This is a genomic window from Streptomyces sp. NPDC006332 (genome assembly GCF_040612855.1).
In the GTDB taxonomy this organism is placed as follows: Bacteria; Actinomycetota; Actinomycetes; order Streptomycetales; family Streptomycetaceae; genus Streptomyces.
On the sequence record NZ_JBEXRA010000008.1, the window covers coordinates 1 to 56601 of the forward strand.

Here is a 56601-nt window from a genome sequence, read left to right on the forward strand (position 1 = left end):
ATGAGAGGGATGCCCTCGCACCGAGGGCATGGGACCGCGGTGCCGGGTGCGGACGACGGCGGTGCTCATACCTGCACCTGCCGACCCGGCAACCCCCGATCGGTTTCATCAATGTATCAGATACTCATTCAGCAGCAACAAGCAAGCATCAACTATTCGGCTAGTCGTAGCGTTCACGTATCCTCTACAAGAAACCGGAACCGATGACGAGACAGGAGACCGACATGGCCCGAGCACTGCGTGCCGATGCTGAGCGCAGTGTGCGCGCGATTCTGGAGGCGGCCGAACGGGTCCTCGCCCAGGACGCGAATGCCCCGATGGAGCAGATCGCGGAGGCCGCGGGACTGACCAGGATCACCGTCCACCGCCGGTTCGCGAACCGGCAGGCACTCCTGGAGGCGCTCACCGTCTCCGCCAAGGAGCAGCTCATCGACGCCATCGAGGATGCCCGTCCCGACGCCGCTCCCGCGCTTGTCGCGTTGTACCGAGTCACCGCGAACGTGCTGCGGGTCAAGAGCAACTGGCGCTTCACTCTCAGCCACACCAATGCCCACAGCGAAGCCGCAGCCGCCCTATGGGCCGAGATCGACGGTCACACCCGCGAACTCCTGTCCCGGGCCCAACGTGAGGGGCTGCTCGCCCCGGACGCGGATCTGGACTGGACGCGGCAGGTGTACTACGCCCTCCTCGGCGAAGCCCTCGACAGGCCCGGCGCCGACGCGGACCCGGCCGCCCAGGATTCAGACATGCTGGCCACCCTCGTCATCGACACACTCCTGCACGGCGCAGGACCACGCGGCTGAGCGTCCCCCCTCGGCCAGACGCGAGATGCTCCAGGTGTGCCCGATGTACAGCCCGACGGCCTGGAAAATTGCCATAGAAGCTCTGCCTCAATACCCGGGGCGGAGCCTCTGCGCGTTGGAATGCGAATCCGCTGCGGGCGGATTCGAAGGCCGTCCTGGAGCTGGCGCGATCGTCCTTCATGCCTGCGGCGCGATCCTGTCGGGCCTCGTTGAGGCCGAGTTGAGGCCGCAAGGACAGGAACGGACTGACAAGGGCTGACTATCCCCAACATGGATAACCGCATCTGACCTGCGAGAACGCCATGGATGAACGTTGATCGGCAAGGACCGACAAGATCCTCAAAGGACTCATAATCCGTCGGCCGTGGGTTCGAGTCCCACCCGCCCCACTTGTGCAGGGTTCTGACCTGCGGAAACGTTCATTTTGTCCTGTCGGATCGTCAACTTCGCCTGAACGGACTGAATCCGCTGCTCGTGGGTTTGGAGTCGGGCGGTGCTCCGGGAGTTCCAACCGCATCTGACCTGCGGTGGAGTAGGTGATCCTGGTTGTTGCCAGCCTGTGGGATGACGGCCCCGGGGGCTTGCTATCAAGATCCAGGGGCCGGGCAGGGGACGGGACGACGCAGGCGTAGCCGTGCCGAGGGTGTCCCCGGGCCGGTTCTTTGTCTCATTTGCTTGCCCTGCGCGCCGCTCGATGCCAGCCAGAGGGCTGGCCGCCTGTGTGCCGTTGTCGCGCGTTGAGGCGAATGTGAGCAGGTGACCGAGAGAGTGCGTTCTGGCGATGGGCGAGGGAAGGGGGCCTGCCTGTGGAGGCATCGAAACGGCATCGGGAGTGCGCGGGTTCCCCGAGGTGTCAGGTCTTCGCCCGTGGCTCCCGTATCCGATACGCGTTCGGGCTGACGCCATGTTCCCGCTTGAACGCGGCGCTCAGGGCGAAGGCGTTGGAGAAGCCGACGCGGTGCGCCACCAGGGCGAGCGTCGCGTCGGGCTCGCGCAGGAGCTCGGCGGCCAGAGCGAGGCGCCGTTCCCGTAGGTAAGTCATCGGCGGACGGCCGACCAGGGCGGTGAAGCGGCGGGCCAGGTTCGCCCGGGACGCTCCGGCCTCGGCCGCCAGGGCGGGCAGTGTCCAGGGGCGGGCGGGGTCGGCCTGCAGCAGGCGCAGGGCGGGACCGACCACGGGGTCGCTTTGGGCCTGGTACCAGCCGGGGATCTGGGTGCCGGGGCGGGTCAGCCAGGCCCGCAGGGCGGTGATGAGCATCAGGTCCAGCGTCCGGTCCAGGAGGATCTGCTGCCCCGGCTCCTCGCGGGTGATCTCCTCGAAGACTGCCGAGCTCACCGGGCAGGTACCCAGTTCAGCTTCGACGACGGCCAGCGGCGGCAGCGCCGCGAGCAGCCGGCTCGGTACGCCGTGATCGGCGGAGTAGAGGCCGCTCAGGAGGAGCGTGCCGCCAGGCTCTGTCGTGCCTGAGGGGGGCGTGCCCGGAGTTCGCGCGGCGACCGACTCCTCGCCCCGCACGGTCGTGCAGCGACCTCCTGAGCGGATCACCACGTCCGGTTCGGTGGCCGGGTCGTCCGCTATCACATACGGGGCGCCACCGCAGAGCACGGCGACATCTCCGGGGCCGAGCCGCGCCGGATCCGCGTCCTGCGGAATGACCCAGACAGAGCCGCGCAGGAGTACTGCCAACGCCAGCGGCGAGCCGTCTTCGAAGCGAGCGGCCCAGGAGCCGGGGAGGGCCGACCGGTTGAAGACCGCGCCACTGGTCCTTACACCGTTCAGCAAGTCCGTCAGCGGATCCGTGCTGGTCAGCGTCATGGGATCCTCCATGCCGGTCAGCGTAGACGAACGGGTATGGACCTGAGTTCGCACGGCATGGTCGGGGCGGGCAGTGGCTGGTTCAGTTGAATTCATGAACGACGAGACGATCCTGGTGACAGGGGCTACGGGCAAGACCGGCCGCCGAGTTGTGCGGCTGTTGGAGGAGCGGGGCACGACGGTCCGCGCGGCGTCCCGTTCCGGTACGCCGTCCTTCGACTGGACCGATCGGAACACCTGGGAGCCGGCACTGCACGGGGTGGGGGCCATGTACCTCGTCGTCCCCGACCTCGGCAGCCCGCAGGCCACGGAGACTGTCGCCGCGTTCGCCCGGCAGGCCGCGGCGGCAGGGGCCCGGCGAGCGGTGCTGTTGTCCATGCCCGAGGGCGGGGGCCCGGACTACGAGCAAGTCCTTGCCGCGGAGCGGACGCTGGAACACGTGGGCCTGGAGCGGACCGTGTTGCGGCCGCGGTGGTTCTTCCAGAACTTCAGCGAGGACTTCCTGCGTGACCCCGTACTGAGCGGTGATGTGCGGCTGCCGGCCGGGGACGGCAAAGAAGCGTTCGTCGACGCCGAGGACATCGCCGAGGTAGCGGTCGCCGCTCTCACCGAGAACGGGCACGCCGGGCGGGACTACGAACTCAGTGGACCGCGGCTGATGACCTTCGGGGACGCGGTCGCGGAGATCGCCCGGGCCACGCACCGCGACATCCGCTATGTGGCCCTGAGCCCGGAGGCGTACGGGGCCGAGCAGCGTGCGCAGGGCGTGCCCGAGGAATGGGTGCGTCTGTCGGTCGGCCTGTACGAACACGTCCGATCCGGCGGCCTCGACTCGCTCGACGACGGCGTTCAGCGTGCGCTCGGCCGGCCTCCCCGGGACTTCTCCGAGTACGTCGACACTGCGGCCCGGGAGGGCGTCTGGAACACCTGACCTCCCCCTGCTGCACTCTGCACGATCGGCCCTCTCGCCCGGACGGCCTCCGCGCTCCACGACGAACCGGCGACCCGCCCCGCCGGGATGGCGCCCTGCGCTTGGTTTCTCCATTGCTAACACCCCGCTGGCACTATCTGTCGATGTCGGGAACGAAGAATTCCCGGCCGTCTCACTCGACCGTTGTTTCAAGGTCGGCAGGGTGCCGAATGCCCGACGGCCGCCGCTTCCCTGGGACGGATACGCGAAGCCATGGCGAATGCGTTCCGGGATATCCCGAATTCTTCACCGGAACAAAGCACGAATACATCAGGGCGTCAGGAGAGTCATGGAGACGACGGAGGCCGTGGTCGTCGGCGGTGGCCCGACCGGACGCTCGCTGCCTGGCTCGCGCTCGCGGGCGTCGATGTGGTGGCGCCATAGGCTGTCCGAGCGCCGCGTTCAGGTCAGGGCGCTCAGCCCGCAGCCTGTACCGCCGAGGTGCTCGACCTGCGCGGTCCACTCGACGCTGAGCAGCAGGGTGTCATCGCCATCGGCGCTGATCGGCACTTCGCCAGGCTGGTGCCGTTCGGTGACGACGGCCGACCGTGCGTCCCCGCCCGAACCCGGCGTTCGTCGCCGCAGCCCGCCCGTGGGCAGATCGCGTCGACGCGGTCCGGGTGCCGGAGCCCCCGCTCACCGGTGAGGGCGTCGGCGCGTTCCTGCCGCCCGGACGGCCGTGTCCGCCGGAACGCTCCGGCCAAGTGTGACCTGAAGGCGCCCTGCCCTCGTGGCCCGGCGCTCCCGCCTGACACGGAGTTGCCCGTCCGGCCGCCGGTCGGGAGTTCCCGGAATATTTTGCGTTTGACAATCCGGCCAGGTTTGTGCACGGAGTATGTCTTTCCTCAGCTGTTTTGCTCACATGTCGGCCTGCTCGTCAAGCCTGAAAACAATCACATCGCAACCGGTCCTCGCGGTTCGATATCAGTTGCAGCCCGGTGTTAGTGTCCCGTCCCGGTGCCAGGCCGTACACCAACCCCGCCGGAATTGGATTTGACAATCCAGGTTTGTTCCTTGTTCGGGTGAATCCATTTTCGGCGTCCCTCCGTCGTCCCTTGGAGCTCCCTTTGTCTGCCGACAGCACCACCACCCCCGCGCAGCCGGGTACCGACACGTCCGGGGCCTCCCCCGGTGGTCGGCGCCTCGGCCTGGCGCTCTTCGTGATCGCCGCGGCCCAGCTGATGGTCGTTCTCGACAACACCATCACCAACATCGCGCTGCCCAGCATCCAGACCGACCTGGACGTGTCCGACGCGAACCTGGCCTGGATCGTCAACGCCTACGCGCTCGCCTTCGGCGGCCTGCTGCTGCTCGGCGGGAAGGCAGGCGACCTCTTCGGCCGACGCCGTATGTTCCAGGTCGGCATCATCGTCTTCACCCTCGCCTCCCTGCTGGGAGGCCTGGCCCCGAACGAAGGTCTGCTCATCGGCGCGCGCGTCCTGCAGGGCGTGGGCGCCGCGATCGCCGCGCCCAGCGCGCTGGCCCTGATCACCACTACCTTCCCGTCGGGCAAGCCGCGCAACACGGCGATGGGCGTGTACGCCGCGATGGCAGGTGTCGGCGCCACCGTCGGCCTGCTGCTCGGCGGCATCCTCACCGACGGACTCGACTGGCGCTGGGTCTTCTTCGTCAACATCCCGATCGGCCTCGCCGTCCTCGCCGGCACCAAAACCCTGGTCGAAGCCGAACGTCACCCCGGCCGCCTGGACATCCCCGGCGCGATCACCGGCACCGGCGGTCTGATCGCCCTGGTATACGGCATCACCCGCGGCGGCGAACACGGCTGGACCAACAGTCTCACCCTGGTCTCCTTCGCCACGGCGGCGGTGCTGCTCGCCGCTTTCCTGCTCCTCCAGGCGCGCGTGGCGGACCCGATGATGCCGCTGCGCCTGTTCAAGGACCGCACGCGGGCCGGCAGTTACGCCACGATGCTGTTCATCGGCGCGGGCATGTTCGCCACCTTCTACTTCCTGACTCTCTACATGCAGCTGATCCTCGGCTACAGCGCGGTCAAGACCGGCTTCGCCTATCTGCCTTTCAGCGTCGGCATGGCGGCCGCCGCGGGCATCAGCTCCAAGCTGGTCACCCACGTCGCACCGCGGTTGATCGCAGGCCCCGGCCTGACGGGCGCGGCAGGGGGCATGTTCTGGTTCGCCACCCTGGAGCCCGACTCCTCGTACGCCGCATACCTGATGCCCGCGATGTTCGTCACCGCCCTCGGCCTGGGGATGGCCTTCGTCCCGATGACGGTGACCTCGGTGAGCGGCGTGGACCACCTGGACACGGGCGTCGCCTCGGCGCTGTTGAACACCGCCCAGCAGATCGGCGGCGCGCTCGGACTCGCGGTCCTGTCGACGATCTCGACCTCGGCGGCCGACGACAAGCTCCCGGAGGCGGCCTCCAGCCTCTACCGGGGCCTGGCCACCAAGGACTTCGGCCTGGTGTCGAAGGCGGGCGAGGCGCTCACTCACGGCTACACCATGGCCTTCGTCGCTTCGGGAGCCATGTTCCTGGCGGGCCTGGTGGTCGCGGGCCTGGCCGTCAACGCGGGCAAGCAGCAGCACGCCGAAGGCGCCGCGCCCGTCCACATGGGCTGACCTCACGAAGAGCGGCGCCCTCGTCCATGTGGGCCGACACCAGCAAGGGCGCGGCCCGGCGGACACGGGCCGACTCCCGACCCGGCCACGACGACGACGTACGGCGGCGGCGTCGGACCACGACGCCTCCGCCGTACCGGAGCGGACACACCATGACCACCCCACAGCGTTCTCAGCCCGCACGCCGGCCTGAACCCCAGCAGCCCGCCGGGCCCGTCCCGGCCCTGGCCCGGGCCTTCGGCCTGCTGGGCAGAGGCTGGACCGGCCTGATCCTGGCGGCCCTGGCCAAGGGCCCGATCGGCTTCACCCAGGTGCGCGAGCGGGTCCCCGGCATCAGCGACAGCATGCTCGTCGACCGCCTCCAGGAACTGACCACGGTCGATCTCGTCGCCCGGACCGTCGGGCCCAGACGGGACTGCGCACTGCGTCCGACGATCCCCACCGCAGGCTGCACCTGGACGACGCACGGGCGCTGACCCGCCGCGTGTACGAGTCGGGACTGCTCCTGTGCGGCACCGCGGACCAGGTCCAGGACCAGATGAAGGAGATCTACGCGGTCTACGGCGGCCGGCCGACTGGACTGGTTCGTCTGGGAGTTCTGGGCACAGGCGCTGCCCGGTGAGCTTGCACCGGACATCCAACGCGAGCAACTGAAGACCTACGCCGAGCAGATCATGCCGGCGTTTCGCGACATCGTCTCCTTCACCTTCACCGACAAGGAATGACCGATGCCCAGACTGCCCGCGCTTCTCGCCCGGATGATCGAGACTCGTGGTAGGCCGTGCGCGGTGATCGACATAGAGGATCTGTCGCCGTCGTTCCGGCGGGTGCACCTCATGGGCGAGGATTTGCAGCGGCACGAATGGGCGCCGTGCCAAGTGACCACGTTCCTGGTCTCGCCGACAGAGTTCCGGCGTTACACGCCGGACGCGTTCGACGCGATGGCGGGGCGGATGTCCATTCTGTTCTACCGGCACAGCGTCGCAGTAGCGGGCCCGCCTTCGCCGGGCGATGCGTGGCTGGACGATCTCGGGGTCGGCGACCTGGTCAGCGCCATGGGGCTGGAGGCGACTCGGAGCTTCAGGGCACGTGCCGAGCCAGGAACCGTGTTCGTGTGCGGCGACGGCACCACGGTGGGACTGTGGCACTCGATGATCCGCTGGCTGGGCGACCGGGCCCGGGTGTGCGGCGTGGTCGAAGTGCCCCTCCAGGACGTATCGCTGGTGCGGTACCTCCTGCCCGGCGTGGACGGTGTCGCGCAGACCGAGCAGCCGGGGGAGACGGTGTTGTCCTGGCTGGGCGACGCTCCGCCCGGGGAGATCACCCGCGCCTACCTGTCCGGGCATGGGCAGACCATCCAGCGAGCCCGCGACCTGGTCCGCGACCGGTATGGCCTGCACCGGTCCGTCATCCACACGCAGCCGTACTGGGCGACCGGAAAGGTCGGCTTGTGACCAGCGACCTCGTCACGTCCCTGGTTAGACTGCACCGCTGATGAGGGCCTTGACGCGGCCAAGTCCTGGCAAGCCCCCTCCAGCGGTGAGGTGGCCATGGACGACCCCGACAGACGGTGCCGGACGCCGTAGGTCTCATCCAGCACAAGGTCTCGGTTCCGGACGCGCCCGAACGCCTGGTCCCGCGGCCGAGGATCGAGCGAGCCCTCGGCATGCTCATCGAGCGACGGCAAGTGGTGCTCGTACTGGCGACGGCGGGGGCGGGCAAGACCATCGCCATCAGTCAGGCGACGGCGCACCTGCCCCACCCCGTGGCGTGGTTGTCGGTCGACGCGACCGACACGCGGCCGGGACGCCTGCTCGCCTACCTCGAGGACACGCTGGCACGGCACGTGCCGGCCGCCCACCAGGTGGCGACCCGCGCACTGCGCGCGGGCATCCCGCATACCGAGTCCGCCGGGCTGCTCGCCGAGTCCCTGAAAGGGCACCGACTGGTGCTCGTCCTCGACAACCTGGAACGCCTCGGAGTGTCGGGAGACGGATGGGAGGCGCTCGGGGCGTTCCTGCACTACCTGCCGCGAACGGCGCGCGCGGTACTGCTCAGCCGACGTGACATCCCGGCGGCGATTCACCGGGAACTCGACCCGACCTCGGTGGCCTCGCTCCGGGAGGAAGACCTCGCCTTCACCGTCGAGGAGGCGGCCGGCGCGCTGAGGCTCAACGACAACACCACGATCGACGCGGCCGAGGCGGTGTCCGCGACGGGCGGCTGGGTCACCGGTGTGCTGTTCGAAGCCTGGCGCTCCGAGGAGCACACCGCGATCGTCGGAGGCGAGGCCGACCCGCTGCACGGCTACATCGCCTCCCGGATCCTCGCGGAACTGCCCCGCGCCGACCGGGACTTCCTCGTGACGACCTCGGTCCTCGACGCGATCACCGCCGAACGTGCCAGGGCACTCGGGCTGGACAGCCCCGCGCGGCGGATGCAGTCGCTGAGGTCGGTCAGGTGTTGGATCGTCAACTTTGCCTGAACGGACTGAATCCGCTGCTCGTGGGTTTGGCGTCCGGTGGTACTCGGGGGATTTTCCACCCCTCTGACCTGCGGCGGAGTAGGTGTTCGAGGTTGTCGCTCGCGGTTCGGGTGGCTGCCTTGCGGGCCGATGCCAAGATCCAGGGGCCGTACAGGGGCCGGGGCGGCGCAGAGGTGTCCAGGTCGACGGTGTTTCGGGGTCGATTCGTTGTCCCATTTGATGGTTGCGTGGCTGGGGCAGCCATCCACAGGGCGGACAGTTGAGTACCGGGCCGGCGGCGGAGGCAGTGCTGATACCGGCGGATGAGGAAGCGTCCCGGTGATGGCAGGCGGGCAGGGAAACGGCCCGAAGGGGAAACGGCCCTGATGGGTCACTCGACCCTCTCGGCCGGCCTCGCGCCACAGTCGCTCCCCTGGAGAACTTCTGGCTGTCAGGAACCGCTGCCACCGCAGCAGGTGCCGTGGTTTTGCCAGTTCAGGTGAAGCCCGGTTGGAGTCGGCCCGGCAGGTCGCATTCCGGGTGCGGCAGGAATGTACGGCGATCTGTCAGAGCGGTTCCTCCCACTCGCCGGTTGGGCCCCGCCCGGGCGGCCGGGCCGGCATGCGGGCTGGTCACCGGTGCTGCGCCGTGCCCAGCTCGTCGGTGTACCGGGCGAGGGCGTGCTCGGCCGTGGGGACGGGGCCGAACAGCTGCTCCTGGCGGCGGGGGTCGGCGACGTAGCGGCCGCTGTCGAACCAGCCGAACATCGCGGCCATGTCCTTGACCAGGGGCATGAAGCGGCCGACGGTGGCTCCTGCGGCGCGGGCGACGGCGGAGGGGACGGCCCGTACCTTGATCTTCTTTCCGGCTCGGTCGCCCATCAGGTCGGCCATCTCGCGCATGCTGACCGGACGGTCCCAGCCGATGTCGATGCGCTCACCGTTGTCTGCTTCGGCGTCGACGGCGGCTGCCAGGTACGCCGCGAGATCGGAGGTGTGGACGAAGGTCAGCGGGACGGTGGTCTTGCCGATCCACGTCAGGCGGCCCTTGTCGATCGGGTTGCCCGCCATGGTCGCGATCTGGTCGAGGAAGGCTCCCGGGCGCAGTGCGACGAACGGGACGCCGAGCTGTTCGAGCTTGTCCTCGGCGATCTTCTTGTGCCAGAAGTGCGGGACGTGGGACGTCTGGTCGCTGGTGAGGATGCTGGTCAGGACGAACCGCCGGATGCCGGTGCGGTGGGCGGCCTCGGCGAGGTTGGCGTTGCCGACGGTGTCGATTTCGTGCGCGTTCTTGCCGCCGCGGGTGTAGCCGGCGGCGGTGGTGATGACGGCATCGGCGCCGCTCATGGCGGCGACGAGCGAGTCGAGGTCGAGCATGTCGCCGCGGGCGATCTCGACACCCCGGCTTTCGAGCCTGCTCGCGTCGGTAGTCGGCCGGACCAGAGCGCGGACGTTCTTGCCGCGCGTGAGTAGTTCGTCGACGACCTTGCCGCCGAGGGAGCCGGTCGCGCCCACGACGAGGACGGGGAGGGTGGTGGACATGGGGGTCTCGCTTTCCATCAGGTCAGTAGTGGGGGGGGATTAGGTGAGCGAGGCAGTGGTGTACTCGATGTGCAGCCGGCTGGCCGGCGACAGGGAAGGGCTCGCCGTCCCTGTGGGGGTGTTGCCCTGTCCCGGATGAGTGCCGTCCTGCCTGCACCGGGACAGCTCGTCCTTGCCCGGATGTTGAGGCCCCGCTCAGACCCGTTCTCCCTGACATACGGGGGTGAGCGGGGGTAGGGCCACATCCGCGGGCTCGGCTCACCGGGCTTTTCCGGCAGTTGGGGCGGTTGGCTCTGTTCAGCACGGGTCTGAATGAGCCGAGTGCGCTGCAGCACTGTCCGCTTTGCAGGGACGCCGGAAACGAAGCGCACTCCAGGCCGGAACCGGGGTACAGGCCGAGGGGAGTTACTCGGATTCTTCCTGCGGAAGAGCGCTGCTGTTGATCGCGTCGGCGATGACGTAGGCGGTGCGGACGAAGGACTCCGCCTGCTGCGCCGACAGGTTCAGCGCGGAGGTCTCCTCCAGGGCCTGCCACATCGCCGCGATGGGCTCGCGCATGGCTCGGCCCTTGTCGGTGAGGTGGACGACCATGACGCGCCGGTCGTGTGCGGCCGGCTCGCGGACGAGCAGTCCGGCGTCCTGCATGCGGCGCAGGGACTTGGAGACGGTGGAGTGGTCCAGGCCGACGCTCTCCAGCAGCTCGGACTGGGTCTGGCCGTCCCGGTCGAGGAGCTGCATCAATAGCAGTTCCTGTCCGGGATGCAGGTCCATCGCACGGAGCATGGCGGCGGCGCGGGCGCGGTGGGCGCGGGCGAGCTGGAAGATCGCGTAGCTCATCGGCCCCTCGCTGGCCGTGGAGGGCGTGCGGTGTGTGGAGGCGGACATCGATTCCTCAGACGGTGTGGGTGGGGTAGTCGGTGTAGCCGGCCACTCCGCCGCCGTAGAAGGTCGCCGGGTCGGGGGTGTTCAGCGGCGCGTCAGAGCGTAGCCGCTCGACCAGGTCCGGGTTGGCGAGCGCGAGGGCGCCGACGGAGACGAGGTCGGCCGTGCCGTGGTCGATGTCCTTCGCGCGGGTGGGCAGGTCGGTGCCGGCCCGGTTGAGGATCAGCGTGGTCGGCCACAGCGACCGCAGGGTGCCCAGCAGCTCGTCGTCGCCCGAGTGCATCACGTGGAGGTAGGCGAGGCCGAGCGGGCTGAGCGCACGTAGGAGCGCCGGATACAGCTCGGCGGTGTCGGACTCGGCGATGTCGTTGTAGGGGTTGCCGGGGGAGATGCGCAGGCCGGTGCGGTCCGCGCCGATCTCCTCGGCCACGGCGGTGGCGACCTCGACGGCGAAGCGGACGCGGCCCGCGATGGAGCCGCCGTACTGGTCGGTGCGTTGGTTGGTGTTGTCGGCGAGGAACTGGTGCACGAGGTAGCCGTTGGCGCCGTGGATCTCGACGCCGTCGGCGCCTGCCGCGACGGCGGCCGCTGCGGCGCGGCGGAAGTCGTCGACGGTCGCCACGACCTCCTGCGTCGACAGCGCACGGGGTGCCGGCATCTCCTGGGGCCCGGCCGCGGTGAACATCACGCCCTGCGGCTGGACCGCCGAAGGGGCGACCGGCTGACGCCCGTGAGGAGTGTTGTCGGGGTGGGAGATGCGTCCGGTGTGCATCAGCTGGATGACGATCCGGCCGTCGGCCGCGTGCACGGCGGCGGTGACCTTGCGCCACCCGGCGATCTGGTCGTCATTGTGGATGCCGGGCGTGAGGAGGTAGCCCTGGCCGTCGGCGTTGGGCTGGGTGCCCTCGGTGATGATGAGCGCGTGCGAGGCCCGCTGGGCGTAGTACTCGGCGTTCAGCTCGGTGGGAACGCCTTCGGGTGTGGAGCGGTCACGGGTCATGGGGGCCATGACCAGGCGGTGCGGGAGGTTGATGTCTCCGACGGTGGTCGGTGTCCACAGGGCGTTCAGCATGAGTGGTCCTTCGGTGCGGTGCTGAGCAGAACAGGGCGGAACAAGAGGGAAAGGCGGGCGTGATCAGTCGAGGGTGAGGACGAGCTTGCCCCGGCCATGCCCGGCGTCGCTGACCTGCTGCGCCGTGGCGGCCTGGGTGAGCGGGTAGGCGGTGACGGTGGTGACGAGCTTGCCGGTCGCGGCGTCCTGCGCCAGGGCGGCCAGGCGGGCGGCCGAGCGTTGCCGGCCGCCGCTGGAGAAGGTGACGCCGAGCTGGTGCGCGCGGAAGTCGGCGATGGTGACGATGCGCTCGGTGCCGCCGCGCAGGGCGATGGAGTCCTCCAGGGCGCCCTTCCCGGCCAGGTCGAACACCGCGTCCACGCCGTCGGGGGCGAGCGCCCGGACCCGCTCGACCAGACCCTCGCCGTAGAGGGTCGCGGTGGCGCCGAGCGAGGTGAGGTAGTCCTGGTTGGAGGGTCCGGCGGTGGCTATGACACGCGCTCCTCGGGCCGTGGCGAGCTGGACCGCCAGGGTGCCGACCGCTCCGGCCGCGCCGTGCATCAGTACGGTCTCCCCGGCGGCGACGCCCAGCAGGTCCAGGACCCGCTCGGCCGTCTCGCTCGCCACCGGCAGCGCGACCGCGTGCTGCCAGTCGAGGCCGGCGGGCTTGGGGGCCACGGTGGTGGCCAGTGCGTACTGGGCGTACGAGCCGGTGTCCGACCAGCCCAGCACCTCATCGCCCACCTTCATGTCCTGCACGCCCTCACCCAGGGCGTCCACCACGCCGGCGAGCTCGGCGCCGGGAACGGCGGGGAGCGGGGTGGGGAACGCGGCCTCCATCGCCCCGGAGCGGATCTTGCCGTCCAGCGCGTTCAGCCCGGCCGCCTTGACGCGGACGCGGATCTGCCCGGGGCCGGGCTGCGGGACCTCGACGTCCGCCTCGTGCAGCACGTCGGCGCCTCCGAAACGGTCGAACAGGATGGCTTTCATGACGACTCCTCTCGTGTTGCCGCCCATTTAGGTGGCTGGACACATAATCAACGTAACAGCAAACATGTGGCTAGCCAAGTATTTGTTGTCGCTGCCGAAAAGGATCAGATCCAGAAGGGGGCGCAGACGGGTGTGACCCCGCGCGTGCCTCGCGCGTCGAGAACGGTCAACTGGAGCGCAGCGAGGTCGACGCCCTCGCTGCCTACGTCGAGCCGCCCTGCGGCAATTCGAAGATCGTCGCTGACTTCGGCGATGAGACCTGCGTCCTCGGCTGATCCGATCGACACGCTATGACCCAGGTCCATGCGCGGTCCGGCGGACTGGGGTCGCCCCTTGTATCCCGTCGGCAAGGGGATCCGCTGTGCGAAGGTTCCATCCGCTGGGCTGAACTGGGTGGAGGTGGCGGTTGCTGTCGCGACTCCGTCTGGGAGACCCTCAGGGGCCATTGAGGGATCCGTCGCATCTCCCTCGCGTGGTCTGTTTGTGATCGATGGCCACTCGATGTTGGTGATGTATCCTGGGTGCATACATCGTGGACGTTGGAGGTGTCCGATGTCCGTCACACAGATTGATCTCGACGACGAGGCGCTGGCCGAGGCCATGCGGCTCATGGGCGTCACGACGAAGAAGGAGACCGTCAACGCGGCCCTTCGGGACTATGTGGCGCGGATCAAGCGGCTTGAGGCTGCGGAGAAGTTGGCCGCGCGGGGCGCACGTGGTGAGTTCGAGCAGGCCGCGGCGGCGCATGACGCGGAGAAGCGTGCGCGACGCGAGGCCTTCGAGTGATCACGTATCTGGTGGACACCTCGGCTCTGTGGCACCTGTTTCGCACCCCAGGTGCGTTGCGTCCCTGGGAGGGACACATTGCCGCCGGGGTGTTCCACCTCTGCGAGCCGACACGTACCGAATTTCTCTACTCGGCAACCAGCCCGTCCCATCGGGATGACCTCGCAGAGGAACTGGACGCGCTCTGCCCGCCCTCTCCGGTTCCGAAGAACGCCTGGCGTTGGGTCGACACCGCACAGTACAAACTGACCCAACGGGGCCGGCATCGGGCGGCTGGAGTGATCGATCTGTTGGTGTGTGCGACAGCTGTACACCATGGGCACACCGTTCTCCACGTGGACAACGGCTTCGCTACGGTGGCCGGAGTCCTCAAAGAAGTTCAGCAGCGAGACGCGCGAGCCTGACCTCCTGGGAAACATTCACGTGTGTCAGCCCCGCCGGCCTCTCGTTGATCGACGGCCACATCATTGTCCTAGGACGATGAACCTGGTCGGTTCGCTGACTGCGGCTGTCGCACCGCCCAGATCCGCGAGCCGCGAGGCAAGGGTGGCCTCTGCGAGCCGGGTTGGCAGTGCTGCGCTGAACTTGAGGCCGTTCAGCGCCCGTGCGTCCACTGCGGGAAGGCACAGTTGATCTGTTGCTTCCGCGATGGCCTTCATCCATTTCGCGGGTGCCACGTCCTCGCGAAGTCGATGCAGGTGTGCCTGTTGGCCGCTGGAGCGGATCGGCGATCGTGGTGAGTACGACGGTACGGCGGCCAGGGTGGCGTTGGCCCGGTATCCATCCCAGGTCCACCAGCGCACACTGGTGTCGCGCGCCCGCCCCTTACTACCACCGTCCTGTCGGGCTGGACCAGTTCCGAGTTGCTCTCGCGTGCTTGGGCGAGCGCGATCTTGGCGCGCCCCGTGAGGGCGACCGGTGGGTTGGCGCCGAGGAGCACTTCCCGTGCCGCGCGCGTCAGTTCGTACGAGGCGGTCCGGCCGGAAGCGACTTCCCGCCGCCATTGACCGGTTCGACCAAGCATCGCCGAACGGGACCAGTCGATGTGTATCACCTGCTGAAGCGAATCGATGGGGAGAATGGGGCACGATGACTGATCTCCTCAAGGGCCCGCAGGCCGTCTCCAGGGGAGACCTGGTCGAGGATTTCGCCTTCACTGATGCCGAGAAGGATCAGATCCAGAAGGGGGGTGCAGGCGACGGTCCTGGCCTCCCGTGTCCACCGCCTCGCCGAGTTGCGGAAGCGGCAGCACACCACACAGGTTCAGGTCGCCGAAGCCATGGGTGTCACCCAGGCCCGCGTCTCACGCATCGAGGAGGGCCGGCTGGGACGCCGCGAGGTCGACACCCTCGCCGCCTACGTCCTCGGCTGGCCTGATCGACAGGCTGCGGCCAGGGTCCCTGCGTTGTCTGCTGGCCGAGTTCGCCTCTCGTAAGGGGATCCGCTGTGCGAGGGTTCTGTCCCCTTGGCTGAACTGGGCGGACGCGGCGGCTGCTGTGGTAATCGCCTGTACTCGAGATCCTCAGGGGCCATTGAGGGGCCACAAGGACAGGAACAGACCGACAAGCACTGCACAGGGCTGACACTGATCGGCACGTCTGACCTGCAAGAACGGCGTGAATCGGCATTGATCGGCAAGGACCGCCAAGATCCTCAAAGGACTCATAATCCGTCGGCCGTGGGTTCGAGTCCCACCCGCCCCACCTTTGCAGGTCTCTGAACTGCGGAAACGTTCAGTTTGTCCTGTCGGATCGTCAACTTTGCCTGAACGGACTGAATCCGCTGCGCGTGAGTTCGGCTCCGTGGCGGTCACCGTTGGTCCACACCGCTCTGACCTGCGTAGCTGTCGTGGTCCGGCGATGGGGCAGGTTTCCGCGGGTGGCGGTACGAGGCCTTGGGAGCCGGATGGGGTGCCCGCCCGAGGCTCAGCGGACGCGGTTCGCCAGTTTGGTGGTGGTGTTGAGGAGGTACTCCAGCGGTCCGCGGTGGAAGAAACGGGACCAGATCGCCGCGAACAGGGTGGCTCCGACGACGAAGCAGAGCAGCAACTCGAAGGAGGCGCACTGCGGTGGGGTCACCGCTTCGCCGGGCAGGGCGAGGATCACCAGGATGTGGCTCACGTAGAGGGTCAGGGACATGGTTCCGACGGCGACGACTGGCGCTGCCAGCCGGCGCAGCACCGGCAGCCGGTCCACGGCCACCGTCAGGCACAGGATCACGGTGATCGCGACACCCAGGCAGCCGGCGAGGTCGAACGTGGAACCGCTGTGCGGCTCGGCCGCCAGCAGCCCCCAGCCGTCGGGGCCCCACAGCCCATTGCCGACCGGCAGGTCGAAGGATCCCTCTGTCATGCCGGGATCCTGCATGGCACCGCGGTCCTTGAGGACGTCGAACTCCTTCATGCCAGGCATCCCGGCCGCCATCTCCGTGGCGCCGCCGGTCAGCCGGAGTGCCAACCACGAGACGCCGTATCCGAACGCGATCAGCGCGGGCCCGACCACGGCCAGCCGCCGCCGCACGGCGCCCGAGGACAGATCAAGCCGGCCCAGCGCCATGCCGGTGACGACGAACGTCATCCAGGTGATCGCCGGGTAGAAGCCGGTGAGCAGGAAGTCGAGCACGCCCACGCCGGAGAGGCGCGCGATCGGGTCGTAGGAGTCGATGGTGTTCACGATCGATTCGCTGAGCAGCGCCCGCAGGCAGTACGCCACCTGCGGCGCGATGAGCGCGAGCGCGACCGCGATGGTCGCGAGGGTCCTGGCCCGCAGCCGCAGCAGGGGCAGGGCCAGCAGGAAGTACACCGCGTAGAAGTTGATGATGACGCCGCCGCCGAAGTTGGTCATCGTCAGCGCGGTGCCCACCACGAGCAGGATCACGGCCCGGATCACGATCCTGGCCTTCGCCTGCCGGCCGGCCAGTCCGGTCTTCGGCTCCAGGCGGCCGGCGATCAGCACCAGCGAGAATCCGGCGAGGGTGGCGAACAGCGCCGAGGCCCGGCCGCTCGCCAGCCAGACGAACCAAGTGCCCGCGCCGTCGCCGGAGGTGGGGAAGGGATTGAAGGGGCCGACGTGCACGGCGAACATTCCGAACACGGCCACGGCACGGGCGAGGTCCACTCCGACCAACCGTGCGGTCGGCGAAGGGCGTTTCGTCGCTGTGGCGGACTCGGGTGCGGGTAAGGGCTGGGTAGGCGCCTTCTTGGCGCTTTCGATCTCGGTCACCAGGACAACCTTGCCGAGGCGGGGGCGGTCGACCATCCGCCGGGCTTCAGGAGGTCCCCCGCCGGTCGGCCGACCGGTCCCCTCCGATCGGCGGGGGCCCGGTCTCGGTCGTACAGGCACGCCTGTGGTGGTCAAGATGGTCGCCGCGATGCCGAGGGTCGGCAGGCTCACCACGAGCCGGCGGTTCTTCCGCTCCGCCTGAAGGCCGAGCGGCGTCACTTCTCATCGATATTGATCACGCGGGCGGGAGGCGGGGTGACGTCCGAACTCGCGTCGCTACGGCATCCGTGGGAAGCGACACACCCCGATGCGTCTTATCGGATGCGGTGGGCCAGTTCGGTCGCCCTGCCCATCAGCCATTCGAGCGGCCCTCGCTTTACGAGGCGGGACCAGATGGTGGCGAGGACGGCGACGGACGCGGTGAGGCCGAGCAGGATGTGCAGCGGCGGGACGGCCGATTGCTCGGTGTCCAGGAGCCAGATGGCGACGATGTGGTAGACGTACGCCGTCAGTGACATCGAGCCGACCGCGATGACGGGCTTGGCCAGGCGGCGCAGCCTGGGGAAGCCGTCCATGGCGGCCAGGCACGCGGTGATCACAAGGATCGCCACACCCGTGGCGGCCATGATGGACAGGGTCGCCTCGCTGTGCGGGGCTGAGGCCAGCATCCCGGCGGGGGTGTCGCCGAAAATGCCGATGCTGTCAGGTGATACGGACGACACCGACGACATCCCCGGCCCCTCTTCGGCTTTCCGGACGGCTTCGGCGGCACCGGGTACGAGACGCACCGCCAGCCAGGAGCCGCCATAGCCGGTGACGGCGAGGGCGACGCCGGTGAGGGCCAGGCGTATCCGGACGGACGTGCCGGCCAGGTCGCAGCGGGCGAGGGCCATACCGGCGATCACGAACGGGACCCAGGTCAGGGCCGGATAACCGCCGGTGAAGAACAGCGAGACGGGGCCGTCGGCCTGGCCGTAGGAGAGGAACACGCGGCCGCCGACCACCGGCTTCAGCGCGTACAGCAGCTGCGGACCCACCAGGGCCCATCCCGCGGCGAACAACGCCAGTGGCTTGGCGCCCAGCCGGTACAGCGGCAGCACGAGCAGGAAGAACAGCCCGTAGAAGGCGAGGATCGGCACGACCGGGGTGCCGGTCATGGTCAGGGCGGTGCCCAGGGCGATCAGGATCACGGCCCTGATGATCACCTTGGCGACGGCCTGGCGGCCGGCCAGGCCGGTCTTCGGTGTGTGGCGGCCGGTGATGAGGGCGACCGCGAAGCCGGCCAGGACGGCGAACAGGGCGGAGGAGCGGCCCTGCGCCAGCTCCATCATGAAGCCGATGACCCCGCCCTGGCTGGGGGCGGGGCCCACATGAACCGCGTACATGCCGAAGACGGCCAGGCCGCGGGCCAGGTCCAGCCCGATCAGCCGGCCCATGCCGGGCGCGCCGGTCGAGGGCTCACTGCGCTCGCGTTCGGGGGACGGCGCGTCGGCCGTAAGGGGCCGGGAGTCTGGGTGATGGGTCATGGCCCTCAGGGTGGAAACCCGGGCCGATCATGGACTATCCGGCAGAAGGCTGCCGTGTCCCTGCCGAGTGGTGGGCGCTACCCCGCCGTGTGGCTGGAGCTGCCGCTCGCCGGGTCGCAAGGGCTCTACCTGGCTTTAGGGTCGAGTCGGCATGACCGTAGGCATGAACGAGGGTGAGGCGGAGCGCGTGATCCGGGTAGTGGTGGTCGACGACGAGGCACTGGTCCGCTCGGGCTTCGAACTCATTCTGGGCGCGTCCGAGGACATCGAGGTCGTCGCGACCGCGAGAGGCGGCGACGCGGTGGAGACCGTCCGGCGGGAGCGGCCGGACGTGGTGCTGCTGGACATTCGGATGCCGGACGTCGACGGGCTCACCGTCCTGCGCGAGTTGCGGACGATGCCGGATCCGCCGGTGGTGGCGATGCTGACGACGTTCGACGCCGACGAGTACATCCTGACCGCGCTGCACTCCGGTGCGGCCGGTTTCCTGCTCAAGGACACGGAGCCGGAACAACTGGCCCACCTGGTGCGGACCCTGGTCGCGGGCGGTGTGGTGCTGTCGCCCAAGGCGTCGCGGACGCTGCTGCACAGCCACCCCGGCACCGAGGCGGCCGTCGATGAGCAGGCCGCGCGGGTCCGGCTGCTCACCACGCGGGAGCGCGAGGTCCTCGTCCTGGTGGCGGAGGGGCTGTCGAACGCCGACATCGGGGTGCGCATCCACCTGGGGGCGGGCACGGTGAAGGACCACGTCAGCGCGATCCTCACGAAGCTGCGGGTGACGAGCCGGGTGCAGGCCGCGCTGCTGGCGCAGCGGGCCGGGCTGCTCGACGAGCGCACGCGGTCGGAGGTCGGCGGCCGATGAGCCGTGCCAGTGCCGTGTGGCAGCGGGTTCCCGCGCCGGTCGTCGACATCGTCCTGGTGGCGGTGGCGGCCGTGGATGTGCTGGTGGTGGACATGTGGGAGCACACGCGCCCCGAGGTCACGCTGGCCGCGGTCGGCTGCGCCGCGTTGGCGTTCCGGCGCAGGTTCCCGCTCGGCGTCTTCCTGCTCACCCTGCCCATCGCGCTGATGCAGGATGTCGCCGTCGCTGTGCTCGCGGCGCTGTTCACGCTGGCCGAACGCTCCCGCAACCGCCGTCTCCTCGCGGCGTGCGTCGTCCTGGCCGCCGTCGCGAGCAGTACGCCGTGGCCCCTGGCCGAGGCGGACCGGACCATGACGCTGGTCTTCTTCGTGTACGGCCTGGCAACCAGCGCCGCCCCGGTCCTCTTCGGCCAGCTTCTCCAGGCACGACGGGACCTGGCGCGGCGGCTGGCCGAAGTCGAGGAGGCCAGGGAGCACGAGCGGACCCTGCACGCCCAGGCCGTGCTCGCCCGTGAACGCGCCCAGCTGGCCCGCGAGATGCACGACGTGGTCTCCCACCAGGTCAGCCTGATCGCCGTACGGGCCGGAGCGTTGCAGGTCGCCGCCAAGGACGCGGACGCCAAGGAGGCCGCCCGCACGATCCGTTCGCTGAGCGTCACCACCCTCGACGAGCTGCGCACCATGGTCACGCTGCTGCGCGCCTCCGGCGGCAGATCCACCGAGCTGACGCCGCAACCCACCTTGGCCGACCTGCGCAAACTGGTGGAATCCAGCGGCACTCACACGGAGCTGACGGGTGAGCTGCCGCCCACCGTGGGCACACCCGCCCAACGCGCCCTTTACCGCACGGTTCAGGAGGCGCTGACCAACGTCCGCAAGCACGCCCCTGGCGCCAACGCTCGCGTGGAGCTGTGGCAGGACGGGGACGGTATGGGAGTGACCGTCACCAACACCCCGCCCACGCGCCCCTCCCTCTCCCTGCCCGGATCGCAGCAGGGCCTGGTCGGTCTGCGCGAACGGGCCGAGATCCTGCACGGCACCTTGGACGCGGGCCCGACCGCGCAGGGCGGCTACCGAGTGCGGCTGAGGGTTCCCCTCAGCGCGGACTGACCTGCCGCTCCGTCGGCTTGCGGCTCACAAGACCCACGCGTGAGCCTCGGTCGGCAACGGACTTCGGCGCCACCGGTGCGGCCGCACATACGCGCCCAGCGCCTTGATCGTCTCCCGGCGGACAGGGACGGCTCATCCGTCGTCGGAGCGGATGCGGTGTTCACGAAGTGCCTTTCTTCTGCGTGTCGCGGCGTCACAACCCGGTACGCGGGCCGAACTGCCGGGGCAGTCCTCGCGCTCCTTGTGCTGGCGCGGCCTGTCATGCCTCCAGCCTTCAAGCCCGGCCGCCACGCACCCATCCGGCAATCGTCGGGTCCACCCCCGCCAAGTGGCTGAACAACACCGCCGTCCGGTCACACCGGACCGACGGGTCAGGACGAGACTCCGCCGGTCGGCAGGGCGGTACCCGCCGATCGGCGGGGGAGAGCCCGAAGACTGCCGGATGGTCCGCCCCCGGAGGCCCACGCGAGGTTCTCCGTATGACACAGACACAGCCGCCGCAGGAGACGTCAGCTCCGCAGGAGAACTCGCCTCCGCCGCCCCGGACCTCTCCCGAGTCCCCGGCCTCGCCCGGTACCTCGATGGGACGCCTCGTCGGGGTGGACCTGGCCCGCGCGCTGGCGGTGTTCGGCATGTACGTCGTGCACATCGGCCCCCCGCTGTCCGCCACGACTGGCGTCGCCAGCTGGATCCGATACATGTCGGACGGCCACTCGTCGGTCCTGTTCGCCACTCTCGCCGGGTTCTCACTGATGCTGCTCGCCGGCCGCCGCGAGCCCAGGACCGGCCGGGCGGGCCGGCAGGCGAGGGCCCGCATCGCGATCCGCGCCGTGATCCTGCTGGCGCTGGGCACCGTGATGGCGATGGAGTACGGGGGCGTGATCATCCTCGGCTTCTACGGCCTCTACTTCCTCCTCGCCCTGCCCCTGGTGCGACTGAGCGCCAGGACCCTCGCGATCATCGCGGCCGCGTTCGCCCTCGTCGCACCGCAGCTGGCGTTCGTCCTCAACTCGCTGCTGACCCCGTCGGTTCAGCAGAGCATCAACACCTACGACCCGCTCCGCCACCTCAGCGAGGTCGGCGTCCTCGATCTGCTGCTCACCGGCTTCTACCCGGCGCTCACCTGGATGTCGTTCGTCATCGCGGGCATGGCGCTGGGCCGCCTCGACCTCTCCTGCGGCACCATCCAGAAGCGCCTGGCCGCGCTCGGCGCCACCCTCACCGCGGTCGCCTACGGCATGTCCCTGCTGCTCGCCGGCAAGGGCGCGCTGCGGAGCCTCGCGGAAGACGGGCCGTCGTCCGGCGGCTCCGGTTCGATGCCTCCCGGCAGCGGGTCGATGCCCCTCGACGGCGGGTCGTTCCCCGACATGCCGGCGTCGACGCTCCTGACGGCCGGCCCGCACAGCGGCACCACGTTCGACATCATCGGCAGCGTCGGAATCGCGATCCTCGTGATCGTGGGCGCGACGGTGGCGATGGACCGCCTGCCGCGACTGCGCCGCCTGGCCAAGCCGGTCATCGCCGTGGGCACCATGTCCCTGACCGCCTACGTCGGCCACTTCCTCGCACAGACCGCACTGTCCACGCCCGCCGGAACCGGCAGCCAGCAGTCCTGGCTGCCCCTGATCATGTACATCCTCGCAGCCATCCTGTTCGCCGCGATCTGGTCCCGCTTCTTCCGCCGCGGCCCCCTGGAGTACCTGCTCAACGCCGCCACCAAGCCTGCGAAGCACATCCGGTGAGACCCGGGCCGGGGTGTGAACCTCCACACTCCGGAGGCGGGCTGTGCGAACGGGTGGGCGCCGAAGCGCCACCCGCCGCAGCGTGAGGTCGGCAGAGCAGGCATGAAAATCAGCGACCCGTACACGCCAAGCGTTCGACGGGTGCCACGGCCGCCGCCTCACCCACTACGGATGACATTCGAATTCCCGGATCATCTTCTCCGGGGTGTCGAACGGACCGAGCGCCGACGGTACGGCCCTCGGCGGGCCGCCCCAGCGGTCGGCGTCACAGGGACAGGGCGTGCAGCTCCGGTCCGCCGGCCAGGTAAAGGGCACCGTCGGCCACGTAGTGACGCGTAGCGACAGCAGTCGACGGCCACCCTCATCGATTGCGACGCGGTCGTGGTGGTGCTTCTTGCCCGCATGGGCATGCGGAGGGCGTGGGGAGGCAAATGAAGGGGATGCCGGCTCTCTCCCATGGAGGCGTAGGCATCCCGGTCTCAGGTCAGTTCGTCACGCGGAAGGTGGCGTCGCTGCGTGCTGTCGCGGTAGTGATCGGGTCGAGTCGCAGCTCGTAGGCGTAGTGGCGGATGTAGCGGTCGGGGTAGTTGATCGACTGGAACGACGACCAGGTGGAGTCGGCGAGTCCGGCCACCTGGCGGAAGGTGGCGTCCTGGGCGAACTGGCTGCTGCCGTCGTTGTGGACCAGCTGGAAGTCGTAGTCGGAGTGCCGCAGGAAGTACCCGGGCATGTTCACCGACTCGAAGGAGACGGTGTCGGAGCCTGCCAGGCCGGGCCGCAGCCGGAACTGGGAGTCCTGGACGGGGCTGACGTCGGGGTCGATGCGCACGTCGAAATTGGTGTGGTGCACGTACCGGTCCTGGAAGTTGTACGACTGGAGCCGGTTGGCCGCGGTGTTGGGCCAGCGGGCAAGCACGCGGCTCTCCTCGGCGGCCGTCAGGTTCATGATCCAGCCGTGGCGCTTCTTCGTGCCACCCATGTTGTAACTGGTCGAGGCCTGCTTCTGGTAGGCGGCGGGGTTGGACGGGTCGGTCGTCAGGACCGGCATGTAGCCGCCGCTGCTGGCGTACTGGTCGAGGTAGAGGGCCCACTTGTTGGTGCCGTTGAACTTCATCCACATCGGGCCCTCGACCATCGACCCGGTCAAACCGATGCCGGAGAGGTTGCCGAGGTTGGTCCACGTCCCCAGGATCGAGTTGCTGCCTTCGAGCGTGATCTGCCCGTCGCCGGAGGCCCGTACATAGCGGTAGTTGCCGATGCCCGGCGGCACCTCGATGATCTGGGTGTCGATGATTTCCTGGGTTCCGGGGCGCTCGATGTAGGTCTGCGGGGTGGTGACGGTGCGGAAGTCGCTGGTGTGGGCGTAGTAGATGCGGTGCTTCGTTGCGCCGTTGAGGGGCACGTTCGTCGCCCAGTACAGGACGTAGTCGTTGCTGGCCGGGTCCCAGATCGCCTCCGGCGCCCACGCGTTGCGCCCGTCGGGGATGGCGCCGGCGACGTTCAGCAGCCGCGGCTGCGACCAGTTGACCAGGTCCGTCGACTCCCACACCACGAGATTGCGGCTGCCGTTGTTGATGGACCCCGGCCAGTCCTGCCCGCAGCCGATGCACAGGTCGGTCGCGATGATCCAGTACTTGCTGCCGTCGGGGGATCTCACGAACGCGGGGTCGCGCACGCCCTTCGTGCCGACCGTGGAGCGCAGGACCATGCCGCCGCCGTTGAGGTCGTTCCAGTGCACGCCGTCCGTGCTGTGCGAGAGGTACATCTGCTGGTTGGTCGACCCCTCTCCGGTGAAGTGCACCATCAGGTAGCCGGGGTCGGCGGCGGCGGCTTCCTGAGGTGTGGTCAGGGATTGGGAGGTGAAGAAGAGGCCGACGGCGACCAATGTCGCCGCGAACCGGGTGAGAACCCTCGCCATGTGCGTTTCCTGCCTTCTGCGGTGCCGGGACGGGGTGAAAGCGGAGTGTCAGACGCGTGACCATTGGAGCCGGCGGACGAGCTGTTCCATGCCGGCAGATGCGGGAGTAATGCCCATGACAAGAGACATCTTTGTTTCGCCCCCGCGGAGCGGGAACAGGGGCGAGCCGGAAGGGTCCGGCGAGTGCGCGCCTTGTTCGAAATATCGGACGTTGTTCGTGAATTCGGCGAAAAGTTAGATGGGGTAGGAACGGGTGTCAAGAGGGAGAGTCAAGAGAAGCAGCGTTGCCTCCGTATGTCCTCCGGATTCGCTCCTGCCACACTGTCGCCCTCGACACATCGGCAAGGCGACGGGACAGGTGGGGCGGGGTGCGCTCGCGGGACACGCAGGAACGGCCGGACGTCGCCGTCGTCATGGCGGCGCGGGCCGGTAACCGGCAGGCCTCGGAACAGCTGCTACGGGACATTCTGCCGTTGGTCTACAACATCGTGGGGCGGGCTCTGGACGGGCACAGCGACGTCGACGACGTGGTCCAGGAGACGATGATGCGGGTCCTGGACGGGTTGCCCGGACTGGAGCAACCGGATCGGTTCCGGTCCTGGCTCGTCGCCATCACCGCGCGACAGATCCGTGACCGGTGGCGCGGAGGGCGCACCTGGCTCACCGCGGAACCCCTGGAGGAGAATGCCCGGGAAACAGACCCGCAGGCCGACTTCTCCGACCTGGCGATTCTTCGGCTTGCGCTGTCGGGCCAGCGACGTGAAGCGGTGGAGGCGACCCGCTGGCTGGAGGACGAGGAACGCGAGGTACTCGCTCTGTGGTGGATGGAGAGCGCCGGTGAACTGACCCGCGGCGAGCTCTCGGCGGCCTGCGGCCTCACACCGCAGCACGCCGCGGTTCGAATCCAGCGGGTCAAGGAACGGCTGGAGACGGCGCGCACCGTGGTACGAGCCGTGACGGCCTCGCCGCGCTGCCCGGACCTGGCCGCCGTGCTCGCCTCGTGGGACGGGCGGCCGTCCGGACTGTGGCGCAAGCGGCTGGCACGCCATGTCCGCGACTGTCCGCAGTGCCTGTTGAGCTCGTCCGACCTGATACCGGCGGAGGGGCTGCTGGCCGGCCTCGCGCTGGTGCCGGTGCCGGTCGGCCTGGCCGGCCTGGTACTGGCCAGGGCGCTGGGGGTGGACTCGGCCGGGGCGACCGTCGGCGCGGGCACGCGTACGGTGAGCGGTACAAGCCGTACGGCGCGGACGATCGGCAGGCTGGCCGCCAAGCCCGCGGCGGCGGCAGCCGCAGGTGCCGTCACGCTCGCGGCTGTCGGAGTGGCCTGGTACACCGCCACGGGATCGCACGAGCCGGCCCCGCGGCCCGCCGTCGCGGCCCCGCTGTCGCCCGCCGCCTCGTCCGTGCCGCCGTCCCCGAGAACGTCCGCCTCACCGACACCGACACCGACACCGACCGCGGCCCCGGCGACGACGGCTGAGGCACGGATTTCGGGGCCGCATGTCCTACGGTCGGTCGACGACCCCGGCGACTACGTGAGCCAGTCCGGCCGACTCGGCATCCTGGGCCCGGTCGGCGCCACCAGCTCCGCGGCCACCCGGCAGGCGGCCACCTTCACCTTCGTTCCCGGCCTGGCCGACCCCCGCTGCTACTCACTCAGGGACGCCACGGGCAGGTATCTGCGGCACTATGCCTTCCGCGTCCGGCTGGACACCGACGACCGATCCGCCCTCTTCCAGAAGGACGCCACCTTCTGCCCCCGTTCCGGTTCCACGAACGGTTCGGTCGCCCTGGAGTCGTACAACTACCCCGGCCGCTACCTCCGCCACCGTGACAACCTCCAGATGTGGCTCGACCCTTCCGAGGACACGGCCGCGTACAGGGCCAGCCGCTCCTTCGTCCTTGTGGCGCCCTGGACCTGACACTGAACGCCTTGCGCTGGAACTCGCGTGACGTCGTATCAGGCCGAGGAGGATGCGGCGGGTGTCCTTCCGGGCATGCCGTAGTCCTGCTGCAGTGCGCGAAATGAGGCCGAGTTCTTCGCGGTCATCGTCGGCGCCCAGGCCCGGCCGGCCCCCAGGACTGCACGTCCATCGAGACGGTGATCGCGTTCATGCCGCTACGTGCATCTCCGTGGCGGCGGCAGTGAAGCTCGCGGCCCACGCGACGGTACGCCGCCATTTGACGCAAGGTGGTGGCCTCCATGGCGGACGAGCTCAGGGCGCCCGCCTGGATTGATGCGCTTATCGCATGGACAGATCTCGGTTTGATGCTGGACGCCGATCCGTCGGTGCTCCGAAACTCTCGCGTAACACCTCGGTCGGCGTCCCCCGCCCAGCCCCACCCATCGCCGCCGAGGGTCGTCCCCATGAAAGCGAGCACCGCATGCCGGCAGCCCTGGGATTCGCCACGATCGCCTCCTCCTGCTGTTCACCATGACCGAACGCGCTGCGGTGGTGGTCGCTCTGACCCTGCTTCCCGCGCCGGCGGCGCTCATCGGCGGCCCAGTGGGCGATCTGGGTAGTCATGCAAACCGTCGAGTACTCGTTGAAGAGGAGCCCACATGGAGCTCAATCGGACATCGGTACGACGTCGCAGGAAAGGCCGGTTGCGGATGTCGCTGGACGCACCCGCTGACCACCCGGCTCGCACCATCGGCCGGGTCACGAGCCGCTTCTGATGCCGGGCAGGCCCCGGCCCGGTTCCCTCCCCACCACCAAGGGCGTCGGCCGCACAGCCGCCGCCGGCACCCGACCAGAAGGGTTCCCATCCATGACTGCCAGCAGAGTCCGTACTGTCCTGGGCGGCGCGTTAGCCATGTCCCTCGCCGTCGTCGGGCTGCTGCCCGCGACGGCGTCCGCGAGTGCGCCGACCGTGGTGCCCACCGACAAGGGCGCTGTGCGCGGCGCCACCTCGAAGGGCGTCGAGAGGTTCCTCGGCATCCCCTACGCGGCGGCGCCCACCGGCTCCCTGCGCTGGAAGCCGCCGCGGTCCGCGGCGCGGTGGACCGGCGTTCGGGAGGCGGCCGACTTCGGCAATCCCTGCCCCGTACTGCCCAGCGGCAACGGGCCGCGCAGCGAGACCGAGGACTGCCTCGACGTCAACGTGTGGCGGCCGTCGGGCGTGCGGGCCGGCGCCCGCCTTCCGGTGCACGTCTTCATCCACGGCGGTGGCCTGACCAACGGCAGCGGCTCTCAGAACGACGAGTCGAAGCTCGTCGCGGAGACGGGGGTCATCGGCGTCTCGCTCAACTACCGACTCGGCGCCTTCGGGTTCCTCGGCCTGCCCGCCCTCACCGAAGAGGGCGGCGAGTCCGGCAACTACGGCTTCATGGACCAACAGGCCGCGCTGCGCTGGGTGCAGCGCAACATCGCCGCCTTCGGCGGGAACCCCGGTGAGGTCACCATCGACGGCGAGTCCGCGGGCGGCTGGTCCGTCTGCGGTCATCTGGTGTCGCCCGGCTCGCGCGGGCTGTTCGCCCGCGCCATGATCCAGAGTGGCTCCTGTCCCAGCGGGCCGCAGGCCCGGGCGGAGGCCGCCGGCACGGCGTTCGCCCGGCAGGCGGGCTGCGACGGCACGGCTCAGGCGGCCGTCCTCGACTGTCTGCGGTCGGCTCCGGTGGGTACGCTCCTCGACGCGAGCCGGACCTTCTCGGCCGGCTTCGTGGACGGGACTGAGACGTTCCCGACCGGAGCGAGCGAGGCGCTGGACAGCGGGAGGTTCGCCCGTGTGCCCGTGGTCGTCGGTGCCACCCGTGACGAGGGCCGCACCTTCGCCGCGGGCTACATAGGCGCGGGCAAGGAGGCCTACCTCGCCTTCGTCCAGGGCGTGGCCGGCGCCCGCGCCGACGAGGTCCTCGCCCGGTACCCCTGGCCTGAATCGTCCGACCAGTTCACCGCGGCTTATCTCATCGGCGGGATCATGACCGACTCGGGGATGATCTCGGGGATCGGCGGATGCGGGCTCCGCTCGCTCGCCCGGACCTTCGCGCGGTACACCCCCACCTATGCGTACGAGTTCAACCACCGGACCGGCCCTGGCCTGACGCAGATCCCCGGCTACGTATGGGGGGCCGGCCACGCCGCGGAGCTGGCCTACATCTGGCCCAGCTTCCACAACGGCACACCCATCGCCCCGCTGTTCAACGCCGACGAGCGCCGGCTCGCCCGCGAGATGACGCGGTACTGGGGCGCGTTCACGAAGACAGGCCGGCCGGCCGTCCCCCGGCAGACGGTCTGGCCCGGCTATCACAAGGGCAAGGGCCTGATGCTGTCGCTGCGGGCTGAGGGCAGGAGTGCCCTGATCGACGACGACCGGTACTCGACGGAACACCAGTGCGCGTTCTGGGAGACGATGCCGGGCACACAGCACTCCTGAGTGGGCCGGGGGCTGGAAAACGGAGCATCAGCCACCGCGCCAGTCCCCGACCCTGCCCGGGGCCGCCGAGCGAGTGCTGCTGGTGATCGCCGACGACGTGACGTGGCTCGACAAGGCCGGCGCACCGTCCTCGGGTTCGTCGTACGGCGGGTCATGGACGCTCCGATGTCGAGCACGACCTTGCCCGACAGCGCGGCGGCGGGAAGGTCCCAGCAGGGAGCCGGCGGGATGCTCACCGCGACCCGGCCGCCGACGCGGGCCGCCTCGTCGGGTGTCGCGGTGCGGACTTGCCGGCCGAGCTGGGCCACCGTCTCGGCCAGGGCCTGGGAACCGCGGGGTTTGGGCAGTACGACGTCGACGCCGACCGCGATCGCGAGCCGGGCGAGGTTTGTGACGAACGACGGCCTGCTGCGGCCCGAACTCACCGCCGAGGATCTGGTTCTGTTCAGCGGCTCCCTGAGCCAGGCCGCCCTGGCGACGGGCGACAGTCATCCGGGCCAGGGGTGTGGCCTCCTGCGCATCTCTCGACCGCTTCAAGAAGAAGAGACAGACCTCTTGCGGTAGGTCAGGCCAGCCCCGTTCGCCGACGCTCCGGCCGTCGGTCGTGCAGTCGAAGCTCATGGCCTGCGCCGAGATCTTGTTGCCGAAGGTGTCACCTGATGACCACCGGGTGACCGCCACCCGCGGGGCGTTTCGTCGGATCCCGGGAAACGATGGGAGACGTCACCGCGAGCAACCAGCCGCCGAAGCGTCGCGCGAATGCCCGAGCCGCGCTGGAAGGACATGTCATGACAGCGACCGTGCCCAAGGCTCCGACCGCACCAGGGGTGCGGTCCTGGTGGGGGATCCCGTACGCCACCGCCGAGCGGTATCGCCGCCCTCTGGTCGCAGATTTCGATCCGGACCGCCCCTATGACCGCAAGGGTGTCGTCTCTGTCCAGCCCGATAGCGGCGACTGGCTCGCAGCGGACAGCGGGATGGGCGAGGACTGCCTGAACCTGAACGTGTGGGCCCCTGAGCAGCCGGCTGACAAGGCGCTTCCGGTGACCGTGTACATCCACGGCGGCGGATTCGAGTACGGCTCGAACACCCAGATCACCTCGAACGCCGCCGGTCTCGCCGCGTCGGGGCGCGTGGTGAGCGTGTCGGTCAACTACCGGCTCGGCGCACTGGGCGCGCTCTCGCTGTCGCAGTACGGCGGGCGGCTCGCCGAGGCCGGCAACCTTTTCCTCCAGGACGTCATCGCCGCGCTGACCTGGGTCAAGCGGAACATCGTCCACTTCGGCGGCGACCCCGACCAGGTCACGGTCTACGGCCACAGCGCCGGCGCCTACTCCACCTTCGGTCTGCTCGGCACCTCCTCCGCCGACGGCCTGTACCGGCGACTGGCCGGGTTCTCCGGCGGGCCCGCTCGTAGCGTCCCTGCCTGGTGGGCCGAGGAGCTCGCGCACCTGTTCGTCACCGAACTCGGCGTGGCGGACAACCCGGAGAAGCTGCTCGACCTCGACGCGGTCTCCCTGAGGGACGCCCTGCGCAAGGTCGCCCCGACGGATCTCGGAGTCCGCGGCGGGGTGGACAACAAGGCCACCGGCGTCGTCCTGGACATCGGGCAGCCCGGCGCGGTGGTGCACGCCCACCCCATGGACGTCCTCGCCTCGGGCGCGCACCGCGATGTCGACGTCCTGCTGAGCATGGCGAGTGACGACATGGGGTGGTGGGTGGCGAACGACCTCGACCGCTTCAACCCGCACACCCTCGACCGCGTCGTCGACGAGGTCGCGGGGTGGCGTATTTCCCGCTCCCGCGCGAAGAAGATCGTCGACGCCTACGACCAGGGCGGCCGTACCCCGGCCGAGGTCCGCGCCGCGGTCATGGCGGACTACCTCTTCGCGCTCCCGGCCGCCCGCGGCTGCCTGGCGCACGCCGCTGCCGGCGGCAACGCCCATCTCCTGATGATCGGGCCCGCCGAGGGCGCGCCCGCGGTGCACGGCACCGAGATGTACGCCCTGGTCGGCCAGGAACAGCCGGGCCGCAGCGCCGACCAGGCCGAGCGTGACACGCGGATCCGCGACATCGTGCTCGACTTCGCCACCGGTGAGCAGTCCCGTCTGTGGCCCGCCGTCACGGACAAACCCACGTCGGGAAGCGTCGGCAACCCGCCCTTCGAGGCCACCGCCCACTACCAGCAGGCCCTCGGCCTGTGGGAGGGCATCGACCGTCCCTGAAGGCTGGCGGGACGTCATCCGGAGTAGCGCACCAACGGGGCGAAACAGAGTGAGGAACTCGGTATGAGCCAACCGACAGCAGCCGGCGACGCCGCACCGGCGACGATGCGGGCCGCCGTCGTCACCGGGCCCGGCGGGCTTGAGGCACTGGAGATCAAGGATGTTCCGGTGCCCGTACGTAAGCCCGGCTGGGTGCGGATCAGGGTGAAGGCGTTCGGCGTCAACGAGTCCGAGGTCACCACCCGCAAGGGCGAGTCGGACGCGGAGGTCACCTACCCGCGCGTCCCCGGCATCGAGAGCGTCGGCGTGGTCGATGAGGCCGACGAGGACAGCGGGCTGCGGCCGGGACAGCAGGTGGCCACGATGATGGGCGGCATGGGCCGCTCGTACGACGGCGCGTACGCGCAGTACGTGACCGTCCCCGCGGCGCAGGTCATCCCCTTCAAGACCGGCCTGCCGTGGGAGGTCGTCGGTGCGCTGCCGGAGATGTTCCAGACCGCCTACGGATCGCTGACCACCGGCCTGGATCTCAAGGCGGGGCACACGCTGCTGATCCGCGGCGGCACCTCAACGGTCGGGCTGAGCGCGGCCACGCTGGCGAAGGACCTCGGGGCCACCGTGCTGTCCACCACCCGCAGCCCGGGACGGGCCGGGGAACTGCGGGCCGCGGGTGTCGACCATCCCGTCGTCGACAGCGGCACGATCGCCGACCAGGTGCGCGAGCTGATGCCGGAGGGTGTCGACGCCGTACTGGAGCTGGTGGGCTGCTCGGTCCTCGCTGACAGCCTGCGCACCGTCCGCCGGCACGGCACGGTCTGCTTCACCGGAGCCCTGGCGGGCCAGTGGACGATCCCCGATTTCACCCCCTTCATGATCCCGGGCGGGGTGCGGCTGACGTCCTACGGCGGTCAGGCCGCCGACCTCCCGGCCGACGTCTTCGCCCGCCAGCTCCAGGCCATCGCGGCAGGGCGCCTCCACGTCCCGGTCGCGAAGGTCTACCACGGCCTGGACCAGGTCCGTGACGCCCATGCCGACGTCGAGGCCGGGACTACGCCGGGCAAGCACGTCGTCGTCCTGGGGGACTGAGACCTGGGCAACTGAAAAACAACTACGAAGGAACTGGCACAGGAGTTGGAGAACTCTTCGCTGGACGGCCCAGCCCGGGCACCCACCAGGCGGCACCGCTCGTCGATGCCCGTACCCGCTGCCGGCAACACCCCAGAGAGCAGGAGCCATCTGAGAATCCGACTGACCGCCGGAGAGACCGTCCTCACCGCAACCCTCGACGACAACGCGACGGCACGCGACTTCGCCTCGCTGCTTCCGCTGACGCTGCAGATGGGCCGATGCCCTCAAGAAGTACGACGGCACGGTCGACGTCACCATCGAGGCCATCGACTGAGAACAGGCCGGAATCACCGAGACCGTCAGTCGGTCTCGCCGGCCGCGAAGGCGGCCGGGGTGAGGCCGGTGCGGTCGCGGAAGAAGCGGCCGAAGTTGGCGGGGTCGGTGAAGCCGAGGTGGACGGCCACCGTCCGGGCGTCCCACCGGGCACTTCCCAGCAGGCGCCGGGCTTCCAGGAGGCGCCGCTCGTCGATGAGTTCGCGTACGCCCTTGCCGGTGGCGTCCCGGGTGGCGCGGCTCAGGGTGCGGACCGAGCAGTCGAGCAACTCGGCGTAGTCCGCGGCCTGGTGCAGCTCGCGAAAGTGCAGCTCCAAGGCGTCGAGGAAGCGTCCGTACCGGTCGGCGCGGCCCGCGTGGGCCGTGGCCGTGCCGGTGGGGGCGATGCCCGGGGAGTTGGCCAGGCGCAGCAGCAGTGCTTCGAGCAGGCTGCGGCGCAGGGCGTGGTGGATGTCGAGAGGGCGGCGCCCCAGTGCGCGGTGTTCGTCCAGGAGTTGGAGTGCCGTCTGGTGGAGCCAGGCGGTGTCGTCGGGGTGCGGGCTGAGCACGGCAGGGGCCTCGTGTGCGGTGAGCGGGGCCAGGAGACGGGCGATGTCGGGCCGTAGTACGTCCGGTTCGAACAGGATGAACGGGCCGCGGGCCGCGCCGGGCGGATGCCAGCACTGCGCGTGCCCGGGACGCACCCACAGCCACTGGCCGGGAGCGACGGTCCGCGTGACGTAGTCGACGTCGTGCCGCAGCTCACCCTCGGTGATCGCGATGAGGTAGTGGAAGGTGGCACGGCCCGGACGGGGCGGGTTCCACGGCCAGTCATCGTGCTGGACGAAGAAGTCCTCGACGGTACTCACCTCAAGGCCGTACGGGGTACCGACCGGGGGCTGGAAACCGAACAGTGGAACCGCAGCCGCACCGGCCGCGCTTCCACTCGGGTCAGGGTGTCCCTTATCGACCATCACGTGTCCGCAGCCTACCCTCCTTCCGGTTGGCTGCGGCGGAAGGATGGGACGTGCCACCGCGCCCGCGCGGCGCGCCCTCCACGTCTTTCGATGCCACAGTCCGTCACCACCTGAGGAAGGAAACGCCCGATGAACGGACCGGTCCTGCACAAGACCGCCGCCGACTGCGCGGAGGAACTCCCCGGAGCCCAGCTGGAGCACCCGTTCGGCTCCGACTGGGAGGTCTTCAAGGTGCGCGGCAAGGTGTTCATGCTGATGACAGAGGTCCCGGGGCGTCCCGTCGTGATCCTCAAGGCGGATCCCGGCGAGGCCCACGCCCTGCGGGAGCAGTACAGCCAGATCACCCCCGGCTGGCCGACGGCGACGGCCGCTACCTGCTCAACATGGCCGAACAGCTCCAGACCCTCCCCACCCCCGAGACCCCCCTGGACACCACCGCGCTCGCCCCCACATCCAGCAGCGCGCCCCGCTGTACGACAAGGCACAGGAAGGCCACTACAACCTGATCTCCGCCCTCCACAAGTCGATGCGCGGCTCCGATCCGGACGCGGCCCTGTACTGGCTGGCCCGCATGCTCGACGGCGGCGAGGATCCGCTGTTCATCGCCCGCCGCTTGACCCGCTTCGCGAACGAGGACATCGGCATGGCCGACCCGCACGCCGTCCAGCAGACGCTCGCCGCCTGGGATGTGTACGAGCGACTCGGCTCCCCCGAGGGCGAGTTGGCGATCGCCCAAGCGGTCGTCTACCTCGCCACCGCTCCCAAATCCATCGCCGTCTACCGCGGTTTCAACGCCGCCAACCGCGCCGCCCGACGCACAGGCTCGCTCATGCCGCCCGCCCACATCCTCAACGCGCCGACCCGGCTGATGAAAGACCTGGGCTACGGCAAGGGCTATCAGTACGACCCCGACACCGCTGACGGCTTCTCCGGCGCCGACTACTTCCCCGAGAACATGAGCCGCGAGACGTACTACGAACCCACCCGCAACGGCTACGAAGCCCAGATCGCCGAGCGTCTACGCCAGTGGGCCGCTCTGCGGGCTCGTAGGCAAAGGTGAGGGGCAAGGGCGGACGGCGCCGTTACGGAAGGGGCGAGTGGGGCTGCCGCCGATGTACGCGCCCCCGGGCAGGGCCAGCATCAGCAGGGCGGCCGCCCGGGCTCGGCGGGTGCCGAGGGCGAGGTCGGTGTGGTGGCCTTGGTCACGCAGCGGGGTGATGACGCCGGTGTGGGCGCGGCCGTAGCGGGTGACGTGGCGGATTTCGTCGTGGTTGGAGACGACCCAGGTGGCGGGGGCGCCGACCTTCGCCAGATCGGTGATCGTGCGGTCGATCACCTCCCTCAACTCGTCCGCTTCGAGGGCGCACTTGAGGAAGTCGAAGTTGAAGGCGGTGTGGAGTTCGTCGGGGCGAAGGTAGTCGGCGAGGCGGCCGGGGCGGACGTGGGCCTCGGCGACGAACAGGCGGGGGTCGGGGTAGCTGTCGGCGATGGCGCGCCAGGTGCGGAAGATGTCGTGGACGCCGTCGCGGTCCCAGTGCGGGTGGTTCCCTTGGCCCTCGCCGGTGCGGCACTCCTCGACGCCTTCGGACTGCCGGACGGCGAACACTGGCGGACCTTCGCAGCCGACCTCGCCGACCGCTTCCGCGCCCGGTTCTGGGTCTCCGACCAGCAAGGCCTCTACCCGGCCATGGCACTTGACGGCTCCGGGCGCCCTGTCGACTCCGTCACCAGCAACATGGGCCATCTCCTGGCCACCGGCATACTCAACGCCGACGAGAGTGCCACCGTCGCCGCACGGCTCGCCGCCCTCGACATGTCCGACGCCTACGGGTTGCGCACGATGTCGTCCCGGTCCGGCGGCTTCGGCCCGCTGCGCTACCACTGCGGCACCGTCTGGCCGCACGACTCCGCCATCGCCATCGCCGGCCTCGCCCGCGCCGGACACCCCGAAGCAGCCGCCCCGCTCATCGAGGGCCTCCTCGCCGCAGCACCGGCCTTCGACTACCGACTGCCGGAACTGTGGGGCGGCGACGCCCGCACGGACACCCCCGCCCCCGTCCCCTACCCGGCCGCCTGCCCGCCACAAGCCTGGTCGGCGGCAGCGGCCATCGCCCTCATGAGCGCACTGACCGGACAGGAGCCCGACGTCCCCGCCGGCCGCCTCCACCTCCGCCCGACAGGCCCACTCCCCGTCGGCGCACTGACCGTCACAGGTCTCACTCTCGCGGGAGAACGGCTCGACGTCGCCATCGGTACCGACGGCCGGATCGAGTCGGTCACGGCACCTGCGGGACTGATTGTCGAGGAACGCACGGTGCCGCGTTAAGGCGGCGGCGGCCCTGCCATCAGGTACGAGGCCCAGTTGCCCAGCCTGAGTAGCGAGGCTTCAAGCACTCGGGCGGGGCAACCGAGGTTCTCTCCCTGGCCCGACCGTCAACTGGGGGAGCAGGTACTGGCGCTGCGCCTGTGGGACGGCCACGACGCGGTCCGGCTCGTGGCGCCGACACCGCGGCGGGCGTCCTGCTGACTACTGGTTCGACGAAGGTGAACCGGGCGGCGGCGCGGGGGAGGCTGCATGCAGCGCGCCAAGTGTCATACATCATCGTCCGGTTGGTATCGGTAGACGGAGACGTGAGAGCGCGATTCGGCGGTGAATTCGGCGCCGTCCCAGTCCGCGTGCCTGGTCTCCAGCACGAATCCGGCCAGTTGTGCCATGAGGTCGAGTTCGGCCGGCCAGATGTAGCGGTGCGGGCTGCGGGACAGCTGAGCATCCTTGGTGTCGTCGAACCTGAAGTGGTGCGACACGACGTGCTGGTTCAGGACGTCGTAGGTGTCCAAGCCGATGTAGCCGGGCTCGGATCGCCAGACGACGGCCTCCTGGCCCGGTGGCAGCTTGCGCAGCTCCGGCACCCAGAGCTCGATGACGAACCGGCCACCTGGTGTGAGGTGGCGGGCGGCGTTGCGGAAACACTGGACCTGCTCGGTCTGGGTGAGGAGGTTGGAGATGGTGTTGAAGACGAGGTAGACCATCGTGTACGTCCCTGGAGCCACAGCCGTCGCCATGTCCCCAATGATCACGGGAAGCGTCGTTTCGTCCGCCTTGGTTCGCAGTCGCTCGACCATCGGCCGCGACAACTCGATCCCTGTGACCGGGACTCCTCGCTCGGCGAGCGGGACGGCTACCCGACCGGTTCCCACAGCGAACTCAAGTGCCGCTCCGCCACCCGCGAGTTCGGCAAGGCGGTCCACGGTCGGCCCCAGGACCTCGGGCGCGAACATGTCCGTGCCGGGCGTGTCATAGTGCTGGGCGGCATCGACGCCCCAGAGATCCTCCTGCTTCATACCGCCAGCGTTCGCCTCCGGCTTGTGCGGTGTCCAGTCAATTTCTGTCGCACGGAGGGTAGTTGCGGCTACCAGGCCGTCGCCTGGACCACTCGTACGGCCATGTCCTGCACCGACAGACCGTCGGTCGGGATACGGACAGTGCCGGCCGGAGCCTTTTCGTCCAGGTCCTGTGCCGCCCGCAGGCTTCCCCAGGCGGGTCGGCCCCCGCAGGCAACTCCGAAGCGCGCTGACCCCTCATACCAGTTGAACCACTGGGATACTCGAAGAGGAGCGTCCGTTGACCCGTCAGTTGTCCCGCCGGAAGTTTGTGGTCTACTCGCTCGCGGCATCCACGCTGACCGTCGCCGCGCCGCTCGGCTGTGACGGGGCGGCGGCGGACGGCGCCGAGGCCACCGCGGCCACGACGCGCCGGGCGTCCGACGTCCTGGTGACCGGCACCGACGGGGAGATGCTGGTCCTCGAAGTCACCGAAGCCAACAGGGTCGTCGTACGGCTGCCGCGCGTCGAGGTCGGCCAGGGCGTCACCACCGCGGTCGCCATGATGATCGCCGAGGAGCTGGATGCCAGGCTCGTCGACATCGACATCCCGCTCGCCGACGCCCGTGCCAAAGGCAACCAGTACACGGGCGGTTCGAGCTCGGTGAGTTCGCTGTACGGTCCGGCCCGTGAGCTGGCTGCCTTGGCCCGCGCCAAGCTGGTGACCGCGGCTGCCAGGCGCTGGAACCTTCCCGCGCGGTTCCTGAGCACCCGGAACACGAAGGTGATCGCACCGGACGGGCGTTCGGCCACCTTCGGTTCACTGACCGCGAGCGCCGCCCGGATCAGCCGGCCTGCCGTGTCGAGCAAGCCCAAGCCCGCGTCCCGGCACCGGGTGATCGGACGGCCGACCACCCGGATCGACGCCCGGGACATCGTCACCGGCAAGGCCAAGTACGCCGGGGACTTGGCGGTGGCGGGGGCGAAGCCGACCGTGGTGGCCCGGCCGCCGACGCTCGGCGGGAAGCTCGTCTCGGTCGACTCCCGGGTCGCACGGGCGATGCCGGGCGTCCACGCCGTCGTCAAGGTCGCCGGTGGGGTCGCCGTGGTGGCGGAGTCCTTCCACCACGCTTTCAAGGCGAGGGACGCCCTGCGGATCACCTGGGCGCCGGGTCCGCTCGCGTCGCTCTCCGATGCCGCGATCCGCTCGCGGCTGCGGGCCGCCGTCCCACGACTCGGCACCCCGCCGCGCGGATCGGCGCAGACGGAGGGCGAGTTCGAGTTCGCCTTCGTCAGCCACGCCCCGATGGAGGTACTGACCGCGGTGGCGGACGTTCGTGCGAGCCACGCCGAGATCTGGTTCTCCTCGCAGTCGCCGATGGACGCGCGGGAGAGCATCGCCTCGGCGGTCGGACTGCCCGCTTCGAAGGTGAGAGTTCACGTCATACGAGGCGGCGGCTCCTTCGGCCGGCGGCTGAACCACGACGCCGCGATCGAGGCGGCCCTCATTTCGAAGGCGGCACGCCGGCCGGTCAAGCTGATGTGGAGCCGCGCCGACGACATCCGGCACGGCCGGATGCGCCCGGCCAGCCACCACCGGATCCGGGCCAGTCACGCGCGGGGCAGAGTGGTGGCGTTCACCCACTCGATGGCCTCGGTGAGCGAGTCGTACGACGGGCAGTCCCTTTCCGCTCAGGGGGCAGCTCGGGGGGCCGCTCGGGGCGGGGTGACTCCGGCCGTCGTACCTGCTTCCGGCCCGCTGCCCAGCGACGACGGGCTGTACAACTTCGGCCGTGTGTCCGGGAATTCGGGATCGGTCGAACTGGCGATACCCCTCGGCGCCTGGCGGTCGGTGGACTCCGGGACGATGCGGACCGCGGAGGAGATCGTCGTCGACGAGGTCGCGAGGAGCCTGGGAAAGGACCCGGTCGCCTTCCGGCGCACCACACTCAGGAACAAGTCCGTCAAAGCCGTGCTCGACAAGGTCGCGGACGCCGGAGACTGGGGCAGGACCCTGCCGGCGGGCCAGGCGCAGGGTGTCGCCGTCCATGAGGAGTACGGCTCCTGCGTGGCCTGCCTGGTCGAGATCGACGTCACCGACCCGAAGAGCCCCCGGGTGACCAAGGTGGTGATGGCGGCCGACGTCGGAACGGCCGTCAATCCGCGCGGCCTCGAGGCCCAGCTCATGGGCACCGCGATCGACGGCATCTCCACCGTCCTCCAGGCCGGCCTGCACATCGACCGGGGCGCCGTCCGCGAGAGCAGCTACGCCGACTTCCGCTACGCCCGCCAGCGGCACGCCCCGTTGCGTTTCGAGGCGCACATCATGCCCTCCCGGCGGGAACCGGGCGGGGCGGGCGAACTCGGCGTCCCGGCCGCGGCCGGAGCCGTCGCCAACGCCTATGCCCGGGCGACCGGTTCCAAGCCCCGCCGCTTCCCCCTCAACTTCTGATCCGACCTCCGAGAAGGTGCTGATGCCCTCCTATTCCTTCGTCCTCAACGGGAAGCCGGTCACCGTCGAGGCCCCGGCCGACATGCCACTGCTGTGGGTCCTGCGGGACATGCTGAACATCACGGGCCCCAAGTACGGCTGCGGCGTGGGCGTTTGCCGTGCCTGTACGAGCCACCTCGACGGCGAGGAGACCCAGCCCTGTGTCGTTCCGGTCGCGGACTGCGCGGACCGCGAGGTGACCACGATCGAAGGCCTGGGCGACGGCGAAAAGCTGCACCCCGTGCAGCAGGCATGGCTCGACCGCGATGTCGCGCAGTGCGGCTTCTGCCAGCCGGGCCAGATCATGGCCGCGGCGGCCCTGCTGAAGAAGACCCGCCGACCGACGGACGCCGACATCGACGGCATCGAGAACGTCTGCCGCTGCGGTACCTACTCCCGGATCCGCGAAGCGATCAACCAGGCCGCGGCGAACGGCTGAGCGCCGGCCATGGGGGTCCGGGCGTCCCTTTCGGCGGTGTCTTGGACTTCCCCAGGATCATCCGGAACCGTCCATTCACGCATCCCGGGCGAGAACCGCGGCGCCGGTCGCTGTGGCCCTGCGGCGGACCCGGGAGGAGCATGGGAGATGAGCGACCCAGGGAGGCCCGCCATGAAGACCGGAGCCTCGGATTACGACCGCTGGCTGTACTCGCACACGCCCTCCCAGGCCGAGGGCGAGCGCGATGAACCGACCGAGCGTGCGGCAGTGGAGCAGCACCCGGACGTCCCCAGGACCGAGCCGTCCCAGGCGGAGGGCGAGCGGGTGGACGACTTCCGGGCCACATGACCGCCGACACCACAGAAGGGGGCATCGACGTGCTGTCACCCGCACGGACAGTTCCAGTGGCGCGTCGATGTAGAGCGGTGCTTGCTGGTCCTAGTCACCTTTTCCGGCGTACGCGCGACGTCACGGGGGCTCGCGCGACCGTGACGCGGGGCGGGACCGGCGCCCTCCGACGCCTGCCCACTGCCACCGGGGGGGGGGGAACAGACCGTCACCGGACCGGGGGCGGCACACCGCAGGGAGAGGAGGCGAGAGACCGCCCATGGAGAGGCAGCTTCAGGCGCTGCGCACCCCACGAGCCGCGGGACTGGTGGGGATCATCTTCGCCCTGCTGCTCGCCGCGGCCATCATCCTGGTCCGCGTAGCGATACCGGACGAGTCGAGCGACCTGAGCAACAGCTGGGTCGCTGACCCCTCGCGTCGACATACGGTACAGACGGCGCTGAACCTCATTCCCTTCGCGGGCATCTTCTTCCTGTGGTTCATGGGCGCCGTGCGCGCACGTATCGGAGCGGCGGAGGACCAGTTCTTCGCCACGGTCTTCCTGGGCAGTGGTCTGCTGTTCGTGGCGACCCTTTTCGGCGCCGCGGCGGCGGCCGGGGGCCTTCTGGTCATGGCCGGTGCGTCCGGAGCCGACTCCCAGCTGCACTTGTGGTCCTTCGGCCGTCACGTCACCTTCAGCCTGCTGACGACCTACGCGATGCGGATGGCCGCCGTCTTCACGTTGTCGGCCTCCAACATCGGCCATCGGTTGGGGGTCCTCCCGCGCTGGCTTTCCCTCCTGGGCTATCTCGTCGCTCTGACGCTGCTCTTCGTGACGGGCAGCATCGCCTGGTCCGAGCTGGTCTTCCCCGTGTGGGCTCTTGTCCTCAGCATCCACATTCTCGTGGGCAGTCTCCGCCCTGGATCCCGCGCGTCGCGAAGGCGATGAACTGGGTCACCTGGCGTGCGGCGAAGTTGTCGTCGGAGACCAGGACGACGGTGCGGCGGCCGTCGGGGAGGCGGGGGCCGAGGGTGATGCCCTCGACGTTGTCGACGCGGGGCAGCCCGGGTACGTCGGACAGGTCGGTCACGAGCGTCTTGCGGACCGGCCGTACGGGCGGGGCGGACGGGTCGGTGAGGGAGTCGCGGCCGAGGACATCGGTGGCGCCGTGGAGGTCGACCAGGTAGATCCGGGCCTTCCAGTTGTTGTCGGTGTAGATCGAGGCGCGCTCCAGGACCAGGAAGCGGTCGTGGCCGAGGGCCACGAGGTCGCTGACGCCGTTGGTGTCGGTGCTGCCCGCCGAGGTCGCGGCGAACAGTGGCTCCAGGGGGTAGGCGTACTGGGCCAGGGGCTGTCCGGTGCGGGCGTCGTGGACGGTGAGGCGGGTCAGCGCGCCGTGCTCGGGGGTGGGGTCGGCGCCGTCCTGGTAGAGGGGGTCCTCCATGGCGGTGACGATCCGCCGTCCGTCCGGGGTGAAGGTGACTCCTTCGAGGGTCTTGTTCTTGCGGGGCCCGAACTCCTGGGAGTCCATGTGCAGTTGAGGCGGCAGTGGGAGCTGTCCGGTGGAGGCGCCGGTCGTGGTGGCGCGGCGGATCCAGGGATCGCCGAGGAGGGCCGGGCCGTCGACGGGGACGATGCGTTCGCCCTCGCTCGTCCAGGCCAGGCTGCCGTCGCGCGGGTCGACGGCGATGCCCTCCGGGTCGGGTGCGACGGTGGAGCCGGCGGTCGAGGTGGGCGGGAAGACGGTGCCGTCCGGGCGGAGCCAGGGGTGGGTGCCGGTGAGCTCGACGCCCTTGAGGGCGCCGTCGGCGAAGTCGACGTGAGCGGTGTAGAAGCGGGCGGGGCCGGTCTGTGAGCGGTCGTCGCTGATCACGTAGTACGCGCCGGTCCTCGCGTCGTAGCTGAGGGCGGACAGCCCACCGACGGTGGTGCCCTGGAAGGGCATCGCGTTGGGCAGCTCCCGCTCGCCGAGGAAGTCCAGCCGTATGCCGTCGTCCTGGGCGGCGGCCGGGGTGCCGGCGAGGGTGGGGAGCGCGGCGAGGACGACGGCGGTGGCGATGATCCGGGCGCGGGCGGCGCGGATGCTCATGGGGTCTCCAAGGTGGGCAGGCCGGGCGGGGAGGCGGGAGCGGTACGGGAGGCGCGGCGGCGGCGCCAGGCGAAGTACGCGAGTGCGAGGAGGGTGAAGCCGTACGGGATCGCCGAGACCAGCTGCGACGGGATGGCCAGGTTGCCGAGCTGGACGGCGAGGGCCTCGGCGGTGCCGAAGCCGAGGGCGGCGAGGAAGACGCCCCAGGGGCGCAGGGCGCCGAGGAAGACGGCGGCCAGCGCGATATAGCCGCGCCCGGCGGTCATGCCGGTGACGAAGAAGGACACGGCGCCCATGCTCAGGAACACCCCGGCCGCTCCGGCCAGCGCGCCGCTGAGCGCGAGTGCGCGGAACTGGACCCGGTGCACGTGGATGCCGACCGAGCGGGCCGCCTCGGGGTGCTCGCCGACGGCGCGCAGATGGAACCCGAACCGGGCCCGGTAGAGCAGCCAGGCCACCAGGGGAGCGGCGGCGAGGGCGGCCCACGTCAGCACGTTCTGTCCGCTGAGCACCGCGCCGAGACCGGGAACGTCCTCGATCAGGGGCAGCCGGACCGACGGCAGCGCCCCGCTGTGCAGCCGACTGGTCCCGCCCTTGTCGCCGAGGAGCGCGTACACGGTGTACGCGGTCGCGCCCGCAGCGAGCAGGTTGAGGCCGATGCCCGCGATGATGGCGTCCGCGCCGAGGTACAGGTGCAGTACGCCGAGCAGCAGGGCCAGGAGCGCGCCCCCGGCGATCCCGCAGGCGGCCCCGGCCCACACCGAGCCGCTGTACCCGGCGACCAGCGCACCCGTGCAGGCGGCGGCCAGCATCGAGCCCTCCAGGGCGATGTTGGGCACGCCGGCCCGCTCGGCCAGCAGACCGCCGAGGGCGGCGAGGACGTACGGCGTGGACACCCCGAGGATCGCCGCGAAGAATCCGGTGCTGAGCACGACGTCGATGACGGGACCCATCAGCGGGCCTCCCTTCGGGCGACGTACCGCTTGACGAGGTCGGGCAGCGCCCGGGCGGTCACGAGCAGCACGATGACCGCCTGGATGATGGTCACGGCCTCGGCGCCGACATCGGTCTGCTGCTCCATCACGTCGCCGCCGACCCGCAGATACGAGTAGAGGAGCGCGGCGGCGACCACGCCGAGGGGGTTGTTGCGGCCCAGCAGGGCGACGACGATGCCCTCGAAGGCCAGGCCGCCGGCCATGTCGGGCTGGAGCCCGCCGTAGATTCCGAGGGCGAGGTGCGCCCCGGCGAGGCCGGCCAGCGCGCCGCCGATGACGAAGCTCCACTCGATGGTGCGCGGTACGTCGATGCCGCCGTAGCGGGCGAAGTCCGGGTTGGAGCCGGTGATCCGGACGCGGTAGCCGAGCGGTGTCCTGGCGAGCAGGAACCAGACGGCCGCGGCCACCGCGAGCATGCCGAAGAGACCGATGTTCGCCCGGTCCAGGGGGACGCCGAAGAAGTCCGAGAGCAGCGGCAGCGCCGAGTCGGGCCGCACCGGGGCGGACTGCACGGCGCTGCTGCCGGGCGTCTTGAGGTGGTCGGTGAGGAGATAGTCGAAGGCCCTTACGACGACGGCGTTCACCATCAGGGTGGCCACGATCTCGTTGGCTCCGAGGCGGGCCTTCATCACCCCCGGGACCGCGCCCAGCGCGCCCCCGGCGAGGGCGGCGGCGCCGAGCGGCACCAGGACGGCGGCGACCGGCGGCAGGTGGAGGTTGATCGCCACCAGGGCGCTCGCCAGGGCGCCGGCGTACACCTGGCCCTCCGCGCCGAGGCTGATCTGCCGGGCCCGGAAGGGGATCGAGACGGACAGGCCGAGCAGCGCCAGGGTGGTGGCGTCGGCGAGCCAGCGGCCGATCCGGGGGGTGCGCTCCAGCGGGCCGGTGAGCAGGGCGTTCAGCGCGCCCGTGGCGTCCTTGCCGGTGGCCAGGACCACCAGGAAGGCGATGAGCACGGCGACGGCGACGGTCAGCACCGTCATCGTCAGCTCGACGACCGCCGTACGCCGCCGGGTGGCCAGGAACTCCCGGCGTCCCCGTGTTTCGGGCAGCCCCTGCTGGTCCGCTTCCGGTTTCAGGGTCGAGGTCATCGGACACCTGCCGTGATCCGCTCGTCCGGATGCCGCTCCACACCGAGCATGTACAGGCCGGTGGCCTCCTCGGTGAGCCCGGCCGGGTCGTCGAACCGGGCGACCAGACGACCGTCCTTGATCACCAGCAACCGGTCGGAGAGCGCGAGCAGTTCACCGAGGTCGGCGGAGACCAGCAGCACCGCCGCGCCCGCGTCACGGGCCTCGACGAGCCGCTCGTACATGAAGTGCATGGCGCCGATGTCGACGCCCCGGGTCAGCTGGGCGGCGAGCAGGAGACGGGGCCGGGCGGACAGCTCGCGGGCGACGACGACCTTCTGCAGGTTGCCGCCGGACAGTGCCCCGGCAGGTGTGTCGGGATGCGGGGCGCGGATCGCGTAACGGCCGATCAGGTCCTCGGCGAGCTCGCGTACGCGGTGGGTGCGCAGGATGCCTCGGCGGGCGACGGGGGGCCGGTCGTGGCGGTCGACGATCAGGTTGTCGGCGATGGAGCGGTCCAGGGCCGCCCCGTTGGACAGCCGGTCCTCGGGTACGTGGGCGACGCCGGCCCGGCGGTGACCGGCCGCGTCGAGGTGGGTGACGTCGGTGTCGTCGACGGTGACGGATCCGGCGGTGGGGCGGCGCAGTCCGGCGAGCAGTTCGACGAGTTCGGTCTGGCCGTTGCCCTCGACGCCCGCGAGGCCGACGATCTCACCGGCCGCGATGTCGAAGGACACGTCGTGCACCGACGGGCCGAAGAGCCCCCGCACCCGCAGCACTCCCGCTCCGGGCCGCGCCGGGAGCCTGCTCACGTCCAGGGACATGTCCCGGCCGACCATCATGGACGCGAGCCGCGCGGGCGTCGCCTCCTCGGTGCGTACGGTCGCGATCATCGACCCGGCGCGCATGACGGTGACCCGGTCGCTGATCTCCCGCACCTCCTTGAGCTTGTGCGAGATGAACAGCACGGTCATGCCCGAGTCGCGCAGCCTGCGGACCGCGCTGAACAGGTCGGTGGTCTCCTGGGGGGTGAGTACGGCGGTGGGCTCGTCGAGGATCAGGATGCGGGCGCCGCGGTGCAGCGCCTTGAGGATCTCGGCGCGCTGGCGCATCCCCACGGACACCGAGTCGACCCTGGCCTCCGGGTCGACGGCGAGCCCCGCCTCCTCGGCCAGCGCGGCGGTGCGTTCGGCGGCGGCCGCGCGGTCGACGCGGCCCGGCCGGCCCGGCTCGACGCCGAGGACGACGTTCTCGGCGATGGTGAACGACGGCACCAGCATGAGGTTCTGGTGGACCATGCCCACCCCGAGCGCGATGGCGTCCTGCGGGCTGGAGAACCTGACCCGCCTGCCATGGACGCTGAGATGCCCGGCCGACGGCTGTTCGAGTCCGTACAGCAGCTTCATCAGGGTGGACTTGCCGGCGCCGTTCTGCCCGACGATCGCCCTGATCTCGCCGACGGGCACCGACAGGTCGACGTCGCTCACCGCGCGGGTGCCGTTGGGGTAGGTCTTGCCCAGCCCGGTGGCCGCGAGGGCGGGCGTGGCCTGTTCCGCGGCCCCGTGCACGGTCGCGTCGGATTCCTCGATGGGTTCCACCAGTGTTCCTCGGAGGTCAGAAGGCCGAAGGGACCTTGACAGCACCGGACTTGACCTTCGCGGCCTGCGCCTTGAGTTCGGCGCGGACGGCGGCGGGGACGAGCTTGTCGAAGTTGGCGTTGTCCACGTAGCCCACGCCGTCCTCGGCCAGGCCCACGGCGGCGGGCTTCCCGTAGGCGAGCGTGCCGGCCTTGTTCGCCTTGGCCGCCAGGTACAGGGCGTTGCCGGCGTTCTTGAGGACGGAGGTGACGACGGTCTCCCGCTGAGCGGGGTCGGTGAGCGTCTTGTACTGGTCGGAGTCGACGCCGAAGGCGTACCGCTTGGCGGCGACGGCCGACTCGAACACCCCGAGCCCGGACGATCCGGCGACGGGCCACACCAGTTCGGCTCCCTGCCCGTACATCGCCGAGGCGATCTGCTTGCCCTTGGCCGGGTCGCCGAACGGGTTGTCGCCGCCGACGTACTGCACGAGAACACCGGAGGACGGATTTCCGCCCGCCGCCTTGAAACCTGCCTTGAAGCCGACGACGAAGTCCTCGATGACCGGTATTTTCACTCCGCCGATCACGCCCACCTTCCCGTTTCCGGTGCTGCCGGGAAGGGACTTGGCGGCGACGAGTTTATCGGCGAGGAATCCGGCGAGATAAGCGGCTTCGTTCTGCTTGAACGTGACCGAGTAGACGTTCGCGCACTTGTTGGAGCAGCCGCTCTTGCCCGTGTAGTCGACGGACCCGTCGAAGATCCAGAACTTCTTGTCCGGGTATTCCGGGGCCAGTTCGGAGATGAAGCCGACGGTGTCGACGGTGCCCGCGGCGAGGACGTCGTAGTCGTCGCCGGCGGCGGCGTCCTCGAATCCGGAGGACCACTTGGTGCGGTCGCTGCCCAGCTCGACGACCTTCAGGCTGTAGCCGAGGTCCTGCTCCGTCTTCTTCAGGCCCGCGTACGCCGAGTCGAAGAAGGAACGGTCGCCGAGGTTTCCGTTGATGACGAACTTGATTCTCAGCTTTCCGGACTTCCCGGACTGGGCAGAGCCGGAGTCTGTCGAGGCACCGCATGCGGCGAGGGTGAGGGAGATCGCCGCGACGCCCCCAAGAATTCTGATCTTGTTCATCGCCTGGATTCTCTTTCTCTGCGGGGTTGAGCGGAGTTGTCTGCAGGGGTCGTTCTCAGTCACTGGCCGAAAGCTATGCAATGCAAAACGTTTTGGCTACGGGTCTTTGTGTTCTCTCGAGTCAGGAAATTGTTTCCGGGAACAGTGCGGTGGCCGCGAGGGTGACGGCCCTGTCGAAGTCGGTCTCCCGCTCGGCCGGGGTGAGCGCCTCCGCGTGGCGCACGTGGTCGCTGACCGTCAGCACGGCGAGCGCGCGGCCGCCCTCTGCGGCGGCGGTCGCGTACAGGCCCGCGGCCTCCATCTCGACGGCCAGGGTCCCGTGCGCTTCCAGCCGCTCGAACAGCGCCGGACGCTCCAGATAGAAGTGGTCGGTGGTGAACACCGGCCCGATGTGCGTGCGCGGTCCGGCTCCGCCACCGGCCCCGGCTTCGGCGGCCCGTGCGGCTGCCGCGGCCAGGTCGAAGGAAGCGGCGTGACTGAGGTGCACTCCGTCGATACGTCGGCTGCCCATCGCCGAGTCGGTGTGGGCCGCGGTGGCCACGACGACGTCCCGCAGCCCCACCGAGGCGGGGATGCCGCCCGCGGTGCCCACCCGCACGATGCGGCGCACGCCGTAGAAGCGGAAGAGCTCGGTCGCGTAGATCGTGACTGACGGCATTCCCATACCGGAGGCCAGCACGGACAGGGGCACCCCTCGGTACGTCCCGGTGTATCCCTCGACGCCGCGCACGTCGGTGACCAGCCGGGCGTCCTGAAGGATCGTGTCCGCGATACGGCGGGCCCGGCGCGGGTCGCCGGGCATCAGCACGTCCGGCGCGAAGTCGCCGGGGGCGGCCGAGATGTGGGCGGTGACCATCAGGCCTCCTCCGCTGCCGGGGTGCCGGCCAGCCAGCGGACCAGGCGGTCCCACAGTTCGGGATAGCCCTCCCAGCCCAGAAAGGCGGGCGGGGCCCAGTGCGGCGCGAGGTCCGACGTGAAGGCCGCCGACCTTCCAGCGCCGTAGCCGCCCACCGCCAGCAGCGGGTGGCCCGCGCACTCGACGAGCAGGTCCGCGCCGTCCCGTACCGCCACCTCGTTGAGGCCGAGCAGATCCGGCCAGGTCGCGTCCAGCCCGTCGACCACCGGGTGCCGGGCGAGGACCCGTGGTGCCTCCCCGGCGGGCAGCTCCACCCGGTCGTCCCGGTCGTGCAGAGCGACCGGCAGCGCGGCGGCCAGCGGAGTGCGGCCCCATCGGGCCTTGGCGTCGATGCCGGTGAAGGTGAGGTAGCCGCCCACCATCAGCAGCCCGCCGCCGCGCTCGACGTAGCCCCGAAGCAGTTCCGTGCGGTCCGGCGTGGGGACCGAGTGGGCGAAGGTCGGCGGGGTGAGCTGGAAACTGTTGGCGCCGACGTCGCTGATCACGACGACGTCGTACGGCTCCAAGCCCTCGGCGGTGGCGGGCACTCTGCTCGCTATCTCGTGCGCCGGGACGTATGTCACCGTGTGACCGCGGTCGCGCAGCGCGTCGAGGAAGACCTGGGCGCCTTCGACGTACTCGGGGTGCAGAAGGAGTCGAACCCCTTCTGATGGACGGAGTGGGTGAACCAGGACTCACCCACGACGAGGACATGGGGCATCGCTGCACGACCCTTCATATGAGGTGTGAGGTGTGGGGTGTGAGTGTGGGGTTGAGGTGGTGGGGCGGCGGTGCCCCGTCAGCGGGCCGGGCGCACGGGCGCCGTACTGGCGCGGACCTTGAGCCGGACCGGCAGAATGTGCCGGGACGCGGGGGGCACCTCGTCCCGGTGGACGTAGCTCAGCAGCTGGGCGCCTGCCGTGCGGCCGACGTCGTAGGCGGGCTGGTGGACGGTGGTGAGGCGGGGGTGGACTCGGGAGGCGAGCATGATGTCGTCGAAGCCCGCCACCGAGACGTCGTCGGGGACGCGCAGGCCCGCGTCCTCCAGGGCGGCGACCGCGCCGAGCGCCATCAGGTCGTTGGCGGCGAACACCGCGGTGAAGTGACGTGGGCCGCCGCCGTCCAGGGCCGCGGCGACCAGGTCGTAGCCGGACCGTTCGACGAACGCGCCCTCGACCTCGGTGACGCCCGCGTCGCCGAACGCCTCCCGGAAACCGGAGATCCGCTCCAGGCTGCTGACCAGGTCGACCGGGCCACTGATCGCCAGCACCCGCCGGTGGCCCAGCTCCCGCAGATGCTGCCCGATCAGCCGGCCTCCCGCGCGGTGGTCGGCGGTGACCAGGATGGTCTGCTCCAGCAGACCGGGAACGACCTCGTCGGCCAGGGCGATGGGGAACCGCCCCAGCAGCGACGCCAGCCGGCCATGGGAGGGCGGCGAGCCCGACGCGTACACCATGCCGTCGATGAACCGGCCCCGCAGCAGTTCCAGATAGCGGTCCTCACGGTCGGGGTCGAACTCGGTGTTGCACAGGATGACCCCGTAGCCCATGTCGTGGGCGGCGTCCTCGACGCCCTTGGCGAGCTCGGCGAAGAACTGGTTGGTGATGTCGGGCACCAGCAGCCCTATGACGTTGGTCGAACCGGCCTGGAGATTGCGGGCCGTGGACGCCGGTACGTAGCCCAGCCGACTGACGACCGAGCGAACCCGCTCGGCCGTCTCCTCCGCGACCGGCCGGTTGCCGCTCAGCACGTGCGACACCGTGGTCGGGCTCACCCTGGCGGCGGCCGCCACGTCCTTGATCGACGCGGGCCGCCGTGCCTGGCGCCGCCCCGATTCCTCGTCCTGCTCACGGGTCATAGTGCTGCACCGCCCTGCCGTGCGAGGTGTCGAGCAGCGCGGGCACGCGCGCCTCGATCTCGGCGAGCAGTCCCGGCAGGTCCACCGTCAGCAGTCGGCCGCCGCGCACCACGACCCGCCCGTCCACGACGACCGTGCGCACATCGCCGGCCCGCGCGCTGTAGACCAGGGCCGCCACCGGGTCGTGCACCGGCCGGCAGTGCGCTCCGCCCAGGTCGACCAGCACGATGTCAGCGGCCCGGCCCGGCTCCAGCGCGCCGATCCGGTCCCCGAGGCCGAGTGCCCGGGCCCCGCCGCGGGTGGCCAGCCGGATCGTGTCGGAGACCGTCATCCAGGTGGCGTCCCGCTCCGACTGCTTCTGGGTCAGCGCGACCAGCCGCATCGCCTCCCACACGTCCAGCGTGTTGTGCCCGGCGGCCCCGTCCGTCCCGGCCCCGACGGCGACACCGGCGTCCAACAGGCTCCGTACCGGAGTGAGCGGATGCAGGGCGTGCTTCAGATACACCTTCGGGCAGCAGGCCACGCCCGTGTGGTCCCGGTGCGCCGCCAGCGTCGGGAGATCGTCCGGGACGATGCCGCAGCCGTGCGCGATCAGCGCGCCCGCGTCCAGCACCCCGGTCCGCTCCAGCACCGCGATGGGGGTGATGCCACGCCGCGCCAGACTCGACTCGGTCTGCTCCAGATGCTCGGCGGCGTGGATGTGGATGCGCAGCCCCGCCTCCCGGGCCAGCTCCGCGAGCCGGACCAGGTCCGCGTCCTCGACGGTGTACGGCGCGTGCGGGCCCAGCGACGCCGTGACCCGTCCGTCGCCGGTGCCATGCAGGGCGGTGGCGGTCTCGGCGCTCTCCTCCAGGGCAGCGCGGCCCCGGCTGCTGAAGTAGGTCGGCGCGATGTCGGCCCGGATACCCGTACGCACGACGGCGTCGGCGATCCGCTCGGCGTGGAAGTAGTGGTCGGCGAACGTGGTCACCCCGCTGAGCAGCATCTCCGCACAGGCCAGCTCCGCGCCGAGGCCGATGTCGGCGGGGGTGAGGTTGACCTCCATGGGCCACACCCGCTCGTTGAACCAGGCCTCCACACTCACGTCCTCGGCGGCGCCACGCATCAGTGTCATCGGGCCGTGCGTGTGGGCGTTCACCAGCCCGGGTACGGCGACCAATCCGGTACCGTCCACGGTCTCGGCCCCGGCTGCCTCCGGCCCGGAACCCGCCGGGCCCAGCCAAACGATCACTCCGTCCTCGACCAGGATGTCCTGGTCGGTCTCCACTCGGCAGGGGCCCTGCTCGGGCATCACCAGCACCGAGCAGGACGTAACGATCAGTCGGCGCGTCATGTGGATCCTTCCGTCCGAACCGGACGCTAAGGATCCAAAACGTTTTGCACAACCCCTGGCCCGACACCCGACAAGCGGGCCGACGCCGAACGCTTCGGCGCCACTGATTTCATCGCCTCCGGCGAGGCGGGCGCCCTGCGGAAGGCCGCCGGTTCCTTCGACTTCGTCATGTCCACCCTCTGCCGACCTGCCCTGGGACGACTACCTGGGCCCGCTGCGGCCGCAGGGCCGGCTGTGTGTCGTCGGCCTCCCGGAACGCCCCGTCACCGTCTCGCCGATGAGTCTGCTGCCGGCCGCGAAGATGCTCGTCGGCGGCATCGTGGGTTCAGCGGCACAGACCCGACAGATGATCGACTTCGCCGCCCGCCACGACATCCGCCCGCAGGTGCAGACGTTCCCGGCCGCGGACTTCGAGGAGGCACTGGACCGGGTCCGCAAGGGCGGCGTCCGTTACCGAGCCGTCGTGGAGTTCGAGTAGCCCGACACCGCCGCCCGGGGCCTCCGCGAGAACGACGAGCGGGACGCGGGGGCTGCGGGTCGGCAGCCTGGGCGCGGACGGAAGGACCTGCCGAGAGCTTTACCGGCCGGCGCTCGACCGGGGAGCTTCGTAGGGAGAGAGAGGTTCACAGCTCAGTGGCCGTGCGGATCAGCCCGGCGAGCGCGCGGGAGCGGCTGTGCGCGGGCCAGGCGATGTGGGTGACGACGGGGGGTGCGTCGGTCACAGGGACGGCGGCGTGCTCGGCCCACAGCCAGGCACGGGCGGAGTCGGGGAAGACGGCCATGGTGCGTCCGAGGGCGATCAGTTGAGCCAGCTGCGTCTGGTCGTGAATCTCGGGGCCCGGGCCGGGTGGGTACGTGCCGTTGCTGTTGGGCCAGCGGGCGGGCGGAAGATCGGGGATGCCGCTGATGTCGGCCACGGACAGGGTCCGGCGCGCGGCGAGGGGGTGCCCGGCGGGCAGGACGGCGATCTGACCCTCGGTCATCAGTTCCTCGCTGTCGAACCCGGCGAGGGAGTTGAACGGCGCGTGCATGAGCGCCGCGTCGGCGCGGCCGTCGCGCAGCATCTCTTCCTGCTCGCACATGCCGCTCGGCAGCACCTCGAGCTCGGCGGCGTCGGGCTCGGCCGCGTAGGCGTCGAGGAGCTTGTGCAGCAGCTCGTGGGACGCTGCGGCCTTCACCGCCAGCACCAGGCGGTTGCGGGGGCTGCCCGGGGTGTCGGCGCCGCCGGCGCGACGGGTGCGGCGGGCGGCGGCGGTGGTCGCATCGAGGGCGGCGCGCCCCTCGTGCAGCAGTACCTCTCCGGCGCCGGTCAGCAGGACGCCGCGGCGGTTACGTGTCAGCAACGAGACACCGAGGCGCCGTTCGAGCTGCTGGATCGCCCGGGACAGCGGTGGCTGGGCCATGCCGAGGCGCTCGGCGGCGCGACCGAAGTGCAGTTCCTCCGCGACCGCCATGAAGTACCTCAGCTCGCGGGTCTCCAAGGTGTCCATCGCCACAGCGTACGTCGGTGATACCTGCCGGGTATGACAGGGCACCGTATCGGTGTTGGATGCGCCGCTCGTCCGCGGGCGAACATCAGCGGCATGAGCGAAACGAAGATCGCGCTGGTGACCGGCGCGAACAAGGGGATCGGGTACGAGATCGCGAACGGGCTGGGCGCCCTCGGATACCGCGTGGGCGTGGGGGCCCGCGACGAGGCCCGGCGCGAGACCACCGTCGAGAAACTGTGCGCCGCCGGGGTGGATGCGTTCGGGGTGCCGCTGGACGTGACCGGCGACCGGAGCGTCACCGACGCCGCGGAACTGATCGAACGGCGGGCCGGGCGCCTGGACGTCCTGGTCAACAACGCCGGAATCTCAGGAGAGACGGGGCCGGGGTGGGTTCAGGACCCGACCACGCTCGACCTCGACGTGGTGCGCACGGTCGTGGAGACCAACGTCCTCGGTGTCATCCGGGTGACCAACGCGATGCTGCCGCTGCTGCGGCGCTCGACCTCGCCGCGCATCGTGAACGTCTCCAGTTCCGTGGGCTCCCTGACCCGGCAGGCGGACCCGGACATCGAGATCGGCCCCGTCATGGCGGCCTACGCCCCGTCGAAGTCGTTCCTCAACGCCGTCACGGTGCAGTACGCCCGGCAGTTCGCTGGGACGAACATCCTGATCAACGCCGTCTGCCCGGGCCTGGTCGCGACCGACTTCAACGGCTTTTACGGACCCCGTACTCCTGAGCAGGGCGCGGCCACGGCGATCCGGCTCGCCACACTGCCCGACGGCGGTCCGCATGGTGCGTTCTTCGAGGATGACGGCGTCATCCCCTGGTGAAGGCGATCTGCCGTGATCATGCAGTGAGCCCTGGCTTCGCGGCCCGGCCTCGTCATCTCACTGACTGTCATCTCACTGACGCCTCATCCGTAGGAGTCGGGCGGACGGCCCGTCGAGTTCCGCCGAGGTGCTGTGGTCTGTCTCACTCTCTTCGGGATGAGTGGCAGACCGGGTTCCTGTGCGTACCTCACCCTTGACGAGCGGTGCTCGGATGCGAGGATGAGGCCGTCATGACTGCTGGGTGGCGTGCGCGCACGATACGGGCCGGGGTGTTCGCGGCAATCTGTGTGCTGCTCGCCGCTCTTGGGCACGCGCTGATGTCGGCCTCCACCGTGCCGTGGTGGACGATGGCCGCCGGATTCGTCGCCACGAGCGGTGTCGGCTGGTGCCTGGCGGGCCGGGAGCGCGGGCTGCCGCTGGTGGTCGGCGCCGTTGTCGTCGCGCAAGGGGCACTTCACTCTGCCTTCTCCTGGGGCCAGTCGGCCGTGTCGGGGTCGGGCCCCACGTCTATGGGCTCCATGCCTATGGGCTCGACGTCCATGGACGAGATGGACATGGGTTCCATGGGTATGGGTTCCATGCGTTCCATGGGCGTGGGCGCCATGGGGATCATGCACATGGGCCACGCGGCGCACACCGAGGATCTCGGCCACATGACCCACGGCACCGGCGGCATGTCGTCGTTCGGCATGCTTGCGGCCCACTCGCTGGCCGCCGTGCTCACCGGTCTGTGGCTGGCGTACGGGGAGCGCGCCGCGTTCCGCATCCTGCGAGCCGTCGCCGGGTGGCTCGCCGCTCCGCTGCGGCTGCCCCTCACCGCCCTCTTCGTCCCACCACGCCGGCCCAGTCTGCGGCCGACGCGTGAGCGTGCGGAGCGTGTGCCGTGGCTGGCGCTCGCGCACACGATCATCTCTCGGGGGCCTCCGGCCGGGACCGCTGTCGTCTGAGACAGCTGGTTTCCCGAGGCCGTCCCAAGGGCGCCGCGACTGCGGGCGCCGACGCCTCGGGCACGGGTCGTGCACGTCGTACGGCTCTTCCCCACTCCCGTCCCGGGACCTTTGTACCGGCACACCTCGCGTCCGGCATGTCCGGGCGCGTGCGCCGCGTTGCCGGATCGGTCCCGGCCACCCGAGAAGGACCTCAGGTGATCACTCCTGTCCTGCCCGCGTCGCGCCAAAAACGTGCGGCGGCACCCGCCGGGGCCGATCAGCCCGCCATGACGGCGGAGCCCCAAGACCCAGCCACCACCTGGGCGTTGGCCGCCCGGACCGGCGATCCGGACGCCGTCGACCACTTCGTACGGGCCCTGCATGCGGACGTCGTCCGGTACGTCAGGCACCTCTCCGCCGATCGGCAACTCGCCGACGACCTCGCGCAGGACACGTTCCTGCGGGCGCTCGGCAGTCTGCACCGGTTCGAGGGGCGTTCGTCGGCGCGTACCTGGCTGCTGTCCATCGCGCGCCGCACGGTCGTCGACAGCCTGCGGTACGCCGCATCCCGGCCGCGGTCGGCCGACGTGGACGACTGGACGGTCTGGGCCGAGCGGGCCCAGCCGATCGGTCTGCCCGGGTTCGACGACGGTGTGGCGCTGCTCGACCTGCTCGACGCACTGCCCGCCGAGCGCCGTGAAGCCTTCGTCCTCACCCAGCTGGCCGGGCTGTCCTACGAGGCAGCCGCCGAGGCCGGCGGCTGCCCGGTGGGCACGATCCGCTCCCGGGTGGCCCGGGCCCGGGCCGCACTGATCGCGCTCCTTGACGAGGCCGAGGAACTCGAGAGCTGCCCAACTGGCGTCGCCGCATGAGCACATGAGCAGATGAGGACATGGGCCGTCAGCCCATGAGTACATGAGCCAGGGGGTGCCGGTGTTCACCGGCACCCCCCGCTGGTTCCGGCGCCCCCCGGATTCGCCGGCCGGGAACTTTGCGGCCGGTGCGGCCGACTCATAGGTCACTGCCGGGCTCGTTCGGGCCGGGACCACCGCGGCGTCCGTGGACGCCGCACCAGCCAAGGAGACACAGCCGATGCCGCTACGTGTGCAGATCCTCATGTACGACGGGGTGGAGGAGCAGGACGCCATCGGGCCGCGTGACGTTTTCGGGCACGCTGTGCAGGCGGGCGGTCAGGTGGAGACGACACTGGTGCGGCCGTCGGCTCCGGGCGAGGTGACCTGTTTCTTCGGCACCAGGGTCGTGGTGCCGGCCGCGTGGGAGCCCACCGACACCGACCTCCTCATCGTGCCGGGTGGCGGCGATCAGCTGATCCATGACCCGGATGTCCTACGGAACCTCGTACGGGCACAGGACGCGGGGGTCGTCGTAGCGGGCGTCTGCACAGGAGTCATGGTGCTGTCCGCGGCGGGCCTGACCAAAGGCCGCCCGTGCACGACGCACCACCTCGCGAAGCCCGATCTGGCCGCCCAGGGAGGTGAGTTGATCGACGCACGAGTCGTCGACGACGGGAACCTGGTGACCGCGGGCGGTGTCACCAGCGGAATCGATCTGGCCCTGTGGATGGTCACCCGCGAATGCGGAGCATCCGTCGCCCTCGGCGTCGAGTCGATCATGGAATACGAGCAGCGTGGCGTCGTCTGGCGAAACTCCTGACCACCTGAGAGGACAACACGCAGCCCGATGAATTCCTTTCGCACGCAGGAAGCCCCGACGCCGATGAACCGGCCGGTCACCACTGCTCTGGCCGCAGCCCTCTGCCTGCTCACAGCGGCATGCGGCGGTTCCGCCGACGACAACGGGACGAGCACGAGGACGAGCACGAACACGACCGCGGATTCGACGTCCGGCTACCCGGTGACCCTCGACAACTGCGGCCGGAGCGAGACCTTCGAGAAGGTCCCCAGCCGGGTCGTCGTCATGAACGGTGCCTCGGTCGCCGAGGTCTCCACCCTCCTCGCCCTCGGCCTCCAGGACAAGATCGTCGCCAACCAGCAGAGCTACGGCATGTCCGAGGTCGCCGGCCGGGCCCGGGCCATCAAGGCCCTGCCCACCGGCGGCATCAAACTCAACGAGGCCTACGACATCCCGCGCGAGGCCATGCTCGGACTGCGCCCCGACCTCGTCCTGTCCGTCACCACGTACGGCTTCGAGGAGAAGAACGGCTTCGCCACCCGCGAGCAGCTGGAGCAGGTAGGAGCCAACAGCTATGTCTCCCCGCAGGGCTGTGCCGACGACCCCTCCCGGATGACCGTCGCCGACAGCTACCAGCTGCTGCGCGACATGGGAAAGATCTTCAACGTGGGTGACCGGGCCGAGAAGCTGATCGCCGCCTCCGAGAAGAAGATCGCGGCGGTCTCCGAGAAGGTCCGGGGGAAGAAGAGGCCGAAGGTCATGGTGCTCTTCTCCAACATGTCCATGGGCGGAAACGACTTCAGCTCGGTCTTCAGCAAGGGCATCGTCAACGACATCCTCGCCAAGGCCGGTGGCTCCAACGCCTTCGAGAGCGCCTCCGGGACCACTTTCGCCGACCTGAGCAAGGAGAAGGTGGCCGCCACCGACGTCGAC

50 protein-coding genes and 3 pseudogenes (1 of these 53 only partly in view) are annotated in these 56601 nt (G+C 70.0%); 31 read left to right on the forward strand and 22 right to left on the reverse strand.

Going from position 1 to position 56601, the window contains the following annotated elements; translation table 11 throughout:
• Window positions 1-203 precede the first annotated feature (203 nt).
• Window positions 204-803, forward strand: coding sequence for a helix-turn-helix domain-containing protein (locus tag ABZ027_RS09700; protein WP_356766166.1), 600 nt, complete (start codon window positions 204-206; stop codon window positions 801-803).
• Between the two features lie 853 nt (window positions 804-1656).
• Here ABZ027_RS09700 and ABZ027_RS09705 read toward each other — a convergent pair.
• Entirely contained in the window at window positions 1657-2631 is a 975-nt protein-coding gene (locus ABZ027_RS09705) for an AraC family transcriptional regulator (protein WP_356766168.1), read from the reverse strand.
• 82 nt (window positions 2632-2713) lie between these two features.
• Between ABZ027_RS09705 and ABZ027_RS09710 the strand changes: the two genes are divergently transcribed.
• From ABZ027_RS09710 to ABZ027_RS09730, 5 genes are all read left to right on the forward strand, one after another.
• On the forward strand, window positions 2714-3550 hold the full coding sequence (locus ABZ027_RS09710; RefSeq protein ID WP_356766170.1) for an NAD(P)H-binding protein: 837 nt from the start codon (window positions 2714-2716) through the stop codon (window positions 3548-3550).
• Between the two features lie 1106 nt (window positions 3551-4656).
• Window positions 4657-6186, forward strand: coding sequence for an MFS transporter (locus tag ABZ027_RS09715; RefSeq protein ID WP_356766172.1), 1530 nt, complete (start codon window positions 4657-4659; stop codon window positions 6184-6186).
• 152 nt (window positions 6187-6338) lie between these two features.
• The gene (locus ABZ027_RS09720) at window positions 6339-6662 is read left to right on the forward strand and encodes a helix-turn-helix domain-containing protein (protein ID WP_356766174.1); all 324 of its coding nucleotides are present in this window, start codon (window positions 6339-6341) and stop codon (window positions 6660-6662) included.
• A 252-nt stretch (window positions 6663-6914) separates the two neighbouring features.
• Window positions 6915-7640 (forward strand): hypothetical protein, encoded by a 726-nt coding sequence (locus ABZ027_RS09725; RefSeq protein ID WP_356766176.1) that lies wholly within the window; start codon window positions 6915-6917, stop codon window positions 7638-7640.
• A gap of 116 nt (window positions 7641-7756) precedes the next feature.
• Window positions 7757-8671, forward strand: a complete 915-nt coding sequence (locus ABZ027_RS09730) for a hypothetical protein (RefSeq protein ID WP_356766178.1) — start codon at window positions 7757-7759, stop codon at window positions 8669-8671.
• Between the two features lie 611 nt (window positions 8672-9282).
• Here ABZ027_RS09730 and ABZ027_RS09735 read toward each other — a convergent pair.
• The 5 genes from ABZ027_RS09735 to ABZ027_RS09755 form a co-directional block, all read right to left on the reverse strand.
• Complete coding sequence (locus ABZ027_RS09735) at window positions 9283-10191, reverse strand: SDR family oxidoreductase (RefSeq protein WP_356766180.1); 909 nt, start codon at window positions 10189-10191, stop codon at window positions 9283-9285.
• 405 nt (window positions 10192-10596) lie between these two features.
• The gene (locus ABZ027_RS09740; protein ID WP_356766182.1) at window positions 10597-11076 is read right to left on the reverse strand and encodes a MarR family winged helix-turn-helix transcriptional regulator; all 480 of its coding nucleotides are present in this window, start codon (window positions 11074-11076) and stop codon (window positions 10597-10599) included.
• A 7-nt stretch (window positions 11077-11083) separates the two neighbouring features.
• Window positions 11084-12145: an alkene reductase gene (locus tag ABZ027_RS09745; RefSeq protein WP_356766184.1), complete on the reverse strand. Its 1062-nt coding sequence runs from the start codon at window positions 12143-12145 to the stop codon at window positions 11084-11086.
• Between the two features lie 63 nt (window positions 12146-12208).
• On the reverse strand, window positions 12209-13114 hold the full coding sequence (locus ABZ027_RS09750) for an NADP-dependent oxidoreductase (RefSeq protein WP_356766186.1): 906 nt from the start codon (window positions 13112-13114) through the stop codon (window positions 12209-12211).
• 104 nt (window positions 13115-13218) lie between these two features.
• A complete protein-coding gene (locus tag ABZ027_RS09755) occupies window positions 13219-13419 on the reverse strand; it encodes a hypothetical protein (protein ID WP_356766188.1) in 201 nt (66 codons plus the stop codon).
• Window positions 13420-13666: 247 nt separating this feature from the next.
• Between ABZ027_RS09755 and ABZ027_RS09760 the strand changes: the two genes are divergently transcribed.
• The 3 genes from ABZ027_RS09760 to ABZ027_RS09770 all read left to right on the forward strand — a co-directional run bounded on the left by ABZ027_RS09760 (window position 13667) and on the right by ABZ027_RS09770 (window position 15335).
• Window positions 13667-13900 carry a type II toxin-antitoxin system VapB family antitoxin gene (locus tag ABZ027_RS09760; RefSeq protein WP_053672219.1) on the forward strand — a complete coding sequence of 78 codons (234 nt, stop codon included), beginning with the start codon at window positions 13667-13669 and terminating at the stop codon, window positions 13898-13900.
• Window positions 13897-14304 carry a PIN domain nuclease gene (locus ABZ027_RS09765; protein ID WP_356766190.1) on the forward strand — a complete coding sequence of 136 codons (408 nt, stop codon included), beginning with the start codon at window positions 13897-13899 and terminating at the stop codon, window positions 14302-14304. The genes ABZ027_RS09760 and ABZ027_RS09765 overlap by 4 nt, the downstream gene beginning before the upstream one ends.
• Before the next feature lie 785 nt (window positions 14305-15089).
• On the forward strand, window positions 15090-15335 hold the full coding sequence (locus ABZ027_RS09770) for a helix-turn-helix transcriptional regulator (protein ID WP_356766192.1): 246 nt from the start codon (window positions 15090-15092) through the stop codon (window positions 15333-15335).
• A 490-nt stretch (window positions 15336-15825) separates the two neighbouring features.
• Here ABZ027_RS09770 and ABZ027_RS09775 read toward each other — a convergent pair whose 3' ends face one another.
• Window positions 15826-17121 (reverse strand): DUF418 domain-containing protein, encoded by a 1296-nt coding sequence (locus ABZ027_RS09775; RefSeq protein ID WP_356766194.1) that lies wholly within the window; start codon window positions 17119-17121, stop codon window positions 15826-15828.
• Between the two features lie 314 nt (window positions 17122-17435).
• Window positions 17436-18647, reverse strand: a complete 1212-nt coding sequence (locus tag ABZ027_RS09780) for a DUF418 domain-containing protein (RefSeq protein WP_356766196.1) — start codon at window positions 18645-18647, stop codon at window positions 17436-17438.
• Between the two features lie 163 nt (window positions 18648-18810).
• On the opposite strand from ABZ027_RS09780, the gene ABZ027_RS09785 reads away from it, so the two are divergent.
• From ABZ027_RS09785 to ABZ027_RS09795, 3 genes are all read left to right on the forward strand, one after another.
• Complete coding sequence (locus ABZ027_RS09785; protein ID WP_356766503.1) at window positions 18811-19509, forward strand: response regulator transcription factor; 699 nt, start codon at window positions 18811-18813, stop codon at window positions 19507-19509.
• A complete protein-coding gene (locus tag ABZ027_RS09790; RefSeq protein WP_356766198.1) occupies window positions 19506-20618 on the forward strand; it encodes a histidine kinase in 1113 nt (370 codons plus the stop codon). The genes ABZ027_RS09785 and ABZ027_RS09790 overlap by 4 nt, the downstream gene beginning before the upstream one ends.
• A 479-nt stretch (window positions 20619-21097) precedes the next feature.
• Window positions 21098-22360, forward strand: coding sequence for a DUF418 domain-containing protein (locus ABZ027_RS09795; protein ID WP_356766200.1), 1263 nt, complete (start codon window positions 21098-21100; stop codon window positions 22358-22360).
• A 484-nt stretch (window positions 22361-22844) separates the two neighbouring features.
• On the opposite strand, the gene ABZ027_RS09800 is transcribed toward ABZ027_RS09795, so the two are convergent.
• The gene (locus tag ABZ027_RS09800) at window positions 22845-24278 is read right to left on the reverse strand and encodes a glycoside hydrolase family 43 protein (protein WP_356766202.1); all 1434 of its coding nucleotides are present in this window, start codon (window positions 24276-24278) and stop codon (window positions 22845-22847) included.
• 368 nt (window positions 24279-24646) lie between these two features.
• Between ABZ027_RS09800 and ABZ027_RS09805 the strand changes: the two genes are divergently transcribed.
• The 6 genes and pseudogenes from ABZ027_RS09805 to ABZ027_RS09830 all read left to right on the forward strand — a co-directional run.
• Window positions 24647-26200 (forward strand): sigma-70 family RNA polymerase sigma factor, encoded by a 1554-nt coding sequence (locus ABZ027_RS09805; RefSeq protein WP_356766204.1) that lies wholly within the window; start codon window positions 24647-24649, stop codon window positions 26198-26200.
• Between the two features lie 850 nt (window positions 26201-27050).
• Window positions 27051-28655 (forward strand): carboxylesterase family protein, encoded by a 1605-nt coding sequence (locus ABZ027_RS09810; protein WP_356766206.1) that lies wholly within the window; start codon window positions 27051-27053, stop codon window positions 28653-28655.
• 228 nt (window positions 28656-28883) lie between these two features.
• Entirely contained in the window at window positions 28884-29219 is a 336-nt protein-coding gene (locus tag ABZ027_RS09815) for a hypothetical protein (protein WP_356766208.1), read from the forward strand.
• Window positions 29220-29443: 224 nt separating this feature from the next.
• A complete protein-coding gene (locus tag ABZ027_RS09820) occupies window positions 29444-30880 on the forward strand; it encodes a carboxylesterase family protein (protein ID WP_356766210.1) in 1437 nt (478 codons plus the stop codon).
• 63 nt (window positions 30881-30943) lie between these two features.
• Window positions 30944-31966 (forward strand): zinc-binding dehydrogenase, encoded by a 1023-nt coding sequence (locus ABZ027_RS09825; RefSeq protein WP_356766212.1) that lies wholly within the window; start codon window positions 30944-30946, stop codon window positions 31964-31966.
• Between the two features lie 105 nt (window positions 31967-32071).
• Window positions 32072-32215 (forward strand): annotated as a pseudogene (locus ABZ027_RS09830) (cyclophilin-like fold protein); the annotation flags it as partial.
• A 92-nt stretch (window positions 32216-32307) separates the two neighbouring features.
• Here ABZ027_RS09830 and ABZ027_RS09835 read toward each other — a convergent pair.
• Window positions 32308-33129 (reverse strand): AraC family transcriptional regulator, encoded by an 822-nt coding sequence (locus ABZ027_RS09835; protein ID WP_356766214.1) that lies wholly within the window; start codon window positions 33127-33129, stop codon window positions 32308-32310.
• 237 nt (window positions 33130-33366) lie between these two features.
• Between ABZ027_RS09835 and ABZ027_RS09840 the strand changes: the two are divergent.
• Window positions 33367-33588: pseudogene (locus ABZ027_RS09840) on the forward strand (MmcQ/YjbR family DNA-binding protein); the annotation flags it as partial.
• Between the two features lie 175 nt (window positions 33589-33763).
• Window positions 33764-34297 carry a hypothetical protein gene (locus tag ABZ027_RS09845; RefSeq protein ID WP_356766216.1) on the forward strand — a complete coding sequence of 178 codons (534 nt, stop codon included), beginning with the start codon at window positions 33764-33766 and terminating at the stop codon, window positions 34295-34297.
• A gap of 51 nt (window positions 34298-34348) precedes the next feature.
• Here ABZ027_RS09845 and ABZ027_RS09850 read toward each other — a convergent pair.
• A pseudogene (locus ABZ027_RS09850) lies at window positions 34349-34780 on the reverse strand (alpha-glucosidase); the annotation flags it as partial.
• Window positions 34781-34786: 6 nt separating this feature from the next.
• Here ABZ027_RS09850 and ABZ027_RS09855 point away from each other — a divergent pair.
• On the forward strand, window positions 34787-35563 hold the full coding sequence (locus ABZ027_RS09855) for a hypothetical protein (protein WP_356766218.1): 777 nt from the start codon (window positions 34787-34789) through the stop codon (window positions 35561-35563).
• 266 nt (window positions 35564-35829) lie between these two features.
• Here the strand turns inward: ABZ027_RS09855 and ABZ027_RS09860 are convergent, their stop codons facing one another.
• Window positions 35830-36579 (reverse strand): class I SAM-dependent methyltransferase, encoded by a 750-nt coding sequence (locus tag ABZ027_RS09860; RefSeq protein WP_356766220.1) that lies wholly within the window; start codon window positions 36577-36579, stop codon window positions 35830-35832.
• A gap of 310 nt (window positions 36580-36889) precedes the next feature.
• Here ABZ027_RS09860 and ABZ027_RS09865 point away from each other — a divergent pair, with 310 nt between their 5' ends.
• The 4 genes from ABZ027_RS09865 to ABZ027_RS09880 all read left to right on the forward strand — a co-directional run bounded on the left by ABZ027_RS09865 (window position 36890) and on the right by ABZ027_RS09880 (window position 40764).
• A complete protein-coding gene (locus ABZ027_RS09865) occupies window positions 36890-39010 on the forward strand; it encodes a molybdopterin cofactor-binding domain-containing protein (protein WP_356766505.1) in 2121 nt (706 codons plus the stop codon).
• A 22-nt stretch (window positions 39011-39032) separates the two neighbouring features.
• Window positions 39033-39488 carry a (2Fe-2S)-binding protein gene (locus tag ABZ027_RS09870; RefSeq protein WP_356766222.1) on the forward strand — a complete coding sequence of 152 codons (456 nt, stop codon included), beginning with the start codon at window positions 39033-39035 and terminating at the stop codon, window positions 39486-39488.
• A gap of 171 nt (window positions 39489-39659) precedes the next feature.
• On the forward strand, window positions 39660-39836 hold the full coding sequence (locus ABZ027_RS09875; protein ID WP_356766224.1) for a hypothetical protein: 177 nt from the start codon (window positions 39660-39662) through the stop codon (window positions 39834-39836).
• 259 nt (window positions 39837-40095) lie between these two features.
• Window positions 40096-40764 carry a hypothetical protein gene (locus ABZ027_RS09880; RefSeq protein ID WP_356766226.1) on the forward strand — a complete coding sequence of 223 codons (669 nt, stop codon included), beginning with the start codon at window positions 40096-40098 and terminating at the stop codon, window positions 40762-40764.
• Here the strand turns inward: ABZ027_RS09880 and ABZ027_RS09885 are convergent.
• The 9 genes from ABZ027_RS09885 to ABZ027_RS09925 form a co-directional block, all read right to left on the reverse strand.
• The gene (locus ABZ027_RS09885; RefSeq protein ID WP_356766228.1) at window positions 40703-41905 is read right to left on the reverse strand and encodes an esterase-like activity of phytase family protein; all 1203 of its coding nucleotides are present in this window, start codon (window positions 41903-41905) and stop codon (window positions 40703-40705) included. The two genes, ABZ027_RS09880 and ABZ027_RS09885, sit on opposite strands and share 62 nt — an antisense overlap.
• Window positions 41902-42858, reverse strand: coding sequence for an ABC transporter permease (locus ABZ027_RS09890; RefSeq protein ID WP_356766230.1), 957 nt, complete (start codon window positions 42856-42858; stop codon window positions 41902-41904). The genes ABZ027_RS09885 and ABZ027_RS09890 overlap by 4 nt, the downstream gene beginning before the upstream one ends.
• Window positions 42858-43991 carry an ABC transporter permease gene (locus ABZ027_RS09895; protein ID WP_356766232.1) on the reverse strand — a complete coding sequence of 378 codons (1134 nt, stop codon included), beginning with the start codon at window positions 43989-43991 and terminating at the stop codon, window positions 42858-42860. Before ABZ027_RS09895 ends, ABZ027_RS09890 begins: the two co-directional genes overlap by 1 nt.
• Window positions 43988-45568 (reverse strand): ABC transporter ATP-binding protein, encoded by a 1581-nt coding sequence (locus ABZ027_RS09900; RefSeq protein ID WP_356766234.1) that lies wholly within the window; start codon window positions 45566-45568, stop codon window positions 43988-43990. The genes ABZ027_RS09895 and ABZ027_RS09900 overlap by 4 nt, the downstream gene beginning before the upstream one ends.
• 16 nt (window positions 45569-45584) lie before the next feature.
• On the reverse strand, window positions 45585-46679 hold the full coding sequence (locus tag ABZ027_RS09905; RefSeq protein WP_356766236.1) for a BMP family ABC transporter substrate-binding protein: 1095 nt from the start codon (window positions 46677-46679) through the stop codon (window positions 45585-45587).
• Window positions 46680-46800: 121 nt separating this feature from the next.
• Entirely contained in the window at window positions 46801-47535 is a 735-nt protein-coding gene (gene deoD / locus ABZ027_RS09910; RefSeq protein ID WP_356766238.1) for a purine-nucleoside phosphorylase, read from the reverse strand.
• On the reverse strand, window positions 47535-48158 hold the full coding sequence (locus ABZ027_RS09915) for a glutamine amidotransferase (RefSeq protein ID WP_356766240.1): 624 nt from the start codon (window positions 48156-48158) through the stop codon (window positions 47535-47537). Before ABZ027_RS09915 ends, deoD begins: the two co-directional genes overlap by 1 nt.
• A gap of 215 nt (window positions 48159-48373) precedes the next feature.
• Window positions 48374-49432: a LacI family DNA-binding transcriptional regulator gene (locus ABZ027_RS09920; RefSeq protein WP_356766242.1), complete on the reverse strand. Its 1059-nt coding sequence runs from the start codon at window positions 49430-49432 to the stop codon at window positions 48374-48376.
• The gene (locus tag ABZ027_RS09925; protein WP_356766244.1) at window positions 49422-50765 is read right to left on the reverse strand and encodes an amidohydrolase; all 1344 of its coding nucleotides are present in this window, start codon (window positions 50763-50765) and stop codon (window positions 49422-49424) included. The genes ABZ027_RS09920 and ABZ027_RS09925 overlap by 11 nt, the downstream gene beginning before the upstream one ends.
• Window positions 50766-51042: 277 nt before the next feature.
• On the opposite strand from ABZ027_RS09925, the gene ABZ027_RS09930 reads away from it, so the two are divergent.
• Window positions 51043-51243: a hypothetical protein gene (locus ABZ027_RS09930; RefSeq protein WP_356766246.1), complete on the forward strand. Its 201-nt coding sequence runs from the start codon at window positions 51043-51045 to the stop codon at window positions 51241-51243.
• 145 nt (window positions 51244-51388) lie between these two features.
• Here ABZ027_RS09930 and ABZ027_RS09935 read toward each other — a convergent pair whose 3' ends face one another.
• Window positions 51389-52255 carry a LysR family transcriptional regulator gene (locus tag ABZ027_RS09935; RefSeq protein WP_356766248.1) on the reverse strand — a complete coding sequence of 289 codons (867 nt, stop codon included), beginning with the start codon at window positions 52253-52255 and terminating at the stop codon, window positions 51389-51391.
• 93 nt (window positions 52256-52348) lie between these two features.
• On the opposite strand from ABZ027_RS09935, the gene ABZ027_RS09940 reads away from it, so the two are divergent.
• The 5 genes from ABZ027_RS09940 to ABZ027_RS09960 all read left to right on the forward strand — a co-directional run.
• Window positions 52349-53086 (forward strand): SDR family oxidoreductase, encoded by a 738-nt coding sequence (locus tag ABZ027_RS09940; RefSeq protein ID WP_356766250.1) that lies wholly within the window; start codon window positions 52349-52351, stop codon window positions 53084-53086.
• A 230-nt stretch (window positions 53087-53316) separates the two neighbouring features.
• Window positions 53317-54033 carry a hypothetical protein gene (locus tag ABZ027_RS09945; RefSeq protein ID WP_356766252.1) on the forward strand — a complete coding sequence of 239 codons (717 nt, stop codon included), beginning with the start codon at window positions 53317-53319 and terminating at the stop codon, window positions 54031-54033.
• Window positions 54034-54302: 269 nt separating this feature from the next.
• On the forward strand, window positions 54303-54887 hold the full coding sequence (locus ABZ027_RS09950) for a sigma-70 family RNA polymerase sigma factor (protein WP_356766507.1): 585 nt from the start codon (window positions 54303-54305) through the stop codon (window positions 54885-54887).
• A 220-nt stretch (window positions 54888-55107) separates the two neighbouring features.
• The gene (locus tag ABZ027_RS09955) at window positions 55108-55689 is read left to right on the forward strand and encodes a DJ-1/PfpI family protein (protein ID WP_356766254.1); all 582 of its coding nucleotides are present in this window, start codon (window positions 55108-55110) and stop codon (window positions 55687-55689) included.
• A 63-nt stretch (window positions 55690-55752) separates the two neighbouring features.
• Window positions 55753-56601: the 5' portion of an ABC transporter substrate-binding protein gene (locus ABZ027_RS09960; RefSeq protein WP_356766256.1), read on the forward strand. Its footprint extends 192 nt past the window's final position; the window shows 849 of its 1041 coding nt (coding positions 1-849); it begins with the start codon at window positions 55753-55755; the stop codon falls past the right edge of the window.

Coding starts and splice junctions, on each gene's coding strand:
- ABZ027_RS09700 (WP_356766166.1), top strand. CDS start 204: ATGACGAGACAGGAGACCGACATGGCCCGAGCACTGCGTGCCGATGCT.
- ABZ027_RS09705 (WP_356766168.1), bottom strand. CDS start 2,631: ATGGAGGATCCCATGACGCTGACCAGCACGGATCCGCTGACGGACTTG.
- ABZ027_RS09710 (WP_356766170.1), top strand. CDS start 2,714: ATGAACGACGAGACGATCCTGGTGACAGGGGCTACGGGCAAGACCGGC.
- ABZ027_RS09720 (WP_356766174.1), top strand. CDS start 6,339: ATGACCACCCCACAGCGTTCTCAGCCCGCACGCCGGCCTGAACCCCAG.
- ABZ027_RS09725 (WP_356766176.1), top strand. CDS start 6,915: ATGCCCAGACTGCCCGCGCTTCTCGCCCGGATGATCGAGACTCGTGGT.
- ABZ027_RS09735 (WP_356766180.1), bottom strand. CDS start 10,191: ATGTCCACCACCCTCCCCGTCCTCGTCGTGGGCGCGACCGGCTCCCTC.
- ABZ027_RS09740 (WP_356766182.1), bottom strand. CDS start 11,076: ATGTCCGCCTCCACACACCGCACGCCCTCCACGGCCAGCGAGGGGCCG.
- ABZ027_RS09745 (WP_356766184.1), bottom strand. CDS start 12,145: ATGCTGAACGCCCTGTGGACACCGACCACCGTCGGAGACATCAACCTC.
- ABZ027_RS09750 (WP_356766186.1), bottom strand. CDS start 13,114: ATGAAAGCCATCCTGTTCGACCGTTTCGGAGGCGCCGACGTGCTGCAC.
- ABZ027_RS09755 (WP_356766188.1), bottom strand. CDS start 13,419: ATGGACCTGGGTCATAGCGTGTCGATCGGATCAGCCGAGGACGCAGGT.
- ABZ027_RS09760 (WP_053672219.1), top strand. CDS start 13,667: ATGTCCGTCACACAGATTGATCTCGACGACGAGGCGCTGGCCGAGGCC.
- ABZ027_RS09780 (WP_356766196.1), bottom strand. CDS start 18,647: ATGACCCATCACCCAGACTCCCGGCCCCTTACGGCCGACGCGCCGTCC.
- ABZ027_RS09785 (WP_356766503.1), top strand. CDS start 18,811: ATGAACGAGGGTGAGGCGGAGCGCGTGATCCGGGTAGTGGTGGTCGAC.
- ABZ027_RS09790 (WP_356766198.1), top strand. CDS start 19,506: ATGAGCCGTGCCAGTGCCGTGTGGCAGCGGGTTCCCGCGCCGGTCGTC.
- ABZ027_RS09795 (WP_356766200.1), top strand. CDS start 21,098: ATGACACAGACACAGCCGCCGCAGGAGACGTCAGCTCCGCAGGAGAAC.
- ABZ027_RS09800 (WP_356766202.1), bottom strand. CDS start 24,278: ATGGCGAGGGTTCTCACCCGGTTCGCGGCGACATTGGTCGCCGTCGGC.
- ABZ027_RS09810 (WP_356766206.1), top strand. CDS start 27,051: ATGACTGCCAGCAGAGTCCGTACTGTCCTGGGCGGCGCGTTAGCCATG.
- ABZ027_RS09815 (WP_356766208.1), top strand. CDS start 28,884: ATGCTCACCGCGACCCGGCCGCCGACGCGGGCCGCCTCGTCGGGTGTC.
- ABZ027_RS09820 (WP_356766210.1), top strand. CDS start 29,444: ATGACAGCGACCGTGCCCAAGGCTCCGACCGCACCAGGGGTGCGGTCC.
- ABZ027_RS09825 (WP_356766212.1), top strand. CDS start 30,944: ATGAGCCAACCGACAGCAGCCGGCGACGCCGCACCGGCGACGATGCGG.
- ABZ027_RS09845 (WP_356766216.1), top strand. CDS start 33,764: ATGCGCGGCTCCGATCCGGACGCGGCCCTGTACTGGCTGGCCCGCATG.
- ABZ027_RS09860 (WP_356766220.1), bottom strand. CDS start 36,579: ATGAAGCAGGAGGATCTCTGGGGCGTCGATGCCGCCCAGCACTATGAC.
- ABZ027_RS09870 (WP_356766222.1), top strand. CDS start 39,033: ATGCCCTCCTATTCCTTCGTCCTCAACGGGAAGCCGGTCACCGTCGAG.
- ABZ027_RS09875 (WP_356766224.1), top strand. CDS start 39,660: ATGAAGACCGGAGCCTCGGATTACGACCGCTGGCTGTACTCGCACACG.
- ABZ027_RS09880 (WP_356766226.1), top strand. CDS start 40,096: ATGGAGAGGCAGCTTCAGGCGCTGCGCACCCCACGAGCCGCGGGACTG.
- ABZ027_RS09885 (WP_356766228.1), bottom strand. CDS start 41,905: ATGAGCATCCGCGCCGCCCGCGCCCGGATCATCGCCACCGCCGTCGTC.
- ABZ027_RS09890 (WP_356766230.1), bottom strand. CDS start 42,858: ATGGGTCCCGTCATCGACGTCGTGCTCAGCACCGGATTCTTCGCGGCG.
- ABZ027_RS09895 (WP_356766232.1), bottom strand. CDS start 43,991: ATGACCTCGACCCTGAAACCGGAAGCGGACCAGCAGGGGCTGCCCGAA.
- ABZ027_RS09905 (WP_356766236.1), bottom strand. CDS start 46,679: ATGAACAAGATCAGAATTCTTGGGGGCGTCGCGGCGATCTCCCTCACC.
- deoD (WP_356766238.1), bottom strand. CDS start 47,535: ATGGTCACCGCCCACATCTCGGCCGCCCCCGGCGACTTCGCGCCGGAC.
- ABZ027_RS09920 (WP_356766242.1), bottom strand. CDS start 49,432: ATGACCCGTGAGCAGGACGAGGAATCGGGGCGGCGCCAGGCACGGCGG.
- ABZ027_RS09925 (WP_356766244.1), bottom strand. CDS start 50,765: ATGACGCGCCGACTGATCGTTACGTCCTGCTCGGTGCTGGTGATGCCC.
- ABZ027_RS09930 (WP_356766246.1), top strand. CDS start 51,043: ATGAGTCTGCTGCCGGCCGCGAAGATGCTCGTCGGCGGCATCGTGGGT.
- ABZ027_RS09935 (WP_356766248.1), bottom strand. CDS start 52,255: ATGGACACCTTGGAGACCCGCGAGCTGAGGTACTTCATGGCGGTCGCG.
- ABZ027_RS09940 (WP_356766250.1), top strand. CDS start 52,349: ATGAGCGAAACGAAGATCGCGCTGGTGACCGGCGCGAACAAGGGGATC.
- ABZ027_RS09945 (WP_356766252.1), top strand. CDS start 53,317: ATGACTGCTGGGTGGCGTGCGCGCACGATACGGGCCGGGGTGTTCGCG.
- ABZ027_RS09950 (WP_356766507.1), top strand. CDS start 54,303: ATGACGGCGGAGCCCCAAGACCCAGCCACCACCTGGGCGTTGGCCGCC.
- ABZ027_RS09955 (WP_356766254.1), top strand. CDS start 55,108: ATGCCGCTACGTGTGCAGATCCTCATGTACGACGGGGTGGAGGAGCAG.